Below are 57,671 nucleotides of genomic sequence, written 5' to 3'. Positions count from 1 at the left end.
GAACTGAAAATTACTGTCACATCAGATGACGCCGAGTTCATTCGCGGCTCTGTCGAAGAAGTGATTACCTCGTTGGCCTTCACTATCGCCCTTGTAATAGCCACATTATGGGTTTTTATCGGCTCAGGCCGCGCCACTATTGTGCCTGCCCTTGCCATTCCCGTATCACTTGTAGGTGCACTAGCCACTATTTGGATGCTGGGCTTTTCAATTAATATTTTAACTTTGCTGGCGCTTGTTTTAGCGACTGGACTGATTGTTGATGACGCCATAGTCGTTTCGGAAAACATTCAACGCCGACGGGGAATGGGCTTGGGCGCTAGAGCTGCTGCTGTTATTGGCAGTAGAGAAGTGTTTTTTGCTGTCGTAGCTACAACAGCAGTGTTAGCCGCAGTGTTCATCCCAATCGCGTTTCTCCCTTCTACCGCGGGTCGGCTATTTAGAGAGTTTGGTGGCGTATTGGCAAGTGCTGTAATCATTTCATCTTTTGTAGCGCTATCCCTAGTGCCTGCATTGACGGCAAGATTGCCATTGAAAAAAAACTCAAAGCATTTCTTTGCAGGTTTCGGTCATGGCTGTTTATCATTTTATACCAAGACTTTGCGATGGAGTTTGAAATTTGGCTGGTTAATTGTGCTGCTAAGCCTGCTCAGCGCAGGCGGCGCTAGCCTTGTATATCAGCACCTTGATAACGAACTCTTACCCAGTGAAGATAGAGGGGCAATTCGGATTTTCGCTCGCGGCCCAGATGGAGTTGGAATCAATTTCATGGACCGTCAAGCATACCAAATAGAAGATGCGTTACTGCCTTTCGTGTCAACTGGTGAGATCAAATCAATTTATACTGTGGTTGGACAATGGGACCCGAACATTGTTTTTATCCAAGTGCCTTTGGAGCCTTGGGAAAATCGTGATCACTCTCAACAAGATATTATAGATAAATTACGCCCGGAAATCAGTTCAATCCCTGGCGCCCCTGGTCGGGCTTTTGGCTCTAATAGCCTCAATTTGCGAGGCCAAGGTGGTGGACTTGAATTAGCCTTGACGGGAGAAAACTACAAAGATATTTTTCAAGCAGCCATTGCATTCAAAGGAGCCATAGAGCAGAAATTGCCTAATTTTGGCGATATCAGAATTTCTTATCAACCTACCCAACCTCAGTTGAGGGTAAATATTGACCGGCGCAGAGCAGAAGAATTGGGGGTGAATTTTGCTGATATATCCAGCACCCTAAGAGCCGCCATTAATGGCGATGATATTGCAGATCTTAATGTCGGCGATCAGTCTATTCCGATTATTTTACAAGCTTCTAGTGCCAACTTGAGTAATCCATCAGACTTAACTAATTTGTACGTTTCATCCAATACTGGGGGGTTAGTTCCCCTTTCAAGTCTGGCCTATATTACCGAAGAAGGTGTGGCTGCAGAGTTGGAACGGCATGCGCAAAGACGAGCAATTGAGCTTGATATAGAGCTAGAGGAAGGCGCATCGTTGCAAGATGCGGTAGATAATCTTCGCACTATTTCTCAAGACGTTTTACCCAAGGGTATTGGGTTAGTTTTTTTGGGTGAGGCAAAGACGTTTCAAGAAACTTCTAATCAGGTTACCTTAACCTACGTACTTGCTTTTGTGATTGTTCTTCTGGTCCTCGCGGCTCAATTTGAGAGCGTCGTCAGCGCACTAGTTGTTATGTTAACGGTTCCCTTCGGAATTGCAGCGGCAATTTTCGCCCTTTATCTTACAGGTACATCGATTAATATATACTCTCAGATAGGCTTGGTTATGCTAATAGGCTTATTGGCCAAAAACAGTATTTTGTTGGTAGAATTTGCCGATCAACTTAGAGACCGAGGGCACTCCGTTAAGCAAGCAATTATTGAAGCTGGAGAAGTTAGATTGCGGCCTATAATGATGACGCTGGTATCAACCGTGCTCGGTGGGCTGCCCCTTATTCTATCTAGTGGTGCTGGCGCCGAAGCCCGCAATGCCATTGGATGGGTCGTATTTGGTGGGCTTGGTATTGCTGTGGTATTTACACTTTATTTAACCCCAGTACTTTATTTCGCATTCGCAAGGTTCAGCAAGCCCAGAGCCGATGAAGCCAAACAATTAGAACAAGAACTAGCTGAGCTTAATTAGTGTGTTAGTTCGAGATGGATACTGCCATCACAGTGGTTTTTTAAGCTTAAACTGAACAACAGCAAATATCGAGGAGGGTGTTGTCTATGGCATTCTCCCGTGATAATCCATATAGTTAACATTACCCCCCTTGGACACTGTTACGCTCATAATGCGCTTAGTAAGCACAACCCTCACTAAGCAATGTTTTGCTTCAAATCCATTTTAAGAAATTTGACGTAATAGTTTTTTAGACTGCTTTTTAAGCTTGTCATCATTTGATTTGACCAAGCTATTAAGTAAGGCCTTAGCTTCACTGGATTTATGCTGAAAAAGCAAAATTTGTGCAAGACGAAAACTTGCCCAATCTTTATCCGGCAGTTGCTCTAAAATTGGTGCACTTTTTACATAATCCACCAAGGCTTGCTGCCCCTGCTCAAACCAGTTTTCGCCTAGTACTGCTGTACGGCCGATTTGGTACAACGACAAATACCGATAAAATTCACTTTCATCCATCTGCTCGGTTTTCTGAAAAGCAGTCAAAAACAATGCGATGGCTTGATCAAACTGTTCATTTTGCTGCAAAAACATGCCATGGCGAGCATAAAAATCAGCAATATTTGGATAGGCCTTAATCGCTTTGTTGGCAGTTTCAGTCACGGCTTTTTCGTTTTCAGTAGCCTGATAATATTCCAATTCTGCATGCAGCCCTTGGTATTCAGATAACTGCTGTATGGCTTGGACTTGTTGATAAGCTTTTGCTTCATCGCCCCCCGCTATGCCAGGTGCGGCTAAGTAAAACTTCATAAGGCCCTGACGGTAATTAACATTATCCGGCGCTATCGTTACTGCTAATTCAAATGCAGCAAGGGATTTTTTTGCATAGCCTAATGCACTGAATATAGATGTAGAAGCTTGCATCCCCATGATAACTCCCTTGGTGTAGGCCGTTTCTGGGTTCTTAGGGGCTAGTTTTGTGGCTTTTTCAATAAGTGATTCAGCTTCATCTAAATCATTATCACTGGCCATCCGGGCCAAGTAAGTCAGGGCAACAGCTTGTTGAGGTAAAGATAAAAATAGTTGTTTCGCTTGCTCTTTGTCACCTTGTTTATATAAGGTCACAGCCTGTTCAAGGGTATCAGACCACGCATTTACACTAACGAATATCAGCGGTAGAATAAAAAATATTATATATTTCAAAGTAATAGCTCCATTAATAGCGGTTACCAAAAAAGTAGAAGTTCCATATTGTGAGTTAAGCGTAACCGAACTTGCTCGGCAAAGTTGTAAGAAAGTGCAGTCTTTTTGTAATGCTGATATACATAGGCGAGCAATGAGTGACTGCTTAAGGGGCTAAATGCCTGAAAATGGATTGCCTTTTAACCTTATCATCAGATGGAATGAATAGTCGGATATGAAAAAGTCGCTGTTTAAATATGCCCGTAAAATACATAAGTGGGCTGGTTGGATATTAGCCATTCAAATTCTGTTTTGGATTTCGGGAGGGCTCGTAATGAGCGCCATCCCGCTGGAAAAAGTGCATGGCAAACATCTAGCTCAGCGAGTTTTACCCAGTACCCTGCAGCTCAATGATTACTCTTATCCTTTGGATTCTATTGTGGCTCACGTAAAGCCAAACATTAGTAAGATTGAATATGCTCAGGTGCTATCTCAACCCTATTATTTGGTGTACACGGATAGCCAGACAATGGCTTTTGACGGTCAAACCGGTAAGCCACTACCGTTTCTATCTAACCAACACGCGGCGCATATTGCTAAGCTACACTATTTAGGTCAAGGCATCGTGTTATCCACCGAGCTGTTAGCCAAAGCGCCTCGTGAAGCTGCCCGCAGTAAAGGCCAAGTTTGGAAGGTACGCTTCGATGATCTGTGGGACACCACCTTGTACATTTCGCCTTTTACTGGCCAATTGCTCACCATACGAAGTGATATTTGGCGGATATTTGATTTCTTTTGGATGTTACATATTATGGATTATGATGACAGAGAAAATTTCAACAATCCTCTGCTAATCAGTTTTTCTGGGGCAGCGCTGGTGTTCACGCTGACTGGCATCCTATTACTGTTTCAAACTGTCAGGCTACGACGGCGCAAATCCCGCTAATGAGGCGCGCCTTAGTTAGGTAGGGTTAGGTTAAGGGACGGGTCTAGCAATCGGGTCCAGATTCAGTTAGTTAAAGCGCTGTGGGTGCAGAAACGGCGCCATCGCCAAAGTCAGAGCCTGGATATAAACGCTGGTTCTGGATTCGACGTCGTTGGTGAGCAACCCTATTGCCCCACCTTTTTGTTTAACATTAGCAGTACCAAATAACTTGTCCATCAAGGGCCCCAGCTCTTCACCTTCGAGCAAAGCTTGATGCACACTTTTGGGGATGGGCAGGTTGGCGCTGCGGCCCACCTGCTGCTGCTGATGATCGGCAATAACGACATAGGCAAATGTGGCGGGGCCGTATTCAAAGTTATCCACTCCGCCTTCCATCGCAGCATAAAAATCAGCTTGATGATGGGCCTGACAATAGGTGACTCGATTAATGGCACCTAATAGAGTTTGACTTTCACTCATAGGCTGATCCGCCACCAATGATGGCGCCTGAACGCCGACACAGTCAATAATGCTCTGCTTGAATAGCCTTTCTAAGGTTAATTTGAAGGCATTAATCTTAACGGGGTTTTGCGAGCCAACGAGCACCCGCATATGTTTCGGTTGATTAGACATAAATAAGTCCTAGTAAAATGTAACTCTAACAATCGCCAAAACTTAACTAACAAGTTGTAATTCGGCAAACTGTCGATACAAGCCGTTATCCTGCATCAGTTGTTGATGATTACCCATTGCCACTATCTGACCTTGATCCATGACGATGATTCGGTCTGCATTCACCACTGTGGACAAGCGGTGAGCAATGATTAAGGTGGTTTTCCCTTCCATTAAGCTATCCAACGCTTGTTTCACTAATTTTTCATTCGCGGCGTCCAGTGCACTGGTGGCTTCATCGAGTAGCAGCACGGGGCGGTCTGCCAAGATCGCTCGGGCGATGGCAATACGTTGCTTTTGCCCGCCGGAGAGGCGCACGCCACGCTCGCCAAGATCGGTATCATAGCCGTCAACTAATTGATTGATAAACTCGTCGGCTTGAGCCGCTTTCGCTGCAGCTTTTACTTCATCGAGTGTCGCATCAGGACGGCCATAACGAATATTCTCCTTGGCGCTGCTGGCAAAGATCACTGATTCTTGCGAAACCATGGCGAATTGTTGGCGCAGTGACTGCGGCGCTAAGGCTTTCGTGTCAAATCCATCCAGCCTAATCTGTCCACCCGATGCATCATGAAATCGCAATAACAGTTGGAACAAACTTGATTTACCCGCTCCGCTTGGGCCCACCAGTGCAATGCGCTCACCGCTGGCAATATGCAGGTTGATGTCTTTGAGTACCTGAATGTTTGGCGCACTAGGATAGGCAAACTGCAAATGCTCTATGCTAATCTCCCCTTGTAATTTTACGGGCAAAACAAGTGCTTGTGGAGGGGATTCAATTAGCGGCTTGGTATTAAGCAGTTCTAATAGACGTTCACTGGCACCGGCGGCTTTTTGGATCTCACCAATGACTTCACTGATAGTGGCAACACTACCACCAGCCATAACTGCATAGAACATAAACGCTGTTAATTCGCCCGCGCTGATACCGGCACTAAGCACTTCTTTAGCCCCCAACCATGCCACAATGGTAATGGCACTGATACTGATCCCCATGATCAAAGCAATCAATAGGGCGCGAAATCGTATTCTTGAGGCTGCGGCCAACATTACCGCTTCGATGCGGTCAGCGAATAAACGGCGATCATGTTCTTCGTGGGTGTAGGCTTGTACAGTTTGGATCTCATGCAGACTCTCATCCACGTAAGCACCCACATCCGCCACCCTATCTTGACTGTCACGAGCGTAGGTGCGCACTCTGGCGCCAAGGAATTTTATCGGCAATAGCACGATAGGAACGGCCACCAACACATACAGGGTCAGCATGGGACTGGTGATCAACATGAGTAACAATGCGCCAATAAAGGTGATTGATGCTCTTAAAGCCATCGACAGGCCCATGCCAACCACAGTTTGTAACACTGTGGTATCGGCGGTAAAACGCGAAATCACTTCGCCGGTTCGGGTCGATTCAAAAAAGCCCGGTGATAAGGATAAGAGATGCGAGTATACCTGTTTGCGAATATCTGCACTGACCCGCTCACCTAACCAGATCATTAGATAGAATCGGACAAAGGCCGCAGCGCTGCCAACCAGCGCAATCGCCAATACCACCAGCACCATTTGATTGAGTTTGTCGGCATTACTGGCGACAAACCCTTCATCAACCACCACTTTGACACCTTGGCCCAATAATAACCAAGCGAGTGCGCCGACGATTAAGGCTAAGATGGCAACGATAACCCGTTGTTTATAAGGCTTGAGCTGACTGAAGATCCAGCCCATTAATGTGCGAGTACTAACGCTTTTTGCAGACATGACAACTTAAATTAATTAAACCTGTGGTTAGTGTACTCACCTGACACAGGTTTGTATCATTATTTAGGGCGTTTTTAGTTGAACATTGCTGCCAGTTCGTCGATCAATTGTCACAACTAATTAGTAGCCTTGCTTATTTTGTTTGATCTAGATGAAACTGATAGCGCTTCTCATAGAGATTATAGGATTCGCTAGCTGGATTAGCTTTGATACGTAATAACTGACCGCTGTCAAACTGTGGCCAAGGGGTCAGCTCAATTGAATTGGGATTACCTGTGTTGATAAACCGCAGGAAATACTGCTGCATGATCTTGGATACGGCATAGTCTTCTTTTTGCCAATCATATAGTGGATTGACATCTAAATTACCCAATGCATACTCTATTTCAGCGGAGTGAACCGCGCCGCGATCCTGATGTTCACCCGTGCCCCCTTCTGTGGCTTTTCGTGCTGGCCGAACATGATCATAAAGGTAGTAATAAACCGGTTTCGGGCTCTTTTTCGCCATTTGCTGTGCCCAATACCAGTTACCAAAACTGATAAATCTATCGCTAGCTAAATCTTGCAATGCAGCCATTATTTGCTCATTCGTATCAGCGGGATACAGTGCTAATACCTGCTGGTAATCTGCGGGATAGAGCCTTTTAATTGCCTGTTGATAATTCTCCAAGTTCACGTCAGCTTCACCCAGGACCCATTGGTAGGCACCTTCCTGAGAATTCACTCCGGTCAACAATGGCACCTTAGAAAACTCTCCTTTGGCGTACAGTTGCTCTGGCATATCAGTCAAAAAGTTGCCGTCTACTGTGGCACTAAAGCGCTCGAGGTGTAATTCATATGCAGTATTGAGTAAGGTTTCAGCGGGTTGACTTCGAAGTTGCTGTAGCACATTTTTGCTACTGGCTAGTTTTAGCGCTTTAGCAAGCTTGACCACCGCGTCAGCACCTTGTTTATGGGCCTGTTGCAAGGTCACAGCGGGAAAAGGTGAAAGTAACATTGAGCCACTTTGGCCAATGGCTGCTGCGATTAAATCTTTTGAACGCGCAGACACCAGATGGGCACTCACTGACATGGAGCCTGCTGACTCACCAGCAAGGGTGATCCGTTTGGGATCTCCGCCAAAATGGCCGATGTTGTCCACCACCCACTGCAACGCAGCCTGCTGATCTAGAAAGCTGTAGTTGCCTGAGCCCTTATAACTTGATTGCTCTGACAAATCAGGATGGGCCAACAATCCAAATAACCCTAGACGGTAATTGACCGTCACCACTACTATGTCTTGCTGAGCCATTGCCGCACCATCATAACGCCGCTCAGAGCCGTCTCCGGCAATAAATCCACCTCCGTACAAATAGACTAAAACGGGCATTTTTTTCGAAGGGTCGATCGATGCAGTCCAGATATTTAAATACAGGCAGTCTTCACTGACTCCTTTGGAGCGAAATTTCATATCATCGTAGATATAGGTTTGCATACACTGGTTATTGAACTGGCTGGCATCAAGGACTCCCTGCCAATGGCTCGGCGGTTGCGGAGGCTGCCAACGAAGCTCTCCTATGGGCGCAGCGGCATAGGGAATACCTTTGAATACTGATAATCCGCCTTGATGTATGCCAGAGATCTGACCCTGCATGACAGTAACTTTAGGTTTTAATGAAGCTGACTGCACATTGAATACCATGAATAAGGCAAAAAATAACATCCGCCCAGCGAGGTAACCTAAGGCATGCCGTTGATTGGATCCTTGCGCTCGATTGAAGATTGAAAGCATGCTGGTTGCCCTGATTTGATTGCCGTCACCAGTTGCAACGGCAATCCATGGTCTACTCTTTAAAATAAGTTGAGTTAAATGCAAGGCTGCTAAGTTATAGCATCTCAACCGCAATCGCTGTGGCTTCTCCGCCACCAATACATAAGGAGGCAACCCCTTTTTTCAGACCTTTTTGCTGTAAAGCATGTAGCAAGGTCACGAGTACTCGGGCGCCAGAAGCACCAATAGGATGGCCCAATGCGCAAGCGCCGCCATTTATATTGACTTTCTCTTCGGCTAATCCCAACTTGTTAATTGCCAACATGGTAACCATAGCGAAGGCTTCGTTGATTTCAAATAAATCTACATCGGCGCTATCCCAGCCGGTTTTACTGAACAGCTTTTCCATCGCCCCTACTGGTGCCACAGTAAAATCTTCAGGTTTAACAGAATGGGTTGCATGGCCGACAATGCGCGCCAATGGTTGCAAGCCTAGTTCTTTGGCTTTGCTTTCACTCATAACCAATAAAGCTGCCGCTCCATCTGAGATTGAGCTTGAGTTGGCAGCGGTTACGGTGCCGTCTTTTTTAAACGCAGGGCGCAGGTTTGGAATTTTTTCAGGCATCGCATTGCCTGGTCCCTCGTCAATCTCAACAATGATGTCACCTTTGCGGGTGGCAATAGTCTGGGTGGCAATTTCATTTTTAAAGGCGCCAGACTCGATTGCATGTTTCGCTTTGGTTAACGAGTTAAGGGCAAATTGGTCCATTTGCTCACGGGTTATGCCTTCAGCGTCGGCGGTGTCTTGTGCGAAGCATCCCATCGCCTTACCATCATAAGCATTTTCTAAACCATCCATCATCATATGATCGATAACCTGACCATGGCCCATACGATGACCACCACGTGCTTTGGGTAATAGATAAGGCGCATTGCTCATGCTCTCCATACCACCCGCGATGACGACATTGGAGGTACCTGCTTTAATAATGTCATGAGCCATCATCACAGCTTTCATACCAGAGCCGCAAACTTTGTTAATTGTGGTTGCACCAGCGCTCAGCGGTAAGCCGGCCTTGAGAGTGGCCTGCCTAGCTGGCGCTTGCCCCAAACCCGCAGGTAAGACACAGCCCATGATCACTTCATCAACTAACGCCCCATCTACCTCTCCTAGCACTGCTTTGATGGCCGTTGCCCCTAGTTCAGTGCACGAAACTGTGGACAGCCCGCCCATGAATCCACCCATTGCTGTGCGTTTTGCCGCCACTAAAACAACTGACTCATTGCTCATCTATATTCCCCGATAAATTGTAGATTGACCTATTGCTACTAAATTGCACCCTGAGATTGGGAACATTTCGTCAATACATTGTTAAATTTGTGCTTGAAGTTAGAACATCATTGCCTCCAGATCAACTGATGAGTACCAGACAATAGTGAAAACGCTGTAAAAAAAGCTTTGCTTGAATAATTTTTGGATAAGGGTTTGATGGATTAACGCTCAGCTTTTTGACCTAGAGAATACCCTACTTGAAGCTGCAACATCGTGTGCAACACAGCAGGGGTAAGCCCGATACATTATGATGAACTGGAGTGTAATAAAAGAAAACAGAACGGTCAGGTGGGTTGACCGCTCCAGTTCAGATTAATTTTAAATAAAGGATTACTCGAATAAGCTAAATCGTTAGCTGCTTTTATTCAAACGTTTAGCCTGACAACTTGAAAATACTTGCTCCACCTTGGGAAATTCTGCCGGATCACACTCAACCGAAACCATTACACTGCCCTTGACAATTTCGTCCTCAAAGTATTGATTCTCTTCATCCGGGAATATGCTGCCAAATACCCCGCCAAGTATGCCTCCTCCGCCAGCTCCGGCGAAAAACGCGGTTGCAATAGGACCTGCGGCTAGTATTCCCAATCCACCCGTAGCGACTGAACCGACCATCGCCAATCCAGCACCGATAGACGCCAAGACCCCACCAGAAGCAGCACCAATCGCCACCCCCTCCGGAAACTTAGTATTTTCGCTGATGGAAAAAGAATCTTTATCGTACGTCTCATTGCTGACCAAACTAATTTGTTGCTCGGCAAATCCTTTTTCAGCAAGTTGATGGATCGCTAGACTAGCTTGTTGCGGGGTAGCAAATAACCCACGAATGACATTGCTCATGTTATACCTCTCCAATAGGGTTGCATTAGGTACTAGCACGCAATTTCTCAGCCAAGTTGGTTTAAGTTGTTAAAACATAGAGTTATGTTTATCTCGCAGCACCTATGGGTATACACCACATAGAAGATATTGCTAAAGGTGTGAAAAAATTTCACACCTTTATATGCTGACAATCTACAGATGGTTAAACCTAGATATCTAGCACGAATCCAGCAGTGACAGCCGGTAGTTGTAGCTTTATTCGGGCATTTTGCCAACGAAGTCTAGCTTGCCTATGTCGACCCCATTGTGGCGTAAGATATTGTAAACCGTAGTGATATGGAAAAAGAAATTAGGTAGAAAAAAATGATTTAGATAAATAGGACCACGAAATTCTAGCTGTCGTTCTTCTCCAATAGGTACACTTTGGGAGCGAGCAAGCCCACTGTCAATTTTGGCATCATCAACTTTATTGAGATCCTGCTTAATCATTTCAATTCTGTCTTTGAGCTCTGAGAAAGTCTTTTCATGGTATGGATAGTTCGGCACCTCAATATCCGCTAAACGGGACACACAACGAATCGAGAACTCACTGATCATTTGCACCTGCCAAATAAGCGGGTGCATGTCTGGCGCCAATCGAGATTGCAATAATACTTGTTCACTCAATCCTTTTTTGGCACTAAAAGCTTGAGCTTTATCGAGCAGATGAAGCAGCGAGTCTAGATATTGATTGACCACCGGCTTAACAATTTTTGATGCACAGAGTGACATGAAGGTTATCCTGTTGGAAAGAAAGTCATGTAAACATAAATGAGTATCATCGAATAAGCAATTGGACGAAAAATCTATTGGAACCGGTCCGCCATTCACCATGTTTACAGTTCGCAATCATACAAATAAAGTGTCTGGGCTTCACTGCTCGCTATATAGTTATAGTATCTTCGGGGATTGATTAAAAAAGGTGGCAAGATGGCTATTAACTTTAAAGGTAAAACAGCACTCATTTCCGGCGCTGCAGGCGGTATCGGATTAGCACTGGCGCAAGCTTTAGGCCAAAAGGGGATGAATATTGTTTTAGCCGATATTGATACCATCCAACTTGACCGAGCAGTAGAAACGTTGCGTCAACAAGGTATTCGCTGTTTCGCCAGTCAATTGGATGTCACCGAATACACCCAATGGCAAGCCGCTGTGGAAGCCGCAGTCAATGAATTTGGTGGGTTGCACATGCTGATCAACAATGCCGGCGTGGGTGGCGTTTCCGGCACTATTGAAGACACTAACCACGATACATGGCGTTGGGTAGTGGATGTGAACTTGATGGGAGTCTTGTATGGTACCCAAGCAGCCACTCCAGCGCTAAAGCAAACGGGCGAAGGCGGTTGGATAGTCAATGTCGCCTCCATGGCTGGGATGATGGGTGTGCCTTATTCCAGTGCTTATGCTGCCACTAAAGCAGCCGTGGTATCTATGTCTGAATCTTGGATGGCGGAACTGGCTCCCCATAACATTCATGTATCAGTATTATGTCCTGCGTTTGTCAAAACCCGTATTCATGAGTCGATGCGTAACCTACAAGATAAATACAAACCCGAACAAGGCACTATGGATTCAAAAAAACTCAACCTAGGTCTGAATAAAGCCGCGGCTCTGGTCGAATCCGGGATTAGCACCGAACTACTTGCCAACCGAGTGTTAGAAGCTTTGGAATCTGGCCAACACTATATATTCACTCATCCCAACTATCGACCAGCAGTTAAAGGACGAGCAGCAGCGCTAGATAAAGCCTTTGAAGATGCACAAAATAGCCCGTTAGTTGGACATTTGATTGACCAAGAAATAGCCAGACTGTAGCTCTAAATTTTATTCCTATCAGTCACCCCGCCCGCTTCGGCGGGTATGTTTCTTTTCAGCGCTTGCAGTTATACTTAAGGTCACAATGGGCAAATGAACAGGAACTTGAGTGAAGCAGCACGATGCATTGCCACTAACTGATTACATTGAGTATCCCGAGGATGAAATGCTCGCACGCTCCGAGTCGTTTTATTTGGATATCAAACGCCGTCACAGCATTCGTCAGTTCAGTGACCGCGACGTCCCTAAGCAAATTATCGAAAATTGCATTAAAGCGGCGGGAACCGCGCCCAGTGGAGCTAACCATCAACCTTGGCATTTTGTCGCTATTCATCAAGCTGAAGTGAAAAAACAAGTTCGCCAGCAGGCTGAAATGCACGAACAAGGTTTTTATGCCGGTCGAGCGTCAGAGGAATGGCTAGATGCGTTAAAACCTCTGGGAACAGATGCACAAAAGCCCTACTTGGAGCACGCACCTTGGCTTATTGCCATTTTCAGTCAAAAGAAAAGTGAAACTAACGGTAAAAAACAGACCAATTATTATGTCCATGAATCGGTGGGCATAGCGACCGGTTTTTTAATCAATGCACTACATAATGCGGGCTTGGTGACCTTAACTCACACCCCAAAACCTATGTCATTTCTATCCAAAATATGCCAACGTCCTGAAGACGAGCGGCCTTTCATGTTGCTTATCGCAGGCTACCCAGCAGAAGATGCCACTGTCCCAAAACATGCTCAAGTGAAGAAGCCTCTTGAGCAAATTTGTACTTTTTTATAATGGAAAACACCATGAAAACTATCTGTAAAATCCTAACCTTAGTCACCACAATGACGCTGCTTAATGGTTGCAGTGACAACGAAGTGGGTGATGTATCTTTAGGCGTATTTACTACCAAAGATATTAAGTTGGATGCCCTGCAAGACCCCATAATAACTGGGGTGACTTGTCATATATCTAGTATAGAAGCCAATTTGGACTTATCCGATCCTTCCGACAGTTCAATTGCTTGCAGGCAGACTGGCGAGATTACCTTAGCAATGATTGCTCAAATCGATATGTCAGATTCCGGTGAAGTGGTGTTCAAAAAATCCAAAAGTATCTTTTTCAAAAATATGAAAGTCAGGCGCATTTATGATGCCAAATCACAGACGCTGATGTACTTATCTTACTCTACCAAAGAAACCTCTGGTAGTTACAAACATAGTCTCTCCACAGTGCCGCTCTGGGGGACTAAAGCCTATCAACCATAGCAAGTGCTGACTAACAAGCTGATTGACACATCTGCTCCATCAGCTTTTTATTACGCCATGAAAAGCCATTACAAGATAACCCTGCTCAACACAGAAGACCCTCATGCAGGCTGCAGCAAATCCCAACGATTTCCACATAAATCTCTGAAAATAACTACTTTCCCATAGACTTCGGAACGTGGCGGTTCGTCAAAGATAACGCCCTTGCCGCGCATGTCTGCATATTTACTATCAAAGTCTTGAGTTAGCAAAACCATTAAGACACCCGTACCGACTTGATTGCCAATTAAATGTTTATCCTCTTCACTAGCTTGACTTAGGATGAGCGCGGTTTGTGCCTCTGGTCCCGGCGACACAGTTAACCATCGAAAATTATTTTCAAAAGTCACATCGGCTCTAACCTTAAAGCCCAAAATTTCGGTAAAAAAGCGCAAAGCCTGCTGCTGATCACTGACTAATAAGGTTGTTCCGGAAAATTCCATTTTGATTCCTCTTTCCAGCTCAAATAGATACCTTAAGGCAGCTTGGCTAAAATGCAAGTTTCGAACAAAACCAAAGGGGCGAACAACATTAACTGATTGCACAAAAATCAAGATTGAATATCAAACAAATGTCAACTTTATTTACAATCTAACAGTTTTCAACCTCGAGAATAAATATTACCAAACATAATGTACTGATTATTATGGTAATTAAATTTCTGGACTGATTGTTGCTAATACTGAAGAAAAAGAAGAATAAACGGCAGTCAATTTTATGATCGACCCAAAAGGAACCTGTTATGAATAAAGTTAAATGCATATTGTTGTCGTTGACCGCATTATGCTCAACGATGCAACTAAGCCAAGCGGCTGTCGTTACCAGCGGATGTGCAGATGCAAATTTCTGTACGTTGCAAGAACTGGTCAATGGTGGAGACATCAGCGTTAATGATATCACCTTCACGAATTGGCAAGAGCTTACCAATTTCTTTTTCGAAGTTGATGACAATGGTGCTGAAACTAATGGAACACTGGATTTATCCGGCATCTTTGTCGCTGGGATTGATGCGGTAGCCACAGGTAATGTCGGTGAATACACTTTGGGTCTGTTATTCAGCTCAGAAGTCGCCCTTTCATTGCCGCTTGTTAATACTGATGTCCTCGAGGCCGAACTAGAATTGGACATAGATTATGATGTTGATGCATCCAATGGCGCATTGGTCACAGCAGCTCAGCTTGATTTAGGTGGACGCAGCCTTAATTCTCCTGACAGCTTTGTTGAGGTTAATCTCGACTCTTTGACCGCAGATTTAAACTTACAAGTTTATGACGAATTTGTTGATCCAGATCCTGATTCAGTTTTAACCGAATCAGATGTCTTCGCGGCGGCTTTATCTTCGTTCGAACTTACATCCAATATTCAAACTGGTACCTTCGTGCCTGGTGGCGTAGAGTTATACGATTTCTCAGTTACGCTAACAGTATTAGCCGATGATCCTCCGCCAAATCCAGTCCCTGCTCCACCGAGTCTATATTTACTGCTATTAGGTTCTGCCGTGTTGTTTTTTCAACGCCGCAAATTCAGCATAAACCAAAAATAGTCATAAAATAATAACGATAAGGCCAGTGTAGATTAAACTGCATTGGCCATTCTTAAATGACTTTGCTTGTGAATTACCTCAAGTCTTTCTGTGCCTTTTTGAGCTAACGATGTGGTCAAGCGTCTAATTTAAATAAGGACGACTTATGTCTCATTTTTTAAAGCGTAAAAAACTTCATGCTGCTCTTTTGTTTACCACCTTTCCTACCCTTTTTAACACCTCCGCTGCGGTTGCTGCAGAACAAGCTTATGTTGGCGATATTATGATGACCGCCGCGACTTTTTGCCCAAGGAGCTATTCTGAAGCAAACGGTCAGTTGTTGGCTATAAGTCAAAATGATGCATTATTTTCGTTATACGGCACACGCTTCGGGGGAAACGGCACCACCACATTTGGCCTGCCCGATCTGCGCAATAGAATTCCTGTAGCTGCAGGACAAGGACCCGGCCTTAGCCCAAGATCACTTGGCCAAAAAGCAGGGAGCTACGATCTGAATGTTACGGCAAATAACCTTGCCGGTCATTCCCATGTAGCTACAACCACTAGTACATTTCACGCGACCAGCGCAAAAGGCACGAGTTCATCCCCTACAGGGAATCTAGTTGCTGATGATGATGGCGATGAAGTTTATATCACTGGCACGACACCAGACGCCACTATGGCCTCCCAAGCGGTCACGTCAGTCACAACTGTAGCGCAAAGTGGTGGACAAGGTAACGTGCTTGTGGCCGCCCAACAGCCCTTTACTACCATCAAATATTGTATTGCATTGTTTGGTATATACCCATCACGTAATTAGGCACTTAATTTTTTTAGGACTGAAAAGATGAACAAATCACAAAAAAAAATGACCATTGCCTCATCGTTGATGTGTGCAACATTATTAAATTTTAGCAGTGTTTCTGATGCTTTGGCCGATATTCCTTATATTGCTGAAATCCGTCAATTTCCCTACACATTTTGCCCTCGTGGTTGGGCCGATACTAATGGTCAATTGCTACCAGTCTCGCAAAATACGGCTCTGTTTTCGCTAATTGGTACAACTTACGGAGGCGATGGTCGCACCACCTTCGGGCTACCGAATATTCAAGGTAAAGTGGCTAAGCATAATGGCAACGGACCTGGACTAGGAGATGTCCGTTTAGGGCAAAGTGGCGGTGTTGAAAGTTTTATCCTGCCATCCACGCCAAGTCATACACACGGCGCTTCAAATAATACAACCTTGCATGTTTCGAGTACCGAAGGGAATAACCAATTACCAACCAACGCACATTTTGCCGACGGAGGGAGGGACCGTGTTTATAATACTGAGACTCCTGATACCACGCTAAATAGTGCCTCGGCAACATCAACAACCAGTTTAGCCAGTGCAGGTAGCGACGCTCCGATGGCGGTCAGCAGAAGACAACCGTACTTAACCATACGTTACTGCATAGCATTAACTGGCACATATCCGTCAAGAGATTAAGGGAGAAAGTGATGAATATTAAACGAAAAATACTTTTAATTTTAACGGCCATTTCTACCATGTTTTGGTCCAACATTAGCGCTGCCAATGCTGACCCCTTTCTTGGTGAAATACAGTATACGGGCGCTAACTTCTGTCCTCGTGGCTGGTTACCTGCAGAGGGGCAAATATTGCCCATCAACCAAAATCAGTCTCTGTATTCGCTATTAGGAACCACTTATGGGGGCGATGGGAGAACATCATTTGCATTACCTGATTATCGTGGCCGCGCGATTATAGGGCCAAATGAGCAGAATAACCTAGGTAGCAAAGGAGGAAATGAATCGATCAACCTCAATCTGCAGAACATACATTCCCACACTCACACAGCCACTACGGTAACCACCGTGAATGCTTCTACGAAACGGGCCGACAATGCTTCACCTAGCCAAGCGCTTTTAGGAGATGACGGTAACGACAATATATACGCACCGGGAGCACCGGATGTCATGATGGCAACCGGTTCATTGACCACGGCGACGCAGATCCAACCTACGGGTAACAATTCGTTGAATAATATGCAGCCATACCTAGTGGTTACAGCCTGTATTGCAACCCAAGGCCAATTTCCGTCTAGGAATTAAGTCAGTTTTTCCAAACATGTAAGACTCTGCCAGTGGAAAATTTTCACTAGCTTTATTTAGGTGATCGTCGCCGGGCTATTTGCCCCCTATCGTAGTACAACATCTTAATGGGCCCGAAGTTAATTCTGCCTAGATGAATTTTGGGGCCCCAAGGGGGAGACGCGCATCGCGTTTAGGAGTGTGGGTCACAGAAGGCACGTACCAACAGAGGAAAAGTCTAAGAGATCTCCTCTAATGCTAGGCCCGCTATATCAATTCGTTTTCGAAACACGGTAAAGGGAGGCTAGCTAGTGAAAAGAAGAATAATCTTTTGTCTCGACGGGACCTGGAACAATACGTTCAAAGAAGAAACCAAGGTTGATGGCAGTAAAATTGTGAAGCCTTCAAATATTTTGAAAATAGCCAGAGCGGTAATGCCTATTGATGCCTCAGGTAATCAGCAAATTGTCTACTACTCCACCGGGATCGGATCATCGGCTAGTTACCCTGGTATTGCCAACAATATTCTGTCAAAAATAGATAATATTACAGGTGGGATTTGGGGCGCGGGGCTAGAAACCAAACTTGAGGAAGCTATAAATTTTTTAACCAATAATTACTCAACGAAGGCGAACAGTAAGATTCACGATGAAGTATTTATCTTCGGATTTAGCCGAGGGGCGGCTACTGCTCGCGCGATTTGTCAATTTTTAGCTTGGATGGGATTTGTCCTAGATAAACGAGACGCTTATTTTCTACCACATTTCATTCGTAAATTTTTCAAATCAAGGAATACCGGCAGTGGATTACAGTTTTTACAGGAACTAAAAACAAACCATCCCAACGCTAAATTTCATCCGACCAAAGATATCACAATTAATTTTTTAGGTGTTTTCGACACTGTATTGTCATTAGGCAGCCGACTATTTTTATCAGAGCCTAATCCATTTTTAAACAGGCAAGCTGTGCCTAATTGCATAAGTAAAGCGGTTCAAGCTTTAGCCGTAGACGAGTCGCGCCTTGACTTCCATCCCAATATTTGGACTAAGCATAGTGAGCATCAAACGTTGAAACAACGTTGGTTCCCCGGTGTTCACTCTAATATAGGTGGAGGCTATCCGAATGATGGGTTAGCTAATTGCAGTTTACATTGGCTAATACATGAAGCTCGGTCTTTAGGGGCGGCTTTTGACGCCGACTATTTGGGTAAATACCGGCCGTGGTTTGGAGACACACTGTATGACTCAAATACCGGACCATTCGTTTTACTTGATAAAATTAGACGTAGAAGTGGTGTTCGCAATATCCAATTAGCTGAACAACACGTTAACTTGAGTTACTTTGTGTTTGAGCGAATGATGTTTGATTCTGAAAAATCGAATGCGAACACTTATCGCCCACATAATGTGATTGAGTATCTTCAAAAAGAAAGAGTAACAGTTGATAAAATTATCACTCTTTACCTATCCCAAGGATATGATTTTGGTAATACAGAAGAGCTAAATCCGCAAAACAATAAATTGATTCAAAAGCGAATTCGACTTACTGAGCTGCTAAAAGCGTTAAATATCAACTCATAACTTTTTAGCTATGACTCTAAGCTTATCGAGATACCGTTTCAATGTACTTCATCTTCAGCGGGTAATTATACTTTTTGTACTGTTCGTCAAGGGTTTTGATGAAAGGATTTTCCAATTGGATAATATTCCGTTCGGACACATTGGCCCTTTCGATATTGGCGAGGAAATACTCCTCCCAAAGTTTTATAAAACTTCCATCTTCAAAAGCTTTTCGAAGTCCAAGCTCTACCCGAGCCCCATTTTTAAGATTGTTTTTATTCGTTACAAAAAAGCGTGGTAGTGGATAATAGAAGGCTAGGCAAGGCTCCACAACTAAGTTTTTGTAGTGCCCATCTAAATAGCCCTTTTCAAGCCCTATTTCGTTTATGCCTCGAAAAAATAGGTCTGCACGCTTCGTATCAACCATATCAAACATACTTTCGTAATTAGATACGTTGTAAACATTGAAGCCGTTGTATCCCAATATTGAACTATCTAGCCAGCCTGTGCCCTGCACTAAAATCAGCCGTTTTAAACTTTCCTCATTGTACATTGAACATAACTGCTCACCCGTATCTTTGTGCGCATAGGCAATTCTGTAGCCGGAAATGCCTCGGTCAATTGGAAATTTAAGTACATGGAAGTTGGCAAGTAGATCGTCCGTAATGGAGACTTTAAAAAAGAAATTGGTATAGACTCCTTTGCCCATTTGTTTCATCAAACGACCAAGGTTAATATCACCTTCGACCTTGCGAAGTTCAAAATCACCATACTCAGTTTTTGTCTTAGTCAGTGCTAATTCCAGCACCTTTTTGACGTACTGATAGCGAATATCATCGTCTCATTCAGGCCCTTTATAAGTAAAAACTGTTTGGGCATAACCCAGATGAGTTAGCATACCCATTAGCAGTACTAGCAATGCTTTCATAAAACACCAAACCAATGAACTGAACACCCACATACTAACTATATCAACAACGAAGTAGTACGCGATATAATCAACAGGCGAAAATCTAAAGTACGTAGTTAAAAAATACTACACTTTACTCAATATAGTTACACTAAACTGCTTTTTTAGTTTATTAATTGACACAAAAAACAGTTCTTCGAGTAAACTAATCAGAGTCAATCATCCTTGCAAGCCCTATGAAACTTGACTCAGGTGATATATTTACCACTAACACTTTTTTTGCGTAGTTTAATGTCAGCGTCCACAAAGCCTTGCTCTTTAGTCTATCCCGCCAACCCTTTTTAGTTTGTAAGCACATCGCTTAATGGCAAATTTAGATTATTTATTTATTTAATTGACAAATCCGCTTTCTTGGCCGTATAAAATACTTCCCAGTTAAATCAGGGTTAATGTATACATATCTGTACAAAAAAGCCCCATGCAGCCACTTAAAAAATTGTAAGTTAATAGGCTATTTATCCAGAATTATGTCTGGCCCCTTTAAAAACAAAGCGTTGAGCAGCCTAACGACTCGATTTTCAATCCGACCAATATATTTACCAAAAAAAATTGTTACTTTTAATTTTTTGGTATTAGTATCATTCTCGTTCAGGTAAAGATATTAACCTGGCGTCAATCTAATCAAATCAGGAAACTAGAATGATTAAATATAATAAGAGCCTCTGTATAAAGGCAGGCCTCACGGCCTTACAATGCACGTTTCTAGCAACAAGCGTCAATGCGGCGGTCAATGGACCGGTGGAAGTAATCTCAAATTCGGTGAGCTTGAAAGATAGCAATTCCGTCACTCAGCAACTTTCGAATCGTTTTGCATTGCGATTGAAAGATTCTGAAAGATATATAGTTACATTCAAAAATACAGATTCAGAATCATTGAATTCAGCCTCTGCCAGTCAATTTGGTGTAGCAATGGCAAATGGAAGGCTTAATCAGGTTAATGCTGAAAATCTGATAAAAAGCTACGGTGCCTCACCAGATAAAGCCTTGGTAAAGCATGGTATGGTAGCGGCCACCATGAGCAAAAAGGCGTTAAATTTGCTCAGAGCAAATCCGCAAGTAGCCAGTATTAGCCCTGATCCAAAACGTTCAATTAAAGCACAAACAACCCCCTATGGGATCACTATGGTGCAGGCGCCGCAACTTGCTCAAAACAACTTGTCTGCCCGTAAAGTTTGTATCATCGATACAGGTTTCAATCTAGGACACTCAGATTTAGGTGACCAAAATAGTGGCGTGACCGGTCAAGGTAATAATGCTCAAGTTGGGAATTGGTATAATGATGGCAATGGCCACGGTACTCATGTTGCCGGAACCATCTCTGCATTGGCAAATAACCAGGGTGTGGTTGGGGTATATCCAGGTGTAGATCTGCATATAGTGAAAATCTTTGATGACAGCGGCAATTGGACCTTTGCATCAGATATTATTGACGCAATTGATCAGTGCCAAACAGCTGGTGCCAATGTGGTCAATATGAGTTTAGGTGGAAGCGGTTCATCAACTGCTGAGAGCAACGCAATGCAAACCTTTGTTAACCAAGGCATGATGCTAGTTGCGGCAGCAGGTAACTCTGGTAACAGTTCGCTTTCTTATCCAGCATCTTACGACTCCGTTATCTCAGTAGCAGCCGTAGGGTCAAATGAAAGCAGAGCATCTTACTCGCAATACAACAGCCAAGTAGAGATTGCCGGTCCAGGTACTTCAGTACAATCAACTTGGCCAACAAATACCTACAATACCATTAGTGGTACATCAATGGCGACTCCCCACGTTGCCGGTGCTGCGGCATTAGTTTGGAGCTTTTTCCCTCAATGTACTAATGAGCAGATTAGATCTGCATTAAACGCCACTGCAAAGGACAAAGGAGCGTCAGGTCGTGATACTCAATACGGATTTGGTATTGTTCAATCCCGTGATGCTTATGACTACCTAAACACCTTTGGTTGTAACGGCGACACTGGTGGCGGCGGCGGCGGTGGCGGTGGCGGCGTTGATCCAGTTACAGGACAACTAACCGGCCTTTCTGCCTCAAGCGGTGCTTGGAAACGCTACACTTGGGATGTCCCCGCGGGTGTTTCAACATTGACAGTGAGCATTTCTGGTGGATCAGGAGACGCAGATTTATACATGCGTTTAGGCGCTGAACCTAGTACTGGCAGCTATGATTGTCGTCCTTATTTAAATGGCAATAATGAAGTCTGTACCTTTACCAACCCATCATCTGGAACTTGGCATATAGGTATTCGCGCGTACACTAGCTTTAGTGGCGTCACTATGAATTATAGTTACGATTAGACCCTGTATTACCAGCTCAATGGATTGAGCTGGTGCCATACTCAACCATGTAAAGTTAATTCAAATATGTTGCCACCCATCAAAACCACAAAGCCTTTCCGGTGAATAAGCATTTCAACCTACCCTAGCAGACAATTTGTTTGAACTAAAGCTGCCCCTTTTAGACATAATATTTTTCAACTTTCCACGGCGGACTTTTGCGGTTCTGGCCGGCCCAATAGAGCTTTATTTTATTTCCTGAAGGATCTTCTACAATGGCTTCTTTCCATAGGTAGCTTTCCATCTTGGGAAACTGTTTAATCTCAATTCCTCGTGATTGAATCATAGCAACCCACTGTTCCAAATCTTCGTGTTCGAAATAAATCACGGTCGAATTTTTGATTTTTTGCTCTGCCAAAGAAAGGGAAAAAGTAGAATCCCCCTCTGGGCAAGAAAACCTAGTGTAATGTGCAGTATCAACAATTAAGGTAAAGCCAAGGGCCAGATAAAAATCTACCGCTTTACCCATATCATCTACCGCTAAGGTGACTTGATTTAGGTTCATTTATATTGCCCCCAGTATAATTTTGTATAATAACTTAGCATACAGCTGCTGAGGTAGAGCATAGTTAAAGCTTGTATCTCTCTGCTAAATTTCAGATAAATAGACATAATTGACTCTATGATGGTTATTTAAACTAGTAACTTTAGCTCTAGCGTGGCACTGTGACCCTCTCAACCCTGTGGGCCCTGTGACTTTTGAATCTACGCGAATATTGCACTTCCTTGCCAATGGGAAACGACTTATGATTGAGCGAATGAGGGTACAAGCAGTTTTGATCATAGTTCATTTGCCACACAACCTGAATGTAAGTAAATATTTTCACAGTGATAATCATCATTGTCTGTAGTATGAGAAATTCCATGTTTGATCATTTATCTCAAAACTTACAATATCGCCGCGACGTGATTCGTGTGCTGCTTATGCTTACCTTTATTGGAGGTTGTGTTTTCTCTGCCATCAATTTTTATCGAGGACTTTATCCACTCGCAATAATAGAGCTCGGTTACGGCATATTCTCTATTATTCTGTGGCGGAATATTTTAACTACGGCTAATTTTCAACGATGGGTAATGCTCTACTTACTGCCATTTTTTATCATCATGATGTATGCCCTGTCGGTACCCAATGCGTCAGACTCAATTTTTGTTTGGATACTCACCATTCCCGTGATTTCTTACCTACTCATGGGAAGACAGCATGGCTTTTGGGTTTCACTATTTTTTATAGTTTGCGGCATTATTGTCTACCATCTGCGATTTATGAGCAGTGATCTCCCCTTAAATATTGCGGTTTCTCTTAATGTTATTTTAAGTGCCTGTTTAATGCTTACCCTAGCTCATGTTTATGAGCGAAATAGAGAGAAAAATGAAGAGCGACTTCTCGAATTGGCAGGCACAGATAAACTCACGGGTTTAGCAAATCGCAGAAAACTGGTTGATAGCTTCCCTCGTTACGGTGCATATGCCGCCCGCCATCATTCCCCTTTGACAGTCGTGTTGTTCGATTTAGATTTTTTCAAAAAGATTAATGACCAGCATGGTCACCATATTGGTGATGCTGCCCTATGTCATGTTGCCCACTTTTTGCAACATAATATAAGGAAAACAGATTTGTTAGCGCGAATCGGCGGAGAAGAATTCGCATTACTAATGGTCGAATCAGATGCAAAATCTTGCTACCAACACGTTGAATCCTTACGCCAAAACTTAATATCCTCCCCTTTTACTAGCCATATGGGGCAAATTAATATTACTGTCAGCGCCGGCATGTCCTTCTATGGAGATGACGGCACAGATTTAGAGGAGCTGCTAGTCAAGGCAGACCGTCGGCTCTATCTTGCCAAAGATAATGGTCGAAACTGTGTCGTTGCCACAGACGCTAATGTTGTCATCTAAATGGCGAGCGATTGTGGTTGTCATCTGTGTTATTAATTTTTTTCAGAGTTAAAATTTGATTCATTACTCGCGAGAGCAAACTAGTTACAACCGCCACTAACATATTGGAACAGACCTGAGCAGCGTGGATTAAATTAAGCCAAAAAAGAACCAAATTCAAAGCAGTTGCTACGACAATAGTTGCAGCGGTAAATTTAAACATTGTTCTCTCCCTACAGGATAAAGGCGGGATTAGCGGCTTAATTATTATTCAGCGTAGTAAGAATGGATATGCCGTAGAATAAAATAGAAGCGCCAGCCAACTCGCCAATGCCGATAGGATTGCTTACAGTCAGCGCCTCCCTAAAAATCCCACTATAGCTCCCGCAGAGACCCCCATTCAACAGTACCTATGCCCACACCATGTCGATATCGTTACTATTTAAATGGTGAATTGAATTGTCTTGATTAACATTTATCTTAATAATCCTTTTTATAAGTTCACCTGCCACATTGCAGAATATAGTTATAGTCAGCAAAGTGAGGAAATTCAGTTGCAGCTAGGTAAAGTTTTTAGCTTGAATCATTATAAATAAGTAAATATGTGCAAAATTAATAATGAGCCACATCAATAGGTATCACTGAAAAAAAGCCTCTCACTGAAACTCTTTATAGCCACAGCGGGTTTGAAATCTTGCTAGAAAAGCTCCCAAATAAATCTATTCAACGATTTAAATCATTTAGGATGGCTGTCCACGCTATTTACGATTTAAATCATTTAGGATGGCTGTCCACGCTATTTATTTAGGATGGCTGTCCACGCTAATAGTCGTATAGGCAATTAGGATTAAATTTCCATCTCATTGTTTAGAATTGCAACGAATAAATTAAGGTTTTGTTTCAAAAAGGAAAATTACATATTTTGTCTTTACAAACGATTACTTAACCATGAAAATGAGAAAAATTATAAGTAATATTAATGATTTATAGGTTCATCTTTGAACACTTGTGAAGGCCAGATAACTAACAAATAGCAGTTATACCATTCCATTTTTATAAGTAGTTATTCAGAATGTATCTAGTAATTTAGTTGCTAGATGTATGAAAGGTTTTTTATCTTTCAAGTAGTAAATAAAAAGCTAGACCCCCATGGGGGTTTAAATCGAGTGAGTTTTAATATGGAATGGTAATAAGTAAATTTATGCAGTCAATGTTCAGGTATTTAACCGCTGCTTTTTTAAATTATCTCATGCTGTCTGATATTGACGGTAATCTCAATGGCATTGAAAAATGGCGCATCAGTGCTTTGCGCATCATGATTATTACCGGCTATACATTTTACTCTTTTATCGCCCTGCATAGTTGTATTAGCGCCGCCCAATTAGACTTCAATTTAGTCATCCCTCTGACATTGGGATTTTACCTTTGTGCAACGCTGCAATTATGGTTATCCGTCTCACATTATACTATTAGTGCTTATAGCTTACTCATAACCATAGTCGTGTCTGCAATATCGATAAATATTATTGCTCGCGACCCGGCCCTCGCCATGTTCGGTCCCGTATATGTATTCTCATTGCCCTTAGTGGCCTTTATATTGCTCGGTGCACGGGTGGGTTTTATATGTATGCTACTCAACATTCTGCCTTTTATCGCACTTTTGAGCGGATTTCAACTCAGTCAATATTTTCCTCCACATCCAATTTTAGAAAATGGCAATATTTATATTATCAGCATGATTTTCCTGTTTTTTAACATCTGTGCTCCATTAGGAGTAGCTCGTTCAAGTCTTGCTGCTAGGCGTCTAAATCAGAAATTGATTGAAAAAAATCAAGAATTACAAACCCAGAATGACTTTTATAAAACGCTATTTGTGGATACTGACGTTGCAAAGATTGTTGTCAATAACGGCGGCTTAATTAAGGAAATAAACTTAGCTGCTAAACAATTGCTAAAGTGTGACTCACTTCAGAGTTATCAACCTACTTATATAGCGGAGTTGTTCAGTGACTTTCCTACCCACATAGGAGAAATGATAGTCAATCGCTCTGTTGAGGGCAAAATGAAAGCGTTTAAATTAACCCGCAGTGATTTGTTTAACCACGATGATTTTTTTCTCACTATTCATGATATCACCGCCAAAGTGATGTTAAATAAAACCCTCGCCGCGCAAACCATTATCAATCGACAACAAAAACTAGATAAACAAACCGGCTTACCTAACCGTCAATGGTTGGCAGACAAACTCAATGGTTTACTGCCCGCTAAGGGTAACGAGTTGTGTATTATCGCGTTGAAACTAGGCAATGCACAATTTATTGAGCAAAAATACGGCTTCCAAATTTTACCCACCTTAGTCAAAGCGTTAGCCAAATTCTGGCACACAGAGCATAAAAACCTTAAACATTGGGCTTGTGTAGACAATGCCAATTTGATCGTAGTGACAGAGCTCTCGGTGATGAATATAAGAGTTACCCTTCAGACATTTATGGCAAGGCTGCCTAAAGCCATAGAAGTTGAAGGGCACTCCGTGCCAGTCGATCTTCAGGCTGGAGTTTCCTCTCCTGATTCAACTAAATGTAGTGCAGAAAAACTGATCAATAATGCGTTGTACGCAGTCAATTCAAGCCAATCCAAAATTAATTTTTACGAGACATCAAGCTTAGAGCGCTTCATCGAACATCAAGAGATCAATATTTTACTTGATGAAGCCATGTCTACCAATGAGTTGAGGATTGTCTATCAGCCTAAAGTGGAAAAAGATGGTCGGCTCCTTGGTTTAGAGGCATTATTACGCTGGAATTCGTCGGTAATAGGGCTAGTCTCCCCTGCTATTTTTGTACCTATCGCCGAAAAATCTGGATTGGTACCTAAGATCACACAATGGTTGATCACCAATATATGTAATCAAATTTCAAGCTGGAAACATCAAGGCTTTGATTTAGTTCCTATTGCGTTGAACATCTCTGGTATTGATCTTGATAGTGATGATTTTCAAAAGCACCTGATTCATTCATTACTTGAGCACAACATAAATCCGAAATTAATTGAAATTGAATTAACCGAATCAGCGACCAGCAGTCATAAGGAAAAAGCACTGTTAACCAGCAAGGTGCTGACCGATTGGGGATTCTCCATTTGTTTAGATGATTTTGGAAAAGGGTATTCAGGGTTATCCAAGCTTATATCTTATCCAGTAAGTCGGGTAAAAATAGATCGACAGTTCATTAAAGATATTCACTTGGACGAGCGGAAGTCTAAGGTAGTAGAAGCTATGATTGCCATGTGTCGGGTGTTAAAGATCGACGTGTTGGCAGAAGGCACTGAAAAGCTCGAAGAAGTAGAAAAATTACACCTGTTAGGTTGTACAAGCTATCAGGGATATGTTTTCTCAAAGCCTTTGGAGGCCGAACAAATTCAACCGTTATTGGTAGCCAAGAATGTCTTCCACAATACTATTCCTGCTACAGGAAGTCAGATCATCCAGAGCTAGTCAACACCACCTATTTTCAATTCTTATCGCCAAGCCTGTAAAGACTTTTACCTTTGACTTAATTTAGCAGCCTGAATCGCCAAGCCTTCGCACACCGAGTTAAATGCATCCCCTTCGATCACCGGCAAATCTGGTAGCATGATTTGCTCCAGCTCCTGTTTGACAATGGGTGATAAGCTCATACCACCCGTAATAAAAAGCATCTGCGGCGGCTCAGCACTTTTTTCTAAACACTCGCTCACTAAGCGTTTCACTCTGCGCAGCCAGGGTTGCATTGAACGACTCAGATCTTCGATATTAATATCCACATCATAATCCGCCTCGATGTAATGTAACGGCAAAGTAATTTCATTTTTTGATGATAGTAACTCTTTAGCTAAACGCGATGAGTTCACCAGCCTTGCTGACAACTTTTCTTCCTGCACAGTGAGCAGTCTTTCTAGAAGTTTAGGCTCTTTTACAATAGACATGGTCTGCGCAATTTCCAAACCATATTCGGGAGAGAAAAATCGATTCAGTTTTGGAATATCATCCACCGCGCACATATCTGAGAAATAGGTCGGAGGCACAGGCAGGCCATTCTGAATCGTTAAGTTCTGTCCCATAGTAGGAGCAATAGATTTAATAATGAGGTTTTTATCACATTCCATTCCGCCTAATCGAGTACCGGTAACTGACAATACGTCTTGCTGACGGTCAAGTTTTGTCAGTTTGTTTGGTGATAACTTAATGCAACATACATCGGTAGTCCCGCCACCAATATCCACCACCAACACATTTGTATCCTGCTCAAGAGATTGCTCAATTTTATAAGCCGCCGCAATGGGCTCTTCTAGAAAATCCACGTGTTTAAAACCAGCCAACTTCGCTGCTTGCGACATGATTTCAATAGCCTGTTTGTTGCCGTCATCCCCTCTTGTGCCGTGAAACTTTACTGGACGACCGATCACTGCTGTATCGATTGGTTGTTGTAACTGTTGTTCTGCACTGGTGCGAAAAAACTCAAGCTGTTTAGCGATCATGCCGACGAAGGCCTGCTGCTGACCAGCAACCAAATTGGCACCCAAAAAGTTCTTCGGTGAGTAGATCAGCCGACCTTTCTCTGGGGTTTTAAGATAACGTTTAAACCCTTCTTCACCGAAGGCAAACTTTCCCGTTTCAACCAACTGTTGTAGAGATAGATCTTGTACCGTCATATCTTTCAATAAGATTTGTATCGCCCGACGTTGTAATGCTGGGCGATTATGAAAGTCGGACCTAAAATTGTCTATTTTGTCACTGTAAAGCTGCTGTTCTCTGGGATCTTGCGCGTCGTAATAACCCTGTTTGGCCTTATCGATTTGTTCATTGATGACACGCTTTAATTGCGACACTTTAGCTTCAATTATCGATGCGGGAGGTAGCGGCAAATCGTCTTCATAATAAATGAATACAGATGAGCGGATCTTGTTTGTTGCATCTAGACTAGGATCAAGTTTAAAAAAATGATGCTTATGCCCATCAAAAAATGCGACTTCGGAGTTTGACGTCCCGTAATCTATACCTATTGCTGCCATCTTTACTGTGAGTTAACTAAAACAGGGCGCGAATTGTAATGTAAATGACGTTTTAAATCATCCGTTGTGTGGCTTCTGAAATCATTGGGGTGAGTGCAGGTTGAGATAAGCCAGTTAGTTAAGATGACATTTGTAAACAGAAATAACCTAACTGACCCTTTGCTTGTGCTACATAGCACCGCCAAAAACAATCAAAATTCAATTTTAGGGAAAGGCGAACTAGTACTTTGGCGCTGATTATTAATGCCAACTACAACTTCCGCCCAAGATATCTATTGGCCAAAACTAGTTGTGCCACCTTTGATTAATGAGATATTACCCAGCAATAATGGGATCATTCCCAATACTGCGGTCAAAATGCCAAGTGCCGAATCAATTGCCTGCCCGCTGCTAAAAATTGTCACCACCAACAGCACTAATACTATGGTGAACATAGGGATCCTCAGCATAGACCAGATGCCCGTATTGGCATCTGCTTGCCATTCATTAATCGACTCTTCACGCTCGGCATGCAAGGCAAAACGTTTAAAGCTGTCGTTGACTATATGCCAGCCAGCATCACGATAGATATATCCGCGGCGCATTAGATGCTCCAAAACCTCGGCATTCAAAGGATTCACATTAGCACCCGATGCCATTTGATAGAGTAAGAACCGTTCATTTTTGGTGCACAGCTCCCACTTCATGCGATACAAAGCACCCGCATGCATCGCAAAAAACGCAACTATTTGTGATGGTTTCCACACCGCTTTTAAGTTTTCCTCGGTTATTCTCGCCTGCTCATCGTGCAGCTTGATGAGCCGATGATATTGTTTGAAGGATTGTTCAATTTCCCGAAGTTCAGCCCACCCATTAGCCTCATTTTCAATTAGATGAAGTACATCATCGGGTGCACGAGGCATGTATTTGCGCCCAGGGGTCCAATCATAACTTTTGGTAAATAGGCAAAATAGTTGAGCCCAACCTAGCTCTTCTGTGGAGTTAGAAATTATAGCGTTATCTGAGTTGGGATATTCATCTTGCTTGATCAGGCGAAAGATCGGCGCGGTGTCAGCGGAAATCACCACATGTAGGTGAGATTGTTTAATTAAGATCTCAGTCAAATTAAATGCGCGCCGACGCACTTCTTTCTCAAAGGCTAATTGCTCGAAGCCTTCGAGCAATAATATAACAGGCTCGCTACTCCCTTCAGGTTGATCTTTTGCTTCTTTTGAGAGGCGGCTGAGAATATCAAATTTGCCATCTGTTTGGCCGAGGATAGATTTTATATTGATAACAGTTTGTTCGAAAACCCTGCATTTTCGTTTGTCGAATTCAGCTAGAATACGTTGTTTAGTAGAATGCAGTAACAATAACCTTAAGGGCTCAGTTTGTGAGAGTCGCGCAACAATCTTGTTCCATTTTTGTTCTTTACATGCCTGCTCTCGCGGATAGGATATTCTAAAGTCATTGGTTAAGTGATCACCAAATAGGCGTCGCACCAACATTAGCTCCACCAGACGATGAATAATAAATATTTGTGCAAGTAATGCAAACAAGATAAAAAACGTATTGGCTGCACTGGCACGTAGCATAAATTTGTCAGGGGAATAGTGCACAGTTAAATGGGCTGATTGTGAGTCATTACCTATTCCTGTATTTGTGCCATCCCCTGGATCTCGTTTAGCAAGATGGGTGATTTCCGCTAGCAATGAATCTGCAAACTCAATATTGGAAAATATTGCCTCGATTGCTGCATCGGTATTATTGTCTGTATCATTCATTGTGATCCAGTCTTCAAAACCCGGAAACATTACCCTAAGGGCGCCAGCAGATAACCAGTGCTGTTCAATAAGTCCATCTTTTGCAGACTCCCCAACAATGGACTTGTAATCGGCTAGTTCCGTTTGATATTTAAGTTTCGCTTTTTCAAGATGCTGTGTTTGTACTCTGGCTTGGTGTTGCAACATATAGCCATTAGCACTATTTATGATTAAACTAGCTGGCACTGCGGAAACAAAAAATAAAATTGCCACCATAAAACCAAGGTACATCTTTGAATAGCGTTCCTTGTCAAAGACATTAAGCGACGTAGGCTCTAATACGGGTTCGCGCAGGTAAGTGATAATCGCCTCTCCAAACGCAGCCAACCCGATCAACAGGAACAACCAGTTAACAAACTGAGCTTTGGCTGGCATGAACCCAAGTGAAAAACAAACAACGGTTAGGAATGCCGCTAAACTTATAATTAGCTTCATGCTTGGAACTGAGCCCCGCAACACCGTTTTATTTGGGTCGACTCCCCCCATAATTAATTTGAATACCAGTGCGGCAGTCAAAAGCCATATACTGATTCTTAGGGTGAGATCAAATACCACCCCCATCATAAACAAACAAAAAACGCTTGCCCCAACTAGCAATAATAACCATCCAAAATAGCGCTGGGAATGTCTGGGATTGTAGTACAACAAACTAGCCCAGAATGGCTGACTGGTGGCATAGCGGAAATAAACGAATAAAGGAATAATAATCAGCAAGAACAGGATCAGCGCCATAAAAAGCAATAACATGTTGTTGAGAGATGCGCCGCTTTGGTCAAAGAAAACCACTAACGTCAAAGGGGCATTGCTGTATTTTTCATCGATAAACAGATCACCTACGGCAAACAAATGGGATTTGCCCCGATAGACCGCATTGAAATCAATGGGCTGCCCTTTGTCACCAGCATAACCGCCTTTATTTGCTACAAAGGCATGTAGTTGCTTATTATTATCCGTCTCAACAAAAACATTCTCGATTAAGCTACGCTGTTCATCGCTATGAAACACCACACTGCCGTTCTGGTCAAACACCAAGTAGCCAAAATCTTCGGGCATTACCCGATGAAAAAACGTCCTTAAGCGGGTTCCAAAGCTAAATATGTTTTTATTTTCTGCAAAACTAGCGTCATCTAAAGGTACGCCGAATTGCGTGTTTTTGCGCCCGTCCCTGACATTATTAATACGTTCAAACACTATACCTTTTTTACATTTAGTGCCTAACTCTATGTCTCCCCAAACTTCGCAATCTCTGGCACGTTGAAAATACTGACGGTGGGAAAGTTCAATATCTTGAGAAACCAGCAATTTTCGTTCTTTCCAAATAGTTGTCGAGCCGTTAGCAAAACGTCCTGAACTATCAAGAATAAAGGCACCTTCAATGACATAGTGAAATTTGTTGTCTATATATCTAGCTTTATCCGACGCCTCATTGTTTTCTACCGATTTTTTATGCGCAGAATGTTCGTCTCTGTTAGAGTTTTTCAGATCATCCCCATCAATCCGATTAACTACGAGGTTTGAATCTACACAACTGTAGAACTGTCCTTCGGAACCCGCTCTGTTGGTAATGACGGTTTCAATCGGTCGAACGGGTTCGCAAGCCTCAGAGTATCCGTTATCCAACCGCTTAGTTAGCTTACCTGCATAGCCTGCCCCCCATGTATTGAGGGCATGTATTTCTTGTTCAAATTCTGCCGTTATTTGTTGGTGTAACTGCTTTGCTTGTTTGGCTTTGTCGTCCATTAAAAAGCCATAAAATAACTGATGATTTATCCCTATGCTCGAAATGCCAATAGCCACTAACAAGCCCAAACCAATCTGACTTACATCTCCGCGACTAAAAGCGTACTTAACAGAGACAAAGCGCAGTTTCATAAGCGGAAGTAGTGCAATTAAACCTATCAATATCAGCACAAACCATACCGCCGTGTTGGGCGATATACTTAATTTGGCTAGCTTCAATTGATTGGCGGGGATCAATCCAACTAGGTACAATTTTTTTGTATTGGTGCTATAAGCACTTAAGTTAGATGGCTGCAGAAAGACACGGTATTCGACCCCGCCAATCTGGGTATTGAGTATTTCACTTGTTGTAGGTTGGTAGGATTTATCGTATTCCTTTTTGCCTTCTTGTATGGCTCGCTGAAAAGCAATTTGTTTAAATAAACTATTTACTTCCTGAAATTGTAAATCAGCCGTCTCAACTCCCTTGCGATTAATTTGTCTAGAACCAATAACCACGCCTTTTCCATTGGTAATTAACACCAGTGGGAAGCGTTCTATATTGGCCGGAATCAGATCTTTGGTATCCATTTCTAGAATATTGGATACACGACTGGGTTTTAATGTGCCTGCATAGATATTTGATTCTTCAATTTTGATTTTCACAGCCACATAGGTTTTGCCGCCAGGGTCAAAATAAATGCTAGATTCTTCCAATTTACTCTCCGATACCTGCGGGGCACGGGATATTTTTAGTGTTTTTAAATTCGCAGAGCGATTAGCCAGATCAACCCTATTTTTTAAATGCACATCACAACTAATTTTGTTCAGCTCATTTTGCGTGAGAGCAGCCGAGTTACCATTCAACCTGTCCCGTTCTGAGCTATCCACAGGTTGGGCCTCGCTGTCACAAACTTTGGCTATTTCCGATAGCTGACCGGCTGATTGCAAAATACTGCGACTCACTTCATTCAATTCACGAAAATGCAGACGGTTTTGATAGTCTTCATTCTTTTTGATCTTGAAAAAATACATCGCACTGGAAATGCCAATGGCAAGTAGCATTGTGATTGAAAACATGATTAAAGCAGAATAGCGCTTTTTGATTGGTAACATTTCACCCTCCATGTGTGAAATTGTTTTACCGAAGAACTATTAGTATAGGGGGTAACAACTCAATCGGCTAAAAAATGAACAACACTTAACCGCAGTATTGTGTTCGCGGAATTGGTCGATTAAATAACCCTCAATTGGGACAAAGCAAAAAAGCCGTTTCTTTTGCGCTAAAGGTTAAGATAGTGCTATTCATCATCAAGAGGGTCAGAGTAACTTGATGTCATTGCAAAGCATCAAGAGGGTCAGAGTCTGAGGGATCCCCACGAATATTCCATCAAGAGGGTCAGAGTAACTTGATGTTAAGGATGCAACATTTCAAGTTACTCTGACCCTGAGGTATCCCCACGAAATAAACAGAGAAGTAATTTAAAATAATTTGGAACATTCACGGTACTTGGTGATCAGATCAATCGCCAAACATCACTAAAGACCAATACCATGAATGAAGTTGTTATTTTGAAGAAGTTCCTTAGAGCTGTCACGCCCAAAATGCATAAAGTTAGACGAGCGTCATTAACGAGTTGTGTGAGCAGTTTGCTAAATGGAGCTAAAGCCAGTGTTACCAGCATGGGACGCGGTATTTCATCTTCAGCATATGAAAAACATCGCATTAAACAAGCGGACCGCTTGTTGTCTAATAAACACATTATTAATGAACAATTACCTATCTATCAAGCCATCTATACGCAATATACGAATGCTTCATCACGCCCTATTATTCTGATTGACTGGTCTGACTTAGATACGCATAAAGGCTGTTTTTTGCTAAGGGCTTCGGTAGCTTTTAATGGCCGAGGAGTGGCTATTTATCAAGAAGTTCATGATATGAGCACGAAAGAAAAACGGTGCACGCACAAGGCGTTTTTAGCAAAATTAAAGACGATTATCGATGACGATGCTAAACCGATAATTGTGACAGATGCTGGCTATAAAACCCCTTGGTTTAAAGAGGTCATTGCTCTGGGGTGGGACTTTGCAGGAAGAGTCCGCAAGCCTATGATGTATGTTAATCAAAAAGAAGACTGGGAGCATACCTCTGAGTTATATAAGCGAGCTACCAGTCAACCTATAGGGTTTACTAGCCATATTTGCCGCAGCCAACCTTTAGCATGTACCTTGGTGTTATTTAAAGGAAAAAGCAAAGGCCGACATAGCTTAACGCAACATAACATTGCCCGCCAATCTAAGTGTTCCAAGGTCCATGCAAGAGGTGCTACAGACCCTTGGTTAATTGCCACATCACTTCCTCGCACCAAAAGTTTAGGTAAAAAAATAGTCGCTATTTATCGACTGCGTATGCAAATTGAAGAAGAGTTTAGAGATATCAAAAGCAGTTTATTTGGATTGGGTTTTGAACACCATAAAAGCCGATATATACACCGCATTGCAGTACTCATCCTTATCGCTACACTTGCCAGTATTCTGGCCAACATTATAGGTCTAGCAATGTTCACGGCTGGTTTACACCGTCGCTATCAAGCGAACACAGTTAAGGTTAGACGAGTATTATCGTTTCACTATTTAGGATTGAGAGGCTTCGTAGATAAGCATTTCAAATTGCTCAGCGAGCAATTTGAAACTGCGGTATTAAATATCAGAACTATGATAGCAGACAATTTTAATGATTGAATATTCGTGGGGATCCCTCAGACTCTGACCCCAAAATAGACCCCAAAATACTCAAACTTAGGCACCACCATTGGCTAAAGGTAATGTGCTGATGATATTTAAAGGGAAGCTCGCGAAATTAGATAAATTATCGAACCAGACATTCCAAATCAGATTTATCAATTGGTTTGGTGAAATATTGTCTGACGCATTCATGCGCCAAAGATTGCTCCCGATCCACTGGCCTATCCGAAGACGTCAACATAACGACAACTGAATTTTTAGTTTGCCATTTGTCATATTCATTAAGAAATTCAAGCCCGTTCATACGCGGCATATTGATATCAAGTAAAATAATATCCGGTTGTGATGGCAAATCTGCCAGAATTTCCAGCGCTTCTTGGCCATCATAAGCATGTATGATTTCAATATCGGAGTTGAACTGTTCAATCATATATTTCGCAAGGTACTGATCTACTTCGCTGTCATCAATAATCAAAATGGATTTAATACTCATCATTGCTCCTGGCTAACTGGCTACTCATCGCTGGGTATCTTCGAATTAATTATTTAGGGGAATTTCAAGTCTGAAAACACTTCCATCACCTGAATCTCTAAAGGTTATTTTTCCACCTAAAATATCAGCACTTTTTTTCATCATGTACAAACCAAGTCCCGAGCCAAAAGATGTTCTAGGATGAAAGCGCTTAAACATTTTAAACAGATTCTCTTGCTGTTTTTTTGGCACACCTAAGCCATTATCACGAACTTCCAGGACAAAATTATGCTGTTCATTGAAAGTTGATATTTTGATAAATGAAGTCTTTTTATTCAAATCCTGATATTTCACTGCATTGGAAATTAAGTTTTCAACAATTAAAACAAATCTACTTTTTTCAACCTTTACTTCACCTTCAAAAAGTTGAATTCGCTCAATCACAAGTCTTGAAAAGTTATCCATTTGGCTAAAATCATGCAGTGCATCATCTAAAATCTTCACGAAATCAATTACACTCTTCCTTTCATCGACATTCTTAGTTTGAGTTAACTGGAGAATATCTTTGACTAGCTCTTCCAATTTTTGCAGGGAATCATGAATGAATGCTGTGCTTTGCAAAGCCCGGTCTGTTTCACCTTTGCGAATGGCATCGTCGACCATTTCTAACAATCTTATTGAAGATACCAGTGGGGATCTTAAATCGTGTGAAGTTCGATAAGAAAACTCTTCAAGTTCCGCGTTTGCTTGTTGAATCTGTTCTTCAGCAGCCCTACGTTCAGATATATCACGCACAATCCCACTGTAAAGTTTGCGCCCTTGTACTTGGACTTCACTAACAGATAAATCAACTGGAAAAATACTGCCATCCTTACGCTGCCCTTCAACTTCACGACCACTGCCAATAATTTTCTTAATGCCGGTATCATGATAGTTTTTTAAATAGCCATCATGCTCGTTATGGTAGGGCTCAGGCATCAGAATTTTGACGTTTTGGCCTATAACCTCAACTGCTTTATAACCAAAAATGCTTTCACAAGATTTATTGTAATGCTCAACGGTTCCCGTTTCATCAATGGTTATTAAACCATCAACTGTGTTGTCTAGAACAGCAGCGAGGCGTTTCTGCGTTTCCTGTAATTCAGTGATGTCCCGCACAATTCCACTGAAAATCTTACGTCCTTTGACATTTACTTCGCTAATAGACAGATCAAGTGGGAAAATACTGCCATCTTTTTTTCTTCCTTCAACCTGACGTCCAGTTCCAATAATTTTTCTCTCGCCAGTATTATGATAATTCTTTAAGTAGCCGTCATGCTCATCATGATAGGGGGCAGGCATCAATACTTTTACATTTTGTCCGATGACCTCTTCAGCTGGATAGCCAAATATGATTTCACATGCCTTGTTGAATGTCTCTATCAGGCCTTTTTCATCAATGGTAATGAGACCGTCAACGGTATTTTCAACGATCGCCTGCAATTTAGCTTGATTGTCTTTCAACGCTTGTTCCGCTAATTTACGATCAGAGATATCTCGAATGGTACCAACAAACATTTTTTCACCGGAAATGTCCATTTCATTCACACCCAGCTCCATGGAAAACACGCTACCGTCTTTGCGCTGGGCTTCCACTTCGCGTCCGATACCAATAATTTTCTTATCGCCTGTGCTGTGATAATTGCTCAGATAACCGTCATGCTCGGTATGGTAAGGATCTGGCATAAGCATTTTGACGTTCTGACCAATGACTTCTTCAGGCTCATAGCCAAAAATGCGCTCTGCAGAAGCGTTAAAGCTTTGAATAATCCCTCGACTATTAATAGTAATAATACCGTCAATAACCGTATTGAGGACGGCTTCAAGCCTCGACGAATAATTGTCAGAGCTATTCTGTTGTCGGTTTTTTTCTAAAATATCTTTGGCCATTCTCAAATAAAAACAGTTATTCAAAATGATACAGCAAGCTTAGGATAAATATCTTCTATTGGATAGTAGACCAAAGGATAATGGGAGTCATTTTGATATCAATACATCCAGTAATATCAATAGGGTCTATCAAGAGGGTCAGAGTAACTTGATATTTCAAGTTACTCTGACCCTCTTGATACTGGACCCTCTTGATACTGACCCTCTTGATACAGAATTCCAAGGAGGCTGGTAAAGTGATACCAGCCTCATTTAGGCATGGCTATTTAACCAGCATCCATATACCTGCAGCTATCATAAACATATTTTCGGTAAGCGAAATGAACCCCAGTGGCACGTTACTATCCCCCCCCACGCAGGCGCATTTAAGTTCTCGTTTATCGATGTACACTGCTTTAATTACAGATATCGCCCCTATGGTGCCTATAAACAAGGAGATAGGTGCAACCAAATAAACGGGTAGAGCAGCAATCATTCCTATTCCAACGAAAGCTTCTAAAAACGGATAAACATAGGCGTAGCGCACCACTTTCATTGCGAGTAGATCGTAAGTAATAAATGAATTCGAGAAACTATACAGATCTTGGAGTTTTTGAATTGCTAACACCGCCATGGAGAGTGCGACAAAAAGCTCAACGGTTGTGATGGAAAATATCGCAATGTTGGATACAAAACTAAAGGCTAGGCTGAGTAAGAAGGTTACTGAAAAAATAGCGATAATTGGGGTATAGGTTCGGCCCTGCTGACCAGCCTCTGGTTTATTAAAATATTCACGTAAGTCGTCGTAACCACCAATTCGTTTATCATCGATAAATGTTTGTGGTGTAGTATCAACATTGTGCTGCTGCTTGAATGCATCGGTTTCTTCACGAGAGGTGAGCAAATGATCCTCAACTATATATCCTGCTCGTTCGAGCAAATCTTTTGATTTTAGGCCAAAAGGGCAAATATGTTCATCCGTTGCCATTCTGTAAAGGTGTGCGGGGACTGTCATTACATACTCCTTAATATAATCTCAATTTAATGGTTATTGTCTACTGCGCATCAAAGCTTGGCACAGGTCTAGATTGGGCTTGCTGTTCCGTCTCAGCTATACCATTGACTTCAATATCGTTCAGTAACCACTGCATCTCTTTAATTTCACGCCGCTGGGCTTCAATGATGTTGTTAGCAAGGGCTTGAACACGCTTATCTTGAATGGTTGCTCTTTCGCTAGTAAGAATTGCAATTGAGTGATGGGGTATCATGGCGGACATCCAAGACTGGTCGTCAACCGTAATTTGACTGCGCACTAAAAATAGTGAAATCGCAAATACCGTGATACTGAGTCCCAAAATCAGACCATTTTTAAGTTTGTCCTTGTACATGTTGAGCATGAACAAAAGCATCACAACAGCCATCGCAGCTCCCATATAAAGGGCCATGTAGGTACGGGTCTCACTATAAAAAACATGACTGAGTTGGTAAGTGTTCAGATACATCAACGCAAACATCACTAATGTGGACGTAGCAATCATAAACAGAAACTTTAAATACTTAGACATACTTTCTCCTTAGACAAAGGTTATTTCGTGTATCTTCTACACTCGAATGACGTTTTTACATGCAATCTTGGCTAAAACATGAAAAATCGCTTAATTGACAGGACTAACTTCAAGAAGTATGCCGAGATAAAAAAACCAATAATCTAGGTGTTTTAGGACGGTGTCGGAGCGCTCAAAGTTAATTGGTAGCAGCTCCATTTGATATCGATTAACTTTGATTGGATTGAAACTGTTTAGCCGAATATCTGACTGGCGGTTTTGAGTAACAGCAAAACCCCGACTAGTAAAAGGACTGAAAAGACAATGCGGGTAAACTGTTGCTGACTCACCTTATGATGAAGAAAATTGCCAAGTAATGCGCCAACCAGAACCACCGGCACTAACATCAGAATATGACTTGCGTGCTGTTGTAGCGTACCGGACGCGGCAAACCATATAGTTAGTGCACCATTGAGGCTTAGCCAAACGCTGAGCAAAGTGGCACGAAATTGGGTTTTATCCAACCCGCTTTTGGCACTGGCATATACAAGTAGCGGCCCCCCTGAAGCAAATAGTCCATGGGTAATACCAGCGCTAAAAATCAAAATTTTACGTAATATTGAACCATGATTAGCCGCCTGCATTTGTGCTAGTGAGCGCCCAGCAAACCAACATATCAGTAAGGCAAAAAGTCCTTTGCCATACAACTCAGGCAATTGGCCTGTCAACAAAACGCCAATCAGGGTACCCAAGGCCATAAATGGCAGTATCTGAGTGAGCAAAAAATTACGGGCAATATGATTGCGTAAGCGCCACACCAGAGGAGCTGTCATCAGGATATTTAGTGGCACTAACCATTGCACCAATACTGGAATATCCATCACTAAAGCACCAATCGACAAGGCGATAACTATACTGCCAAAGCCGGTCATAGCTTCTATAGTAAACGCAACAAATACTCCTATCGCTACCACTAGAAAGGTCATTGCTGCACCTCCAATTCAGATGCTAATTTTCTACGCATTAAGCGCATATAAAGACTAGGAAAGAGTCGATACAAAATACTTGAAAGATTGGTAAATACATCAGGGAATAGCCGGCCCCTCCCCTGTTGAATTGCAGTGACAATCGCACTAGCCATCCAGTCACTTGTACGCATCTTGCCCACCATTGAACGTTTATGAGTAGCTTTATGTCCAAGTCCGTTCAACGCATTTTGCTCTATTGGCGTATCTAAAAAGCTTGGATAAACCATTAATACTGTAACACCTTCATCCTGCAACTCAGCGCGTAACGTTTCAAAATATTGGTGTAATGCAGACTTTGCGGCACAATAACCAGCTCGTCCCAGCACAGGCATCCAACCAGCCATAGAGCCAATATTGATAACTTTACCCTTTGCTTGGGTTAACAATGACAGCAAGCCCTGGGTTAGTTGCACTGGTGCTAAGTAATCAACAGCCATCACCTTGCGAATAACCTCATGGTCAGTTTTCATAGCCAATGAACGGTGGGTGATACCAGCATTGTTAATTAACAAATCAACTCGCAAGAGTTGCCCGTTAAGAGTTAACGTCAGTTGTTCGATAGCGGTTGAATCGGCTAAGTCACAACTATAATGTAACACGCCAACTAAATTCTGAGTTTTTGCCAACAAACGCTCCATGTCGATATCAATCAACACCAACTGATAGCTTGAATGAAGTTGTTGCGCCAAATCCAACCCTAAACCAGAAGCTGCACCCGTGATCACTGCCACAGGTAGTGAATTCGAAAGCTTTGATTGGGCCATCAGCGCTGCTCCCTATTGTGTTTAAGGTAAAAATCAAATACTTCTCGGCTGGACTTAATTGGCGTATAGCCAAAATCTTGCTTAAGCGCTCGGTTATCCAGCACGGGACGATATCGCAAAAATTCCAGTTGCTCTGCACTATATTGAGTAAGGCCAAGGGAGTGGCCGAGGGTCAGAGCAAATTTGAGTAGCCAAGGGGGTAACTCAACTAGGGGCTTGTTTAATGCTTCAGCAATTTCCACCAGGGTCATCGCACCGTCACCCGCCAGATTAAATTGGCCACATTTACTTTCACAAACTCCCATACGTATTATTTCGACCACATCTTCATCCCAAATAAACACAAAGGGAGAGGGAGAGCCTTTGACAGCCATAATGCGTTTCTGATCAAACAAATTGGTGATTTGATTTTGAGTGGTTTGACCTAGCACCGTGCCAGGCCGCAATACCAATTGTTTAAGGGCGGAATAACGGCTGCGGTATCGCGCCAACATCTCTTCAATTAAGCGTTTGTGACAACTATAGGCAAAGCTATCATTACCGCGCAGAGGATCATGTTCACTGAGCCAAGCAGGGTTATCTTCATGATAACCATACGCCGCGCCGCTGCTCGTGACAGTAAGGTGTCTCACTCCACCCGCCACGCACGCATCAAGCACATTGCGGGTGCCGTTAACATCGATGTCAAAATCCCATTGACGATCTGCACTAGCTTGCATAACACTGGCTAAATGGACTACATGGGTGATGCTATGCTCATTTATCAGTTCACGCAGGGCCGGTTCACGAATATCCATTTGTTGATAATGATAGTGCGATGGGTTGGCCACTCGAATATCTATACCAAGAATATTGTGCTGTTCAGCGAGACGACTGATCAAACGTTGGCCGAGATAGCCCTCGCTACCGGTAATCAAAATGTTAAGATTCATATATAAACTGCTTTTTATGTTTGTTCTGACGAGCGTGACGGCGATCTAGATATTGCCAAGTAAGACTCAGTCCCATGCCTGAAATTAGATGCCAAATCCCCCAAGCCGCGGCGATGATCGCCATAGCGGTTTGGTCTGCAAAAAAAGTAAAGATAATGCCAAGCCCCAGGCCAGAATTTTGCAAGCCAACCTCCAAGGTAATGGCCCGCCGGTCTGCCTTGTTCAGCCCTAAGGCTCGCGCTGATCCCCAACCTATCATCAGGGCCAGCGCATTATGGAATACCACCGCCAACAGGAAGATACTGGCGCCGCCAATAAAACGCTGCCAGTTCATAGTCAAGGCTATAGCGACAAAACCAAACAGGGTAATAAGGGAAACTATGCGGAAAAAAGGCTCGCTGCGACGAGCAAAATGCGGAAAATGATTGGCACAAAACAGCCCAGCAGCTAAGGGTAGTGCTAACACCAGCGCCACAATGACCAGCATATCTGTGGCCGAAACGGAGATAGTTTGCATCAATTGTTGAGTGTGCGGATTAAGCTCAGCGTAAAGCATGAAATTAAAGGGTGTGAGTACGCAAGCCAGCAGACTGGCCACCCCAGTCATACTCACTGACATTGCAGTATTACCGTTAGACAAATAGGTCATGAGGTTAGAAAAACTGCCACCAGGACAACAACTTACCAAAATCAGTCCTAGGGCTACCTCACTGGGCATTGGTATCAGCCAAGTGAGCCCACAGGTCAAAGCAGGTAACAGAATAAACTGTGCAGCTAAGCCGACCATAGGGCCCTTTGGTTTACTGACAATACGCTTAAAATCAGCAGTCGTCAGACTAAGTGCAATGCCGAACATCATCATGGCCAGCACTGCATTTAGGACAAACAGAGTCAGGGCAGACATCTACAACTCAGCGCTCAATTGATGCATTTCACTGGCGATGGTTTTGAGGTATTTAGCTTTGTGCACATAGTAGGCCATCCGTTCTAGTTCCAAGTATCGCATACCACCATCAATACGAATATTAGCCTTAGCTTTAACTTTGTCGAAAAACACCTCTGCCGCTTGTGGGTTGTCTTGTTGCAGTCGAATCACCTGCGCAACTAGTTTGGCTTGCTCATCACGTCCTTGCCAGCCAAGCCCAGCCGCTTCCACCATTCCCATAACAAATAAGTTGCTGTGCAATGGGTTAAAAACATTTAAATACAACTGTGGCGCATCTTTATGCCAGTTGAGATGCTTTTGTTCGATAAATGGATAATGCAGCTTATAGCCGGTTGCCTGAAGAATCAGGTCATACTCACCTTGGCTAGCATCTGAAAAGGTTACTCCCCTTTCAGTTAAACGGTCAATGCCCGAACGAACGTTAATATCACCATGTCCTATATGATGTAAGAACAAAGAATTGATCACAGGGTGGGATTCATACATACGGTAATCTGGATCAGGTAAGCCATAACTACTGGGTTTACCAGAAATCAATTTTACTAACAGGCCGTCAAGTGCTTGTTTTAAACGATTGGGTAAGCGAATCTTCCCTCCTAGGGTATCAGTCGGTCGGCCCGCCACAAACTTAGGCAAAAAGTAGTAACCTCGGCGCACAACCATATCCACCGATTTGGCTCGATGCACAGCATCGACTGCTATATCACAGCCACTATTTCCGCAACCAATAATCAATACCCGCTTATCGGCGAAAATATCAGTACTGCGGTAATCGCAACTATGTAACATTTGCCCTGCGAACTGGCCTTCAAACTTAACCACATTGGGATGATGAAGGGTGCCGTTGGCAAGCAGTAATCCACTGGCTAGTAGTTCATGACGTTGGTCATTTTGACGATAGACAATACGCCAGTTACTGCCTTCAGGTTCGACTTTTTCTACCCAGCAGCCAAATCGATAGTGAGGATTGAGTCCGAAATGCTTGGCATACTCTTGGAAGTACTTTTTTAGCTGATCATGCCGGGGATAGGTTGCCACATTTTCAGCCATAGGAAAGTCATCAAACTCAGTCATTTTTTTTGAAGAGATAAGATGAGCTGAGTCATACATAGTACTAGTCGGACTGTCAATATCCCATAATCCGCCAACATCACTATTGGCTTCTAGCCCAATTACCTCGATGCCTTGCTCTTTAAGACGGCGGACAGTACACAAACCCATCGGGCCTGCGCCGATGACAACATAAGGATTCATAAGGAACCACTCTACAATTAATATGCCCATCATATTAACAAGACATTTACATTCTGACACTGGTAAGATAGGACAACTTACTAGTTAATTCGAGACAGCCAAAAGAAACTAGCTGTATTTGTAATAGGACGGCGGAGAACATCTATGGATGCCAGTGTTACTCAAAGTTTTACCTGGGCAATCATGCGCCACATAGAGCAATTGGATATTCCAATCACTTCTCAACTCAAGCAGCAAATCAACCAATATGATGGAGCACTCCGTCTACCCATGGCTTTGCAGGATGAGTTGTGGCAAAGTTTAGCGGCCGAAAATGATCCTAGTCTTGGTCTCACTATTGGTTTGTCTATGCTTCCGCAAAGTCTCGATACTATGGGATTTTTACTTCTCAGTAGTCCTTCATTAGGTGTCGCAGTTGATAGTTTGGTTAACTACTCATCTTTAGTTGGCGAAGGAGGAAGCTTTAGCAAATCCCACGGAAAGCAAGGCTGGAAGCTGAGCTACGAGGCAAGGTTTAGCGCCGCGGTTTCACTGCGCATAGAAGCTATTATGGCTAGCATTGTGGCCGGAGCCCGCTGGGTTTCAGGTAAAGATATCGCGCCAGTCGCAGTCTATTTCAAACATGCAAGACAGACAGACTTAGCTTTGTATAATCGTGTGTTTAATAACGCTAAGGTACATTTTGGACAAAAACAGAATGCTATCGTGTATGCCGATGACGATTGGAACTTCAAGCAACGAGAGGTGAATCCAGTTGTTCAAGCGCAAATGCTGGATTTAGCAAGACAACAACTCGCGCAACTTAAGCCGCAAAATTTCCCAGCCAAGGTCCAGGCGTTGTTAATCCGACAACCCTGGTTATCACGTTCGCAATTAGCTACCAGCTTGGCCATAAGTGAACGTACACTCTCACGAAAACTATTGGCCGAAGGGTTGAGTTACCAGTCGATTTCACATGACATAAGAAAACAACATGCGCTAGAGCAAGTAACAAAACCTGGCACCACTCAAGCAGGGCTGGCTGATTATCTTGGTTACCATGACGAAAGCGCTTTTGCCAAAGCTTTCAAGCGCTGGACTGGCATGGGATTTCGCCAATACAGACAGCATCACTGCAGCTAGTTTAGTTGTAATGCATATAGCCTAGTTTTTTAGCTGCTTAGCGATTTATGAGTGGGTGATGAGATGGACGCTCCCCAATACGGCGTCAATGCGCCAAAATAGTAGTTCTTAAACAAGACTATTTACATAGGGAACGTCCAATATGAAGCTTAAAACAATTACCATCGATTTGGCAAAGACTGTATTTCAAGTGTGCGGAGTAAATGAACATATTAAACCGCAATTTAATAAGAAATTAAAACGGACTGAGCTACTTGATTTTATGCGCCAACAACCACCTACGTTGGTGGTGATGGAAGCCTGTTATTCATCGCATTACTGGGGGCGTGAAATTGCTAAATTAGGTCATGATACCAAGCTTATACCAGCCCAACATGTCACGCCTTTTGTGCGAGGCAACAAGAATGACCATAACGACGCTTTTGCCATAGCAGAAGCCAGCGCTCACATATCCGCTTTGTCCCCGTTAAATCTGAGCAACAGCAAGAAATTAATTGCTTGCATCGAATTCGAGAGCGCTTAATTAGAAACAAAACGGCCCTGAGTAACCAGATACGCGGGTTGTTAAGTGAATTTGGGGTAATATTTCCTTGTGGCCACGTGGCCTTGTGTGCAGGATTAGCCCAAGTAATTGATAGCGAACAACGCAGTAACTGTAGTGGCAGACTAAACCCGAATATCGTTTTAAGTGGTAACATTACACTGATAAACGAGGTGTTCAATGGTAAAAAGAAGTCGCCGGTCATTTAGTCCGGAATTTAAACATGATGCTGCGAGTTTAGTTCTCGATCAAGGTTATAACTATGCCGAGGCATCCCGTACAGTTGATGTCCATGAGAATACGCTGCGTAGTTGGGTGCAACAATTGGAATTGGAGCGCGGCGGTACAACGCCGAAGTCCAAAGCATTAACAACAGACCAGCAACGTATTCAAGAGCTCGAGGCTCGAGTGAATAGACTAGAACGAGAAAAGTCGATACTAAAAAAGGCTACCGCTCTCTTGATGTCAGACGAACTGAAATCTACACGCTGATAGACCGATTGAGAGAGCATGAGTCAACTGAATTGGTCTGTTCGGCGATGGGAGTAGGCGTCAGTAGTTATTACGAACTTAAAAAACGACAACGACTTATCAAGACTAAAAGGCGCATATTGCGAGCCAGGGTGAAGCGCCTTTTCGACAAAAGTCGTCAGTCAGCGGGTTCACGCACCATTGTCGCTATGCTTCGCGATGAGGGCGTTGTCATGGGGCGGTTCAAAGCGAGTCGGCTCATGAAAGAGCAAGGACTGATGAGTAAGCAGCCTGGCAAGCACGCTTACAAAAACGTACAAGTTGAACGGCCGGACATTCCAAATTTATTGGCTCGTCAGTTTGATGTGGAACAGCCAAACCAGGTCTGGTGTGGAGATATCACCTACATTTGGACAGGAAGTTCATGGCATTATGCCGCGGTGGTTATCGACTTATTTACTCGACGTGTGATTGGGTGGAGCTTGTCGAATCGAGCGGACGCAGAGTTAGCTGCCAAAGCTTTGGATATGGCCTATGAGCATAGGGGAAAGCCACAGGATGTTATGTTCCATAGCGACCAAGGTTCACAATATGGTGCTCGTAAATTCCGACAGAGGCTATGGCGCTACCGAATGACATAAAGCATGAGTCGACGCGGCAAATGCTGGGATAACAGCCCAATGGAAAGAGTATTTAGAAGTCTAAAATCTGAATGGGTGCCTTCAAACGGTTACTGTTCGATAAACGAAGCGAAACGAGATGTGGGTTACTACCTGATGAATTATTATAACTGGGAAAGGCCACACCAATTTAACAATGGGCTACCACCTGCTAAAGCAGAAGAATTAGCTAAAATGGTGTCCGGATTTAGTTGACCACTACACTATTATGGTGTCGGCAACGATGTCATACATGGACATTGGGCCGATGGATCTTATGGTGATATGGAACAGATCCAAGTAAACAAAATTGATGGAACCGCCTTTGATTTAAATTATTTCAAAATCACCACCAATACAGACTGCGGTGGCTGTGCTGCTAGTGGTAGCGAAGAGGTCTATCTCAATGCCTTAATGGATGGCACTAACATCTCTTTTACCATGTTATTACCGTCGGATGATTGGGGCTTTGCTGGACCCAATTCTGAACTATTTCTGGGAGCAGAGTTTGATGGCATTATGGCCTTTTCGATCACTTACGGATCCGGTGCAGAAGGCTTCGGCATGGATGAATTCTTTATCGATGAAGAGCCTCCTTCGATACCAGAGCCTGCGACTCTTGCCTTATTAGCTCTTGGTATTATGGGTGTTGGTCTTAATCGCAGAAACAGAAAAACCATCATTGGATAAGTATTTCTTTACCAGAGTTTTGTAGCCCCATGTATTTACTGGGGCTTTTTACTATGCGCCTGCAATAAATCCAAGCACCTAGATACTCTGATCACACCGACAACTGATACACACATATATTGACTGCACTGGCTAAATTGAGTGAATCGATATTTCCGCTCCCTTCGATAGTAAAGGCATCGGCATTAAACGCTTGCAGAGCGTTAAGGGGCACGCCACGGGCTTCGTTACCAAATAAATAACAATCATAATTTGCAAACTTAGGTGTGTTTACTTTGCATCCTTGCATATCTAAATAGGCGAACTTTTTAAAACGCGATTGTAAGTCTTCTAATTCCACATCTAATTCAATTGGCACATGGAAAATCGCGCCCATACTGGCTCGGACAACTTTTGGGTTGAATGGATCAACGCTGTTCGGACTCAGCAATAAACGGAAGTTGCCGAACCACGCCAAGGTTCTTAATATGGTGCCCAGATTGCCAGGATCTTGCACTTCGTGCAGATAAATAAAACGCTCACCTTGCTTGCTTATCGCTGTATTATCTTTTAATTGGGGTAACGGCACACAGGCTAGGATCCCTTGGGGCGTTTTAGTATCGCTGATATGGGCCATTTGTTTTTTGTTAATAACGATAATGCTGAAATCCGTATTCAACTGACTCGTCCATTGTTGATACTCTTCAGTAACATACAATTTTATGTCAATTAAATTAGAATGGGTTTTTGCCGCTTTTAGTAACTCAAGAACAAGATGTTCACCCTCCACTAAATAATAGCCTAATTGTGAGCGGTATTTTTTTTGATGTAGTTTCTTGATATCGTCTAGTTTCATATTTACGTGTCTTTAAATGGCTGTTTGAGATAGTCGAAGCGCAACAAGAATACCGGAATATGAATCATCAAGTTTCTAGCCAGTGCCGGCGGCAAAAGGTAAATAATAGGCTTTCGATGAGGTCAATTGTAGCGCTTTGAACTATCTAAGTCAGGTGAAAAGCAGCTAAATATTCTAGATCCGAAATAAATGAGCTGTTTAAAAGCCTAAGGAATTGGCAAATCCGACCTGCAGGCTTACAATACGTGCCGTTTTCGCGATACTAAAAGTAGACCCACATTATGGCCCGATCAAAAACCAGTAAAAAATGGATGGACGAACACGTCAACGATCCTTATGTGAAGAAGGCCCAAATAGACGGTTATCGCTCTCGTGCCAGTTATAAACTGATCGAAATCAACGAAAAAGATAAGTTGATCCGTCCCGGCAGCATAGTGATGGACTTGGGTTCTGCGCCTGGCGGTTGGTCACAAATTGTCGCCCCGTTAGTTGGTGACAGCGGTACCGTTATCGCATCTGATATTCTGCCAATGGATGGGATCGCAGGCGTGACCTTTATCCAAGGTGATTTTACCGAAGAAGCTGTTTACGATGAAATACTCAGCAGCTTAGATAACAAAAAGGTCGACCTAGTGATTTCTGACATGGCGCCAAACCTCAGTGGTGTAAACGCAACCGATCAGTACGCCTCTATTTATCTTGTAGAGTTAGCCCTAGATATGGCCCGCAACGTGCTAAAACCAGGAGGTAGCTTTTGTGCAAAAGTGTTCCAAGGTGTGGGCTATGAAGAATATAGCAAAGACGTACGCAGCTCTTTCGATAAGGTACTAGTACGCAAGCCAGCTGCCTCTCGTCCCCGCTCTCGTGAAGTTTATCTTGTGGCCAAAGGATTTAAAGGATAATACCAAATCATCTAAGGCTCAAGTAACGCCAGTTTGTCAGGGACTCCGTTCCATTTATCGGCATCTTCGGGCGGGGCTTTTATTTCAGTAATATTCGGCCACTGCTGACACAATTGTGCATTGATTTCCAAAAACTCTATTTGCTCTGCTGGCAACTCAGTGTCTTGAAAAATCGCATCTGCTGGGCACTCTGGTACGCACAACGCGCAGTCGATACAAATTATAGGATCGATCACCAAAAAATTTGGTCCCTCAAAAAAAGCGTCAACGGGGCAAACGGCAACACAATCTGTATATTTGCATTTTATGCAATTGTCGGTCACTACAAAGGTCATTGTGGGATAAAAATTTCATGATTCAATATCGGTCCCAAGTTTAAAGTAGCCCCGTCAAAAAACAAGTTTCTTTGCCACTTTGTCTGCCTCAAACTGATAGCTCACACAACTGAGCCACACTGGCTAAACAAGGCTATCTAAACCGGTGCATCTGATTTAAAATATCGTGCCCTGGCAGAAAGGCTGTCCGGCGTTTTAAAGAGTAAATCTAATATGTTACGTTTAACCGATGTTAAATTACCCCTGGATCATGATGAACAGGCCCTTGAGCATGCTATTTTAAGCAAACTCAATATTAGTAAAAGCCAATTACTATCATTCAATATGTTCAAGCGCGGTTATGATGCACGTAACAATAGAGATATTCAGCTCATTTACACCCTCGACGTCGAAGTGGGAAATCAAGCTGAACTATTAGAGCAATTTGCTGATGATCCCCGCGTTCGTATCACGCCTGATATGCGCTACAAATTTGTCGCCCAAGCACCTGCTGAGCTTAAGCACAGACCAGTGGTTATTGGCCTTGGTCCTTGCGGTTTATTTGCGGCCTTAGTATTAGCTCAAATGGGCTTCAGACCTATAGTGCTGGAGCGCGGCAAAGAAGTCCGTGAACGCACCAAAGACACCTTTGGATTTTGGCGTAAAAAGCCACTCAATCCAGAATCAAATGTACAGTTTGGTGAGGGTGGCGCAGGCACCTTTTCGGATGGCAAACTATATAGTCAGGTGAAGGACAGAAAACACTATGGTCGCAAGGTACTGCATGAATTTGTAGCCGCAGGCGCGCCTGAAGAAATAATGTATGTGAGTAAACCCCATATTGGTACTTTCAAGTTAGTCAATATGGTCGAAAAAATGCGTCAGAACATCATTGATCTTGGCGGTGAATTTCGCTTTAGTACCCGAGTTAAAAAGTTGGATTTAGACCCTCTCAATGAAGGCTATAAAATCAAAGGGTTGCATCTATCCGGAGGCGACTACCTAAGCTGTGAACAGGTTGTGTTGGCCATCGGCCACAGCGCCCGCGATACCTTTACCGCACTCTATGAGCAAGGTGTTTATATTGAAGCCAAACCGTTTTCGGTGGGGTTTCGAATTGAACATGAGCAAAGCATGATCGACCGCTGCCGTTTTGGCGATAACGCTGGGAATCCAATTTTGGGTGCCGCAGACTACAAACTAGTCCATCACTGTAAAAACGGGCGCACGGTGTATAGTTTTTGTATGTGTCCTGGCGGCACTGTGGTCGCGGCCGCATCTGAGCCTGGCAGGGTCGTCACCAATGGGATGAGTCAATATTCTCGTCACGAACGTAATGCTAACAGTGCCATAGTCGTCGGCATTACCCCTGAACAGGATTATCCCGGCCATCCTTTGGCGGGAATTGAATTGCAGCGCCGTTTAGAAGCATTAGCCTTTAAAGTTGGAGGCGAAAACTACCATGCGCCAGCGCAATTAATTGGCGACTTTTTAGCCGGCAAACCCAGTGCTGAACTAGGCGAGGTGACCCCCTCTTATACGCCGGGGGTGTCCTTAACTGATTTAAACAAAGTAGTGCCCGATTTTGTGTCTCAGGCGATTCGTGAGGCGATACCTGCTTTTGATCGTCAAATAAAGGGATTTGCTAAAGCCGACGGGTTATTGACCGGAGTTGAAACCCGCACCTCTTCACCTATTTGCATCAAGCGCGGTGAAGACTATCAAAGTGTTAATGTGCAAGGTTTGTATCCAGCCGGAGAAGGAGCAGGCTATGCTGGCGGCATATGGTCAGCAGGCATCGATGGCATTCGTGTCGCAGAGGCCGTGGCCTTGGCCATAGTTAATCAAGATTAACCCAATCCAATTGGCAATAGGCTAGTCACTCAGATGCAGCAAAGTATCAGCAAAGAGCGCTTTATCCCCTTGCGCAAGGCCGACTTAATCAAGGCTTGCGTAGAGCACGGAGAGTTAAACGAAGGGGATAAAACGGCTTTTCTAGACTTGTGTAAGATATTAGTCAGTACAATCCATTTTGAATATCATCAGACCCTTGAGGTGCTAAAAGACAATTATGCGCCCTTTGCTCCCAATTCCGACACCTTGTCTGTTTATCGCTCAAACACACAAGATTTAAACAACCAACAACAGGTCTTTGCACAAACATTCGCGCAAGTATTAAACGCCGCAAACTTTGAAAAAGTCACCGAGCAAGACTTACTAGAGGCGTTGAATGAAGAGTCGTTGTTTAAAGTAAGATTGGAAGTTGAATTTGAAGACTTCGCTGAAGTGGTGTTCTATCGCCGCGGGGAATATCAAAAAACCGAGACCTTAAGTAAGTTTTGGGGGCTAAGAAAACAGATAGTGAGCTTTACAAATTACGACAAAGTTGCTGTTTACATCAAGTTCAAAAGTGCAGAGTATTTTACCGCCAAGAAACATAAAAATCTCAATTTCGAACCTGATTCCACCATTATTAAATTGTTCCAAAATGTCCCTAAAGCGGATCTTGAAATGCTATTTCCCAATAGTGAAATTCGCATGCGCACCCTAGACAAGGCCATAATTGGCGGCTCGGCTTTAGTAGGCGGTACAGTAGTGTTAGTCACCAAACTGGGCGCTTCGATGCTGTTACTTGCGGGTATTATCAGTTACTGGATTGGCTTGTCTGATAAAGCTGTGACTATTGGTACCCAAGAACTCATCGCATTGTGCGCAGGTGCGGGAGTGTTAGGTGGATTTATTTTCAAGGAATGGAGTAAATTCAAAAACCGCAAGTTAAAATTTATGAAAGCCCTAGCGGATAATCTCTATTTTAAAAACCTCGACAACAATGCAGGTGTTTTTCATCACCTGATTGACGCTGCCGAAGAAGAGGAGTGCAAAGAAGCGATTCTGGCTTATTACTTCTTACTGACTAGTCATCAGCCCATTAGTCGCGAGCAATTAGATCAGCACATTGAACAATGGATCGCTACAAAATTTAATTTTGAAATGGATTTTGAAATAGAAGATGCCTTAGAAAAACTGCTTCGATTTGGCATGGTGATCAAAGAAAACAGCCTGTATAAAGCAGTATCACTTGCGGCTGCACACATACAATTAGATAAACAGTGGGATGCCATTTTTGGTTCTGTAAAATAAACAACCGAGCTGTTGCCTGCCACTTTAATAGCTATATTTAAACTCTACCGTTGCGATAAAAATAATCACCACGCTGTCTTTTATTTCTGTCCAATTATTTAACACCCCATCAAAAAAATCACACAAAATTAACCTAACCAGTTGATTTAAATGCAAATAATAATTTGGTCCACTTTATGCTCTTAACCTGATCTCGATCATATCTGACGTTTCTTAGCTCTTTATTAACGGTGCTTTTTTATATATAGACATACTATGAGTGCCCTTTATTTACCAAATCCTAAAGTAGATTAAATATTAAGCCCCTCAATAACATTAGAGTAAGATTTTAGACTTTACAATATTTAGGGTTCCAAGATATTTAATAAGCACTCTAGAAATTGATGTGATTATCCTTCCATGTAATGACTCCTGAAAAAATACCAATGTTAGTAACTTGATCTGAGTCAAAACACTAAGCTTAATTACCCTTAATATTGAGATGGTAAGTGGGAAAAAGGGATTAGGTGCATTGGTGGTTGTTACCATTTTGCAATAACCAAGTGGGATTATTTCATGATGGGTGTCTGTATATTTTGAGGTTATCTCTGCACCGGCTATTTCTAGCATCAAGTTTTTCTATTAGTGTAATCGCTTTATTTAACACTCATTTAACAAGTATTTCAGCTAACATTTCTATGATTTTGTATTTCAGGCAGCAACATAATAATCAAGCTGCTTGGGGAAAGGTCTGCAGCTCAGTGCCTCAATAATAGAGTGTACTGAGCGATACGGTGAGTCTTAGTGCTGCTGAGGCTACCCAGATTCGTCACTTTTAAGGAAGTTAACAATGAAAAAATTACGATTTTACAAAACGACTCTTGCAGGGGTAGTCAGCATGGTGCTGATGTCCGGTGCTGCACTTGCAGATGATAATAAAAAAGCCGAAATGACAAAACCTAAAGGCCCAGCTGTCGTGGGTGTGCCAAAAGGAGCTCAGGTTAGAAATAATCAATTTTGGTGGCCTGACCAACTGGATTTATTTGCTCTGCGTGATCATGATTCACGCTCAAACCCCTATGGCCCAGATTTCGATTATAAAGCAGCATTTGAAGGCCTAGACCTAGATTCAGTTAAACAGGACATCAATGCCCTATTAACCACCTCTCAAGATTGGTGGCCTGCTGATTTTGGCAACTATGGACCATTCTTTATTCGTATGACTTGGCATAGTGCAGGTACCTATCGCACACTAGACGGTCGTGGCGGAGCTGGCGGTGGACAGCAACGTTTTGAGCCGCTAAACAGCTGGCCAGATAATGCTAGTTTAGATAAAGCACGTCGATTACTTTGGCCAATCAAACAAAAGTATGGAGAGGCCATATCTTGGTCTGACCTAATCGTTCTGGCGGGCAATGTTGCACTTGAAAATATGGGCTTTAAAACCTTTGGATTTGCCGGTGGCCGTAATGATGACTGGGAACCAGACATGGTGTATTGGGGTCCGGAAGTAGAAATGCTGGCCAGTGACCGCGAAGACAAGGATGGTAAACTAGAACGTCCTTTAGGCGCTACTCACATGGGTCTTATCTACGTCAATCCCGAAGGGCCAAAAGGCGTACCAGATCCGCTAGGTTCAGCCAAGAATATTCGCGTTGCATTTAGCCGTATGGCCATGAATGACGAAGAAACGTTGGCACTCATTGCAGGTGGTCACACCTTCGGTAAAATGCACGGCGCACACAAACCTCAAGATTGTTTAGATTCAGAGCCTGCTGGCGCGGGTATTGAAGAACAAGGTTTGGGTTGGAAAAATAAGTGTGGTAAAGGCCATTCTGAAGACACTATTACCAGTGGCTTGGAAGGTGCTTGGACCCAAGCACCTACTATGTGGACGTCGCTTTATCTAAGCAACTTGTTGAACTTTGAATGGAAGCAAACGCGCAGTCCAGCAGGCGCAATTCAGTGGATACCAACAGATGAGTCATTGCACAACGCGGTACCTGATGCTCACGTTAAAGGTAAATTTAACGCTCCTGTGATGACCACGGCCGACTTAGCGCTTAAGTTTGACCCTGAGTATCGTAAGATAGCGGAACGATTCTTAGCAGATCCAGAAGAATATCGTTTAGCGTTTGCTAAAGCCTGGTACAAGTTGACCCACAGAGACATGGGACCATCTCGCAACTTTTTAGGTAAAGAAGTACCTAAAGATGAGTTGATTTGGCAAGATCCTGTTGATCCAAAATCTATATCAAAAATCGATGATGGTGATATTAAAAAGCTGAAGGCTAAAATTTTAGATTCAGGTTTGTCGGTGTCAGAACTAGTTCGAGTCGCTTGGGCATCTGCTGCTAGCTATCGGGGTACCGATATGCGTGGTGGTGCGAACGGTGCACGCATTGCACTTTCGCCTCAAAAAGATTGGGCGGTGAATAACCCAGCTGAAACTGAAAAAGTGTTGAACAAATTGAAATCAATTCAAAAAGATTTTAATGACGGTTTCTTCAATAGCAGCAAAGTGTCATTGGCTGACCTTATAGTACTAGGCGGGTCTGCAGCAATTGAAAAGGCAGCAAAAGATGCCGGCTATAGCGTAACTGTTCCGTTCAAATCAGGTCGTGGTGATGCAACTCAACAACAAACTGATGTAAATGCATTCAGCTTGCTTGAACTCAGCGCCGATGGTTTTAGAAACTATTTCAATAGCGAAGCAGCCTACAAATCACCAACTGAAATGTTGGTTGATAAAGCGGATCAATTAAATTTGAGTGTACCAGAGATGACCGTATTGGTAGGTGGGTTGCGCGTATTAGGTGCCAATCACAGTGGCGCTAAACACGGCGTACTGACCAGCAAGCCTGGTACCCTCAATAATGACTTCTTTGTTAACTTGTTGGACATGTCCACAGTTTGGAAAAAGTCAGCTACTGATGGTGTGTATGAAGGTTTAGATCGTAAATCAGGTAAGCAGAAGTGGACCGCCACCTCGGTAGATTTGGTTTTTGGTTCAAACTCTGAGCTGCGTGCCGTGTCTGAAGTCTATGCTTTTGACACCTCTAAGCAAAAGTTTGTTGACGATTTTGTTAACGCTTGGACTAAGGTTATGAACCTAGACCGCTAAGTCTTAGACTAGTCTAACCAAAGCGCTGTGGCTTTATTAGCTACAGCGCTTTTTTGTGCTCTGAATATGTCCGTATCTGAGCGAAGTCAGTATTAATGCTCCTCAATATCGGGTAAATCAAACTGCCCCTCTGCGGTCATCACCGGATAGCCAAGATTCATCCAACCAAAAATGCCTTCATACAACACGGCGGTTTTTTCATAGCCCCGCTCTCTGAGCTGATTGAAGATGTGCTCTGTTGCCGCCCTTGGGCAGGAACAATACCCGACTAAGTATACGTCTTTAGGCAAATCTGTAATCTTGTCATCTAAGTCGGTGTAGTACGGGAAAGGCACTGAACCTTCAATATGTCCACGCTGCCAAACAGAAGGAACCCGCGTATCAAGTAGGATCATTTTCTTTTTAGCTTTTATCGCAGCATATAAGTCGTCTGAAGAAACATAGATATCATCTGTTAAAGTGAACTCGGGATCGCCATTATTTGGGTTTAGAATATACTGATCTGGTGTGGGCATGGCGTGTAGTACGGTCTGTTCCATTTCCACTCCCTTGGCGCGACTACGAATAAAAGCTGTGACGTTATCGATTTCTGCTGCTGTCAGTTTGTTAGCAAATGAAACCATCGGCGTGCCTTCACGGCCTTTCTCAATTGCATAACGAATAAACTCGTCTTTATTATGAGTCAGCGCAGATTGATTCCCCAGCGCAGGGGCATTGATCCCTTCCCCATCTTTGCCATGGCATGTTGCACAATTCTGCTGATAAATAAGCGCACCTTTTTCAGCATCTCCCATCACTGGATTTTCACTTAACTTGACTCGCTCAGCGCCTGATTGCCAAAACAGCCAATAAGTTAGATCCCAAGTTTCATCAAGGGTCATTGGGCCACCCATCTCATCGAGATAGCCTGCCATTGCTGTGCCTATGCGTCCATAAGACATTGGCCGTAAAATAGCATGAGGTACTCCGGATTCAAATAAACTCTTAGCCCGCAATGAGGGTGCGTGATCATTAGCATGCCCTTCTCGGTCTGCGCCATGACACAAACTGCAGTACTTTTGGTAATTAGCCTGGGCACGAGCTGCCTGCTCTTGGGTAAGCTCCCTTGGGGGATCTTGCTTTTCATACACCCGAGGAGCACTCGCTAGGCTGGCGAAAGCCAAACAGCTTAGTGCTATAGCAAATGTTTTGGTAATAATTCGCATAGTCTGTGACTCTTTAAGTATAAAAGTTGGAGTATTGTATGGCTGACGATCAAGCCCTTCTATTTAAACTTGAACCAGCTTATCAGACATTCAAATCCGAATCTGTACAACACACAGCTTAGCCAAGGATTAGGTAACTGCAATCTTGTTATTTAATCCTTGGCGTCACGCCCTTTGGTCAAAACCTAATCTGAATGATCGTCTTAATAAGCCATAAACGATGCTCTAATATTCTTGCCAGAAATCAGGCTACCTGCTGTGCTGTCTGCTTTTTACACCTATAGATGGTTATGTCCTTCCCCTGAACTTGGCTTTACCAAAAAGTGAACTTCTCAGTCGGCCTTCAATGACTCTGACCCTCTTGATAGACCCTCTTGATACAAGATGCAAACATATATAGATATGACGATAGCCTGGATCAATGGATGTTTCACTTAGCTGGACCTGCAGCTTCGTCTGGCCGA

At 43.1% G+C, this 57,671-nt stretch carries 46 protein-coding genes and 2 pseudogenes (2 of these 48 running past the window's edge); 23 read left to right on the top strand and 25 right to left on the bottom strand.

Annotation, left to right across the window (positions count from 1 at the left end):
* A protein-coding gene (locus QR722_RS04570) for an efflux RND transporter permease subunit (protein WP_286285677.1) crosses the window boundary here: on the top strand, positions 1-2,139 show its 3' portion. 972 nt of this gene lie to the left of the window's left edge; the window shows 2,139 of its 3,111 coding nt (coding positions 973-3,111); its start codon lies beyond the left edge, outside the window; the stop codon is at positions 2,137-2,139.
* A 204-nt stretch (positions 2,140-2,343) separates the two neighbouring features.
* Here the strand turns inward: QR722_RS04570 and QR722_RS04565 are convergent, their stop codons facing one another.
* Positions 2,344-3,318: a tetratricopeptide repeat protein gene (locus tag QR722_RS04565; protein WP_286285675.1), complete on the bottom strand. Its 975-nt coding sequence runs from the start codon at positions 3,316-3,318 to the stop codon at positions 2,344-2,346.
* Positions 3,319-3,532: 214 nt separating this feature from the next.
* Here QR722_RS04565 and QR722_RS04560 point away from each other — a divergent pair, with 214 nt between their 5' ends.
* Positions 3,533-4,243: a hypothetical protein gene (locus tag QR722_RS04560; RefSeq protein ID WP_286285673.1), complete on the top strand. Its 711-nt coding sequence runs from the start codon at positions 3,533-3,535 to the stop codon at positions 4,241-4,243.
* A gap of 66 nt (positions 4,244-4,309) precedes the next feature.
* Here the strand turns inward: QR722_RS04560 and yjjX are convergent, their stop codons facing one another.
* From yjjX to QR722_RS04530, 6 genes are all read right to left on the bottom strand, one after another.
* Positions 4,310-4,855 carry an inosine/xanthosine triphosphatase gene (yjjX, locus tag QR722_RS04555; protein WP_286285672.1) on the bottom strand — a complete coding sequence of 182 codons (546 nt, stop codon included), beginning with the start codon at positions 4,853-4,855 and terminating at the stop codon, positions 4,310-4,312.
* A gap of 42 nt (positions 4,856-4,897) precedes the next feature.
* Complete coding sequence (locus QR722_RS04550) at positions 4,898-6,652, bottom strand: ABC transporter transmembrane domain-containing protein (RefSeq protein WP_286285670.1); 1,755 nt, start codon at positions 6,650-6,652, stop codon at positions 4,898-4,900.
* 133 nt (positions 6,653-6,785) lie between these two features.
* Positions 6,786-8,423, bottom strand: coding sequence for a carboxylesterase/lipase family protein (locus QR722_RS04545; RefSeq protein WP_286285668.1), 1,638 nt, complete (start codon positions 8,421-8,423; stop codon positions 6,786-6,788).
* Between the two features lie 94 nt (positions 8,424-8,517).
* Entirely contained in the window at positions 8,518-9,693 is a 1,176-nt protein-coding gene (locus tag QR722_RS04540; RefSeq protein WP_286285665.1) for a thiolase family protein, read from the bottom strand.
* A 393-nt stretch (positions 9,694-10,086) separates the two neighbouring features.
* A complete protein-coding gene (locus tag QR722_RS04535; protein WP_286285663.1) occupies positions 10,087-10,575 on the bottom strand; it encodes a hypothetical protein in 489 nt (162 codons plus the stop codon).
* Between the two features lie 237 nt (positions 10,576-10,812).
* Positions 10,813-11,328: a DUF1993 domain-containing protein gene (locus QR722_RS04530; RefSeq protein ID WP_286285661.1), complete on the bottom strand. Its 516-nt coding sequence runs from the start codon at positions 11,326-11,328 to the stop codon at positions 10,813-10,815.
* Positions 11,329-11,526: 198 nt separating this feature from the next.
* Here QR722_RS04530 and QR722_RS04525 point away from each other — a divergent pair, with 198 nt between their 5' ends.
* The 3 genes from QR722_RS04525 to QR722_RS04515 all read left to right on the top strand — a co-directional run bounded on the left by QR722_RS04525 (position 11,527) and on the right by QR722_RS04515 (position 13,665).
* Positions 11,527-12,411, top strand: a complete 885-nt coding sequence (locus QR722_RS04525; RefSeq protein WP_286285660.1) for an SDR family NAD(P)-dependent oxidoreductase — start codon at positions 11,527-11,529, stop codon at positions 12,409-12,411.
* Positions 12,412-12,520: 109 nt separating this feature from the next.
* A complete protein-coding gene (locus QR722_RS04520; protein ID WP_286285658.1) occupies positions 12,521-13,192 on the top strand; it encodes a nitroreductase family protein in 672 nt (223 codons plus the stop codon).
* Between the two features lie 11 nt (positions 13,193-13,203).
* The gene (locus tag QR722_RS04515; protein ID WP_286285656.1) at positions 13,204-13,665 is read left to right on the top strand and encodes a CreA family protein; all 462 of its coding nucleotides are present in this window, start codon (positions 13,204-13,206) and stop codon (positions 13,663-13,665) included.
* 101 nt (positions 13,666-13,766) lie between these two features.
* Here the strand turns inward: QR722_RS04515 and QR722_RS04510 are convergent, their stop codons facing one another.
* Positions 13,767-14,147, bottom strand: a complete 381-nt coding sequence (locus QR722_RS04510; RefSeq protein ID WP_286285654.1) for a VOC family protein — start codon at positions 14,145-14,147, stop codon at positions 13,767-13,769.
* A 299-nt stretch (positions 14,148-14,446) separates the two neighbouring features.
* On the opposite strand from QR722_RS04510, the gene QR722_RS04505 reads away from it, so the two are divergent.
* From QR722_RS04505 to QR722_RS04485, 5 genes are all read left to right on the top strand, one after another.
* Complete coding sequence (locus QR722_RS04505) at positions 14,447-15,247, top strand: hypothetical protein (RefSeq protein ID WP_286285651.1); 801 nt, start codon at positions 14,447-14,449, stop codon at positions 15,245-15,247.
* A gap of 145 nt (positions 15,248-15,392) precedes the next feature.
* On the top strand, positions 15,393-16,046 hold the full coding sequence (locus QR722_RS04500; protein ID WP_286285650.1) for a phage tail protein: 654 nt from the start codon (positions 15,393-15,395) through the stop codon (positions 16,044-16,046).
* Between the two features lie 27 nt (positions 16,047-16,073).
* Entirely contained in the window at positions 16,074-16,715 is a 642-nt protein-coding gene (locus tag QR722_RS04495; protein ID WP_286285648.1) for a phage tail protein, read from the top strand.
* An 11-nt stretch (positions 16,716-16,726) separates the two neighbouring features.
* A complete protein-coding gene (locus QR722_RS04490) occupies positions 16,727-17,338 on the top strand; it encodes a phage tail protein (protein ID WP_286285647.1) in 612 nt (203 codons plus the stop codon).
* Between the two features lie 290 nt (positions 17,339-17,628).
* Positions 17,629-18,897 carry a T6SS phospholipase effector Tle1-like catalytic domain-containing protein gene (locus QR722_RS04485; RefSeq protein ID WP_286285646.1) on the top strand — a complete coding sequence of 423 codons (1,269 nt, stop codon included), beginning with the start codon at positions 17,629-17,631 and terminating at the stop codon, positions 18,895-18,897.
* Positions 18,898-18,919: 22 nt separating this feature from the next.
* On the opposite strand, the gene QR722_RS04480 is transcribed toward QR722_RS04485, so the two are convergent.
* Positions 18,920-19,684: a hypothetical protein gene (locus QR722_RS04480; RefSeq protein WP_286285645.1), complete on the bottom strand. Its 765-nt coding sequence runs from the start codon at positions 19,682-19,684 to the stop codon at positions 18,920-18,922.
* Between the two features lie 801 nt (positions 19,685-20,485).
* Here QR722_RS04480 and QR722_RS04475 point away from each other — a divergent pair.
* Entirely contained in the window at positions 20,486-22,141 is a 1,656-nt protein-coding gene (locus tag QR722_RS04475; RefSeq protein ID WP_286285644.1) for a S8 family serine peptidase, read from the top strand.
* Positions 22,142-22,301: 160 nt separating this feature from the next.
* Here QR722_RS04475 and QR722_RS04470 read toward each other — a convergent pair whose 3' ends face one another.
* Positions 22,302-22,685: a VOC family protein gene (locus tag QR722_RS04470; RefSeq protein WP_286285643.1), complete on the bottom strand. Its 384-nt coding sequence runs from the start codon at positions 22,683-22,685 to the stop codon at positions 22,302-22,304.
* Positions 22,686-23,044: 359 nt separating this feature from the next.
* Here QR722_RS04470 and QR722_RS04465 point away from each other — a divergent pair, with 359 nt between their 5' ends.
* Entirely contained in the window at positions 23,045-24,079 is a 1,035-nt protein-coding gene (locus tag QR722_RS04465) for a GGDEF domain-containing protein (protein ID WP_286285642.1), read from the top strand.
* Here the strand turns inward: QR722_RS04465 and QR722_RS04460 are convergent.
* A complete protein-coding gene (locus QR722_RS04460) occupies positions 24,072-24,281 on the bottom strand; it encodes a hypothetical protein (RefSeq protein WP_286285641.1) in 210 nt (69 codons plus the stop codon). The genes QR722_RS04465 and QR722_RS04460 overlap by 8 nt on opposite strands.
* 978 nt (positions 24,282-25,259) lie before the next feature.
* On the opposite strand from QR722_RS04460, the gene QR722_RS04455 reads away from it, so the two are divergent.
* Positions 25,260-27,551 (top strand): EAL domain-containing protein, encoded by a 2,292-nt coding sequence (locus QR722_RS04455; protein WP_286285640.1) that lies wholly within the window; start codon positions 25,260-25,262, stop codon positions 27,549-27,551.
* A gap of 47 nt (positions 27,552-27,598) precedes the next feature.
* Here QR722_RS04455 and QR722_RS04450 read toward each other — a convergent pair whose 3' ends face one another.
* Complete coding sequence (locus QR722_RS04450; protein WP_286285639.1) at positions 27,599-29,107, bottom strand: Hsp70 family protein; 1,509 nt, start codon at positions 29,105-29,107, stop codon at positions 27,599-27,601.
* Positions 29,108-29,379: 272 nt separating this feature from the next.
* Complete coding sequence (locus tag QR722_RS04445; RefSeq protein WP_286285638.1) at positions 29,380-33,744, bottom strand: hypothetical protein; 4,365 nt, start codon at positions 33,742-33,744, stop codon at positions 29,380-29,382.
* Between the two features lie 438 nt (positions 33,745-34,182).
* Here QR722_RS04445 and QR722_RS04440 point away from each other — a divergent pair, with 438 nt between their 5' ends.
* On the top strand, positions 34,183-35,373 hold the full coding sequence (locus QR722_RS04440) for an IS4 family transposase (RefSeq protein WP_286283783.1): 1,191 nt from the start codon (positions 34,183-34,185) through the stop codon (positions 35,371-35,373).
* 127 nt (positions 35,374-35,500) lie between these two features.
* Here QR722_RS04440 and QR722_RS04435 read toward each other — a convergent pair whose 3' ends face one another.
* The 9 genes from QR722_RS04435 to QR722_RS04395 form a co-directional block, all read right to left on the bottom strand.
* Positions 35,501-35,869 carry a response regulator gene (locus QR722_RS04435; protein ID WP_286285637.1) on the bottom strand — a complete coding sequence of 123 codons (369 nt, stop codon included), beginning with the start codon at positions 35,867-35,869 and terminating at the stop codon, positions 35,501-35,503.
* 45 nt (positions 35,870-35,914) lie between these two features.
* Complete coding sequence (locus QR722_RS04430) at positions 35,915-37,777, bottom strand: PAS domain-containing sensor histidine kinase (protein WP_286285636.1); 1,863 nt, start codon at positions 37,775-37,777, stop codon at positions 35,915-35,917.
* A 262-nt stretch (positions 37,778-38,039) separates the two neighbouring features.
* Positions 38,040-38,771 carry a MauE/DoxX family redox-associated membrane protein gene (locus tag QR722_RS04425; RefSeq protein WP_286285635.1) on the bottom strand — a complete coding sequence of 244 codons (732 nt, stop codon included), beginning with the start codon at positions 38,769-38,771 and terminating at the stop codon, positions 38,040-38,042.
* Between the two features lie 40 nt (positions 38,772-38,811).
* Entirely contained in the window at positions 38,812-39,321 is a 510-nt protein-coding gene (locus QR722_RS04420) for a DUF305 domain-containing protein (RefSeq protein WP_286285634.1), read from the bottom strand.
* A 233-nt stretch (positions 39,322-39,554) separates the two neighbouring features.
* Positions 39,555-40,286, bottom strand: coding sequence for a sulfite exporter TauE/SafE family protein (locus QR722_RS04415; protein ID WP_286285633.1), 732 nt, complete (start codon positions 40,284-40,286; stop codon positions 39,555-39,557).
* Positions 40,283-41,092, bottom strand: a complete 810-nt coding sequence (locus tag QR722_RS04410) for an SDR family NAD(P)-dependent oxidoreductase (RefSeq protein WP_286285632.1) — start codon at positions 41,090-41,092, stop codon at positions 40,283-40,285. Before QR722_RS04410 ends, QR722_RS04415 begins: the two co-directional genes overlap by 4 nt.
* The gene (locus QR722_RS04405; protein WP_286285631.1) at positions 41,092-42,024 is read right to left on the bottom strand and encodes an SDR family oxidoreductase; all 933 of its coding nucleotides are present in this window, start codon (positions 42,022-42,024) and stop codon (positions 41,092-41,094) included. The genes QR722_RS04410 and QR722_RS04405 overlap by 1 nt, the downstream gene beginning before the upstream one ends.
* A complete protein-coding gene (locus tag QR722_RS04400) occupies positions 42,014-42,928 on the bottom strand; it encodes a bile acid:sodium symporter family protein (RefSeq protein WP_286285629.1) in 915 nt (304 codons plus the stop codon). The genes QR722_RS04405 and QR722_RS04400 overlap by 11 nt, the downstream gene beginning before the upstream one ends.
* Positions 42,929-44,224 (bottom strand): flavin-containing monooxygenase, encoded by a 1,296-nt coding sequence (locus QR722_RS04395; RefSeq protein WP_286285628.1) that lies wholly within the window; start codon positions 44,222-44,224, stop codon positions 42,929-42,931.
* Positions 44,225-44,368: 144 nt separating this feature from the next.
* On the opposite strand from QR722_RS04395, the gene QR722_RS04390 reads away from it, so the two are divergent.
* The 4 genes and pseudogenes from QR722_RS04390 to QR722_RS04375 all read left to right on the top strand — a co-directional run bounded on the left by QR722_RS04390 (position 44,369) and on the right by QR722_RS04375 (position 47,707).
* Complete coding sequence (locus QR722_RS04390; protein WP_286285626.1) at positions 44,369-45,346, top strand: AraC family transcriptional regulator; 978 nt, start codon at positions 44,369-44,371, stop codon at positions 45,344-45,346.
* Between the two features lie 142 nt (positions 45,347-45,488).
* Positions 45,489-45,946 (top strand): annotated as a pseudogene (locus tag QR722_RS04385) (IS110 family RNA-guided transposase); the annotation flags it as partial.
* A 121-nt stretch (positions 45,947-46,067) separates the two neighbouring features.
* Positions 46,068-47,233, top strand: a pseudogene (locus QR722_RS04380) (IS3 family transposase).
* 69 nt (positions 47,234-47,302) lie between these two features.
* Positions 47,303-47,707 carry a PEP-CTERM sorting domain-containing protein gene (locus QR722_RS04375; protein WP_286285624.1) on the top strand — a complete coding sequence of 135 codons (405 nt, stop codon included), beginning with the start codon at positions 47,303-47,305 and terminating at the stop codon, positions 47,705-47,707.
* A gap of 91 nt (positions 47,708-47,798) precedes the next feature.
* Here QR722_RS04375 and QR722_RS04370 read toward each other — a convergent pair whose 3' ends face one another.
* Entirely contained in the window at positions 47,799-48,542 is a 744-nt protein-coding gene (locus QR722_RS04370; RefSeq protein ID WP_286285622.1) for a TrmH family RNA methyltransferase, read from the bottom strand.
* Between the two features lie 281 nt (positions 48,543-48,823).
* Here QR722_RS04370 and rlmE point away from each other — a divergent pair, with 281 nt between their 5' ends.
* A complete protein-coding gene (gene rlmE, locus QR722_RS04365) occupies positions 48,824-49,444 on the top strand; it encodes a 23S rRNA (uridine(2552)-2'-O)-methyltransferase RlmE (protein ID WP_286285619.1) in 621 nt (206 codons plus the stop codon).
* A gap of 11 nt (positions 49,445-49,455) precedes the next feature.
* Here rlmE and fdxA read toward each other — a convergent pair whose 3' ends face one another.
* Positions 49,456-49,779 (bottom strand): ferredoxin FdxA, encoded by a 324-nt coding sequence (gene fdxA / locus QR722_RS04360; RefSeq protein WP_286285617.1) that lies wholly within the window; start codon positions 49,777-49,779, stop codon positions 49,456-49,458.
* Between the two features lie 213 nt (positions 49,780-49,992).
* On the opposite strand from fdxA, the gene QR722_RS04355 reads away from it, so the two are divergent.
* The 3 genes from QR722_RS04355 to katG all read left to right on the top strand — a co-directional run bounded on the left by QR722_RS04355 (position 49,993) and on the right by katG (position 56,002).
* Positions 49,993-51,612 carry an NAD(P)/FAD-dependent oxidoreductase gene (locus QR722_RS04355; protein WP_286285614.1) on the top strand — a complete coding sequence of 540 codons (1,620 nt, stop codon included), beginning with the start codon at positions 49,993-49,995 and terminating at the stop codon, positions 51,610-51,612.
* A 45-nt stretch (positions 51,613-51,657) separates the two neighbouring features.
* A complete protein-coding gene (locus QR722_RS04350; protein ID WP_286287559.1) occupies positions 51,658-52,899 on the top strand; it encodes a TMEM143 family protein in 1,242 nt (413 codons plus the stop codon).
* A gap of 829 nt (positions 52,900-53,728) precedes the next feature.
* Positions 53,729-56,002 carry a catalase/peroxidase HPI gene (gene katG, locus QR722_RS04345; RefSeq protein ID WP_286285612.1) on the top strand — a complete coding sequence of 758 codons (2,274 nt, stop codon included), beginning with the start codon at positions 53,729-53,731 and terminating at the stop codon, positions 56,000-56,002.
* Positions 56,003-56,094: 92 nt separating this feature from the next.
* On the opposite strand, the gene QR722_RS04340 is transcribed toward katG, so the two are convergent.
* Entirely contained in the window at positions 56,095-57,207 is a 1,113-nt protein-coding gene (locus tag QR722_RS04340; RefSeq protein ID WP_286285610.1) for a c-type cytochrome, read from the bottom strand.
* Between the two features lie 425 nt (positions 57,208-57,632).
* Between QR722_RS04340 and QR722_RS04335 the strand changes: the two genes are divergently transcribed.
* On the top strand, positions 57,633-57,671 hold the 5' end (the start) of the coding sequence (locus tag QR722_RS04335) for a PEP-CTERM sorting domain-containing protein (protein WP_286285609.1). It continues 639 nt past the right edge of the window; 39 of the gene's 678 nt are visible here — the first part of the coding sequence; it begins with the start codon at positions 57,633-57,635; its stop codon lies off the right edge, out of view.

The organism is Aliiglaciecola sp. LCG003 (assembly GCF_030316135.1).
Lineage (GTDB): Bacteria > Pseudomonadota > Gammaproteobacteria > Enterobacterales > Alteromonadaceae > Aliiglaciecola.
Note: the sequence above shows the minus strand (reverse complement) of the source record. Positions and strands in the feature narration are given on the sequence as shown.

Coding starts and splice junctions, on each gene's coding strand:
- yjjX (WP_286285672.1), bottom strand. CDS start 4,855: ATGTCTAATCAACCGAAACATATGCGGGTGCTCGTTGGCTCGCAAAAC.
- QR722_RS04545 (WP_286285668.1), bottom strand. CDS start 8,423: ATGCTTTCAATCTTCAATCGAGCGCAAGGATCCAATCAACGGCATGCC.
- katG (WP_286285612.1), top strand. CDS start 53,729: ATGAAAAAATTACGATTTTACAAAACGACTCTTGCAGGGGTAGTCAGC.
- QR722_RS04505 (WP_286285651.1), top strand. CDS start 14,447: ATGAATAAAGTTAAATGCATATTGTTGTCGTTGACCGCATTATGCTCA.
- QR722_RS04530 (WP_286285661.1), bottom strand. CDS start 11,328: ATGTCACTCTGTGCATCAAAAATTGTTAAGCCGGTGGTCAATCAATAT.
- fdxA (WP_286285617.1), bottom strand. CDS start 49,779: ATGACCTTTGTAGTGACCGACAATTGCATAAAATGCAAATATACAGAT.
- QR722_RS04425 (WP_286285635.1), bottom strand. CDS start 38,771: ATGACAGTCCCCGCACACCTTTACAGAATGGCAACGGATGAACATATT.
- QR722_RS04395 (WP_286285628.1), bottom strand. CDS start 44,224: ATGAATCCTTATGTTGTCATCGGCGCAGGCCCGATGGGTTTGTGTACT.
- QR722_RS04390 (WP_286285626.1), top strand. CDS start 44,369: ATGGATGCCAGTGTTACTCAAAGTTTTACCTGGGCAATCATGCGCCAC.
- QR722_RS04370 (WP_286285622.1), bottom strand. CDS start 48,542: ATGAAACTAGACGATATCAAGAAACTACATCAAAAAAAATACCGCTCA.
- QR722_RS04420 (WP_286285634.1), bottom strand. CDS start 39,321: ATGTCTAAGTATTTAAAGTTTCTGTTTATGATTGCTACGTCCACATTA.
- QR722_RS04340 (WP_286285610.1), bottom strand. CDS start 57,207: ATGCGAATTATTACCAAAACATTTGCTATAGCACTAAGCTGTTTGGCT.
- QR722_RS04355 (WP_286285614.1), top strand. CDS start 49,993: ATGTTACGTTTAACCGATGTTAAATTACCCCTGGATCATGATGAACAG.
- QR722_RS04560 (WP_286285673.1), top strand. CDS start 3,533: ATGAAAAAGTCGCTGTTTAAATATGCCCGTAAAATACATAAGTGGGCT.
- QR722_RS04410 (WP_286285632.1), bottom strand. CDS start 41,092: ATGGCCCAATCAAAGCTTTCGAATTCACTACCTGTGGCAGTGATCACG.
- QR722_RS04495 (WP_286285648.1), top strand. CDS start 16,074: ATGAACAAATCACAAAAAAAAATGACCATTGCCTCATCGTTGATGTGT.
- QR722_RS04460 (WP_286285641.1), bottom strand. CDS start 24,281: ATGTTTAAATTTACCGCTGCAACTATTGTCGTAGCAACTGCTTTGAAT.
- QR722_RS04400 (WP_286285629.1), bottom strand. CDS start 42,928: ATGTCTGCCCTGACTCTGTTTGTCCTAAATGCAGTGCTGGCCATGATG.
- QR722_RS04525 (WP_286285660.1), top strand. CDS start 11,527: ATGGCTATTAACTTTAAAGGTAAAACAGCACTCATTTCCGGCGCTGCA.
- QR722_RS04510 (WP_286285654.1), bottom strand. CDS start 14,147: ATGGAATTTTCCGGAACAACCTTATTAGTCAGTGATCAGCAGCAGGCT.
- QR722_RS04490 (WP_286285647.1), top strand. CDS start 16,727: ATGAATATTAAACGAAAAATACTTTTAATTTTAACGGCCATTTCTACC.
- QR722_RS04450 (WP_286285639.1), bottom strand. CDS start 29,107: ATGGCAGCAATAGGTATAGATTACGGGACGTCAAACTCCGAAGTCGCA.
- QR722_RS04535 (WP_286285663.1), bottom strand. CDS start 10,575: ATGAGCAATGTCATTCGTGGGTTATTTGCTACCCCGCAACAAGCTAGT.
- QR722_RS04550 (WP_286285670.1), bottom strand. CDS start 6,652: ATGTCTGCAAAAAGCGTTAGTACTCGCACATTAATGGGCTGGATCTTC.
- QR722_RS04430 (WP_286285636.1), bottom strand. CDS start 37,777: ATGGCCAAAGATATTTTAGAAAAAAACCGACAACAGAATAGCTCTGAC.
- QR722_RS04435 (WP_286285637.1), bottom strand. CDS start 35,869: ATGAGTATTAAATCCATTTTGATTATTGATGACAGCGAAGTAGATCAG.
- QR722_RS04470 (WP_286285643.1), bottom strand. CDS start 22,685: ATGAACCTAAATCAAGTCACCTTAGCGGTAGATGATATGGGTAAAGCG.
- QR722_RS04375 (WP_286285624.1), top strand. CDS start 47,303: ATGGAACAGATCCAAGTAAACAAAATTGATGGAACCGCCTTTGATTTA.
- QR722_RS04445 (WP_286285638.1), bottom strand. CDS start 33,744: ATGTTACCAATCAAAAAGCGCTATTCTGCTTTAATCATGTTTTCAATC.
- QR722_RS04415 (WP_286285633.1), bottom strand. CDS start 40,286: ATGACCTTTCTAGTGGTAGCGATAGGAGTATTTGTTGCGTTTACTATA.
- QR722_RS04540 (WP_286285665.1), bottom strand. CDS start 9,693: ATGAGCAATGAGTCAGTTGTTTTAGTGGCGGCAAAACGCACAGCAATG.
- QR722_RS04440 (WP_286283783.1), top strand. CDS start 34,183: ATGAATGAAGTTGTTATTTTGAAGAAGTTCCTTAGAGCTGTCACGCCC.
- QR722_RS04475 (WP_286285644.1), top strand. CDS start 20,486: ATGATTAAATATAATAAGAGCCTCTGTATAAAGGCAGGCCTCACGGCC.
- QR722_RS04515 (WP_286285656.1), top strand. CDS start 13,204: ATGAAAACTATCTGTAAAATCCTAACCTTAGTCACCACAATGACGCTG.
- QR722_RS04465 (WP_286285642.1), top strand. CDS start 23,045: ATGTTTGATCATTTATCTCAAAACTTACAATATCGCCGCGACGTGATT.
- QR722_RS04455 (WP_286285640.1), top strand. CDS start 25,260: ATGCAGTCAATGTTCAGGTATTTAACCGCTGCTTTTTTAAATTATCTC.
- rlmE (WP_286285619.1), top strand. CDS start 48,824: ATGGCCCGATCAAAAACCAGTAAAAAATGGATGGACGAACACGTCAAC.
- QR722_RS04405 (WP_286285631.1), bottom strand. CDS start 42,024: ATGAATCTTAACATTTTGATTACCGGTAGCGAGGGCTATCTCGGCCAA.
- QR722_RS04500 (WP_286285650.1), top strand. CDS start 15,393: ATGTCTCATTTTTTAAAGCGTAAAAAACTTCATGCTGCTCTTTTGTTT.